39 protein-coding genes are annotated in these 43,576 nt (G+C 70.1%); 25 read left to right on the top strand and 14 right to left on the bottom strand.

The genetic code is table 11. From position 1 onward, the window contains the following. The first annotated feature begins 350 nt into the window (after positions 1-350). From AABA78_RS38595 to AABA78_RS38585, 3 genes are all read left to right on the top strand, one after another. Positions 351-3,140, top strand: a complete 2,790-nt coding sequence (locus AABA78_RS38595; RefSeq protein WP_338270540.1) for a protein kinase domain-containing protein — start codon at positions 351-353, stop codon at positions 3,138-3,140. 116 nt (positions 3,141-3,256) lie between these two features. Beyond that, positions 3,257-4,627, top strand: a complete 1,371-nt coding sequence (locus AABA78_RS38590; protein WP_338270538.1) for a KamA family radical SAM protein — start codon at positions 3,257-3,259, stop codon at positions 4,625-4,627. Continuing rightward, a complete protein-coding gene (locus AABA78_RS38585; protein ID WP_338270537.1) occupies positions 4,627-5,862 on the top strand; it encodes a KamA family radical SAM protein in 1,236 nt (411 codons plus the stop codon). Before AABA78_RS38590 ends, AABA78_RS38585 begins: the two co-directional genes overlap by 1 nt. Positions 5,863-5,896: 34 nt before the next feature. On the opposite strand, the gene AABA78_RS38580 is transcribed toward AABA78_RS38585, so the two are convergent. The 3 genes from AABA78_RS38580 to AABA78_RS38570 form a co-directional block, all read right to left on the bottom strand. Beyond that, on the bottom strand, positions 5,897-6,490 hold the full coding sequence (locus AABA78_RS38580) for a hypothetical protein (protein ID WP_338270535.1): 594 nt from the start codon (positions 6,488-6,490) through the stop codon (positions 5,897-5,899). A 63-nt stretch (positions 6,491-6,553) separates the two neighbouring features. Further along, positions 6,554-6,889, bottom strand: coding sequence for a hypothetical protein (locus AABA78_RS38575; RefSeq protein WP_338270534.1), 336 nt, complete (start codon positions 6,887-6,889; stop codon positions 6,554-6,556). A gap of 38 nt (positions 6,890-6,927) precedes the next feature. Then, on the bottom strand, positions 6,928-7,476 hold the full coding sequence (locus AABA78_RS38570; RefSeq protein ID WP_338270533.1) for a hypothetical protein: 549 nt from the start codon (positions 7,474-7,476) through the stop codon (positions 6,928-6,930). A gap of 114 nt (positions 7,477-7,590) precedes the next feature. On the opposite strand from AABA78_RS38570, the gene AABA78_RS38565 reads away from it, so the two are divergent. The 6 genes from AABA78_RS38565 (at position 7,591) to secF (ending at position 14,508) form a co-directional block, all read left to right on the top strand. Then, positions 7,591-8,697 (top strand): SpoIID/LytB domain-containing protein, encoded by a 1,107-nt coding sequence (locus AABA78_RS38565; protein WP_338270532.1) that lies wholly within the window; start codon positions 7,591-7,593, stop codon positions 8,695-8,697. Positions 8,698-8,749: 52 nt separating this feature from the next. Continuing rightward, positions 8,750-9,838: a tRNA preQ1(34) S-adenosylmethionine ribosyltransferase-isomerase QueA gene (gene queA / locus AABA78_RS38560; protein WP_338270531.1), complete on the top strand. Its 1,089-nt coding sequence runs from the start codon at positions 8,750-8,752 to the stop codon at positions 9,836-9,838. Positions 9,839-9,843: 5 nt separating this feature from the next. Next, positions 9,844-11,040, top strand: coding sequence for a tRNA guanosine(34) transglycosylase Tgt (tgt, locus tag AABA78_RS38555; RefSeq protein WP_338270530.1), 1,197 nt, complete (start codon positions 9,844-9,846; stop codon positions 11,038-11,040). 151 nt (positions 11,041-11,191) lie between these two features. Further along, positions 11,192-11,542, top strand: coding sequence for a preprotein translocase subunit YajC (gene yajC / locus AABA78_RS38550; RefSeq protein WP_171417828.1), 351 nt, complete (start codon positions 11,192-11,194; stop codon positions 11,540-11,542). Further along, positions 11,542-13,314, top strand: coding sequence for a protein translocase subunit SecD (gene secD, locus AABA78_RS38545; protein ID WP_338270529.1), 1,773 nt, complete (start codon positions 11,542-11,544; stop codon positions 13,312-13,314). Before yajC ends, secD begins: the two co-directional genes overlap by 1 nt. A 30-nt stretch (positions 13,315-13,344) precedes the next feature. Further along, the gene (gene secF, locus AABA78_RS38540; RefSeq protein ID WP_338270528.1) at positions 13,345-14,508 is read left to right on the top strand and encodes a protein translocase subunit SecF; all 1,164 of its coding nucleotides are present in this window, start codon (positions 13,345-13,347) and stop codon (positions 14,506-14,508) included. A 75-nt stretch (positions 14,509-14,583) separates the two neighbouring features. Here the strand turns inward: secF and AABA78_RS38535 are convergent, their stop codons facing one another. Further along, positions 14,584-15,168 carry an outer membrane beta-barrel protein gene (locus tag AABA78_RS38535; RefSeq protein WP_171417821.1) on the bottom strand — a complete coding sequence of 195 codons (585 nt, stop codon included), beginning with the start codon at positions 15,166-15,168 and terminating at the stop codon, positions 14,584-14,586. A gap of 170 nt (positions 15,169-15,338) precedes the next feature. Here AABA78_RS38535 and recJ point away from each other — a divergent pair, with 170 nt between their 5' ends. Further along, complete coding sequence (gene recJ, locus AABA78_RS38530; RefSeq protein ID WP_338270527.1) at positions 15,339-17,054, top strand: single-stranded-DNA-specific exonuclease RecJ; 1,716 nt, start codon at positions 15,339-15,341, stop codon at positions 17,052-17,054. A gap of 22 nt (positions 17,055-17,076) precedes the next feature. Here recJ and AABA78_RS38525 read toward each other — a convergent pair whose 3' ends face one another. The 4 genes from AABA78_RS38525 to AABA78_RS38510 all read right to left on the bottom strand — a co-directional run bounded on the left by AABA78_RS38525 (position 17,077) and on the right by AABA78_RS38510 (position 20,666). Beyond that, positions 17,077-17,316 carry a YHS domain-containing protein gene (locus AABA78_RS38525; RefSeq protein ID WP_338270526.1) on the bottom strand — a complete coding sequence of 80 codons (240 nt, stop codon included), beginning with the start codon at positions 17,314-17,316 and terminating at the stop codon, positions 17,077-17,079. 198 nt (positions 17,317-17,514) lie between these two features. Continuing rightward, positions 17,515-18,291, bottom strand: a complete 777-nt coding sequence (locus tag AABA78_RS38520; protein ID WP_171421208.1) for a hypothetical protein — start codon at positions 18,289-18,291, stop codon at positions 17,515-17,517. 11 nt (positions 18,292-18,302) lie between these two features. After that, positions 18,303-19,598, bottom strand: a complete 1,296-nt coding sequence (locus tag AABA78_RS38515) for a hypothetical protein (protein WP_338270525.1) — start codon at positions 19,596-19,598, stop codon at positions 18,303-18,305. Between the two features lie 24 nt (positions 19,599-19,622). Then, positions 19,623-20,666, bottom strand: a complete 1,044-nt coding sequence (locus AABA78_RS38510; RefSeq protein ID WP_338270524.1) for a hypothetical protein — start codon at positions 20,664-20,666, stop codon at positions 19,623-19,625. A 190-nt stretch (positions 20,667-20,856) separates the two neighbouring features. Here AABA78_RS38510 and aspS point away from each other — a divergent pair, with 190 nt between their 5' ends. From aspS to AABA78_RS38485, 5 genes are all read left to right on the top strand, one after another. Beyond that, entirely contained in the window at positions 20,857-22,674 is a 1,818-nt protein-coding gene (aspS, locus tag AABA78_RS38505; RefSeq protein ID WP_338270523.1) for an aspartate--tRNA ligase, read from the top strand. Between the two features lie 220 nt (positions 22,675-22,894). Then, on the top strand, positions 22,895-24,118 hold the full coding sequence (locus AABA78_RS38500) for a carbohydrate porin (RefSeq protein WP_338270521.1): 1,224 nt from the start codon (positions 22,895-22,897) through the stop codon (positions 24,116-24,118). Between the two features lie 59 nt (positions 24,119-24,177). Next, complete coding sequence (locus AABA78_RS38495) at positions 24,178-25,167, top strand: cupin-like domain-containing protein (protein WP_338270520.1); 990 nt, start codon at positions 24,178-24,180, stop codon at positions 25,165-25,167. Between the two features lie 519 nt (positions 25,168-25,686). Then, positions 25,687-26,466 carry a cupin-like domain-containing protein gene (locus tag AABA78_RS38490; protein ID WP_338270542.1) on the top strand — a complete coding sequence of 260 codons (780 nt, stop codon included), beginning with the start codon at positions 25,687-25,689 and terminating at the stop codon, positions 26,464-26,466. Beyond that, entirely contained in the window at positions 26,463-27,362 is a 900-nt protein-coding gene (locus AABA78_RS38485; protein ID WP_338270519.1) for a hypothetical protein, read from the top strand. The genes AABA78_RS38490 and AABA78_RS38485 overlap by 4 nt, the downstream gene beginning before the upstream one ends. 14 nt (positions 27,363-27,376) lie before the next feature. Here AABA78_RS38485 and AABA78_RS38480 read toward each other — a convergent pair whose 3' ends face one another. Both AABA78_RS38480 and AABA78_RS38475 read right to left on the bottom strand, forming a co-directional pair. Beyond that, complete coding sequence (locus AABA78_RS38480) at positions 27,377-30,103, bottom strand: CHAT domain-containing protein (protein ID WP_338270518.1); 2,727 nt, start codon at positions 30,101-30,103, stop codon at positions 27,377-27,379. Between the two features lie 171 nt (positions 30,104-30,274). Continuing rightward, positions 30,275-31,939: a M14 family metallopeptidase gene (locus AABA78_RS38475; protein ID WP_171417892.1), complete on the bottom strand. Its 1,665-nt coding sequence runs from the start codon at positions 31,937-31,939 to the stop codon at positions 30,275-30,277. A 124-nt stretch (positions 31,940-32,063) separates the two neighbouring features. On the opposite strand from AABA78_RS38475, the gene AABA78_RS38470 reads away from it, so the two are divergent. From AABA78_RS38470 to AABA78_RS38460, 3 genes are all read left to right on the top strand, one after another. Further along, positions 32,064-33,104, top strand: a complete 1,041-nt coding sequence (locus tag AABA78_RS38470) for a hypothetical protein (RefSeq protein WP_338270517.1) — start codon at positions 32,064-32,066, stop codon at positions 33,102-33,104. Next, positions 33,094-34,032 carry a hypothetical protein gene (locus tag AABA78_RS38465; protein ID WP_338270516.1) on the top strand — a complete coding sequence of 313 codons (939 nt, stop codon included), beginning with the start codon at positions 33,094-33,096 and terminating at the stop codon, positions 34,030-34,032. Before AABA78_RS38470 ends, AABA78_RS38465 begins: the two co-directional genes overlap by 11 nt. Before the next feature lie 82 nt (positions 34,033-34,114). Further along, complete coding sequence (locus AABA78_RS38460) at positions 34,115-35,119, top strand: hypothetical protein (protein WP_338270515.1); 1,005 nt, start codon at positions 34,115-34,117, stop codon at positions 35,117-35,119. Positions 35,120-35,141: 22 nt separating this feature from the next. Here the strand turns inward: AABA78_RS38460 and AABA78_RS38455 are convergent, their stop codons facing one another. Beyond that, positions 35,142-35,954, bottom strand: coding sequence for a class I SAM-dependent methyltransferase (locus AABA78_RS38455; RefSeq protein WP_338270514.1), 813 nt, complete (start codon positions 35,952-35,954; stop codon positions 35,142-35,144). Between the two features lie 96 nt (positions 35,955-36,050). On the opposite strand from AABA78_RS38455, the gene AABA78_RS38450 reads away from it, so the two are divergent. The 3 genes from AABA78_RS38450 to AABA78_RS38440 all read left to right on the top strand — a co-directional run bounded on the left by AABA78_RS38450 (position 36,051) and on the right by AABA78_RS38440 (position 38,434). Next, positions 36,051-37,073, top strand: coding sequence for an AraC family transcriptional regulator (locus AABA78_RS38450; protein ID WP_338270513.1), 1,023 nt, complete (start codon positions 36,051-36,053; stop codon positions 37,071-37,073). 109 nt (positions 37,074-37,182) lie between these two features. After that, positions 37,183-37,533 carry a hypothetical protein gene (locus AABA78_RS38445; RefSeq protein WP_338270512.1) on the top strand — a complete coding sequence of 117 codons (351 nt, stop codon included), beginning with the start codon at positions 37,183-37,185 and terminating at the stop codon, positions 37,531-37,533. A gap of 88 nt (positions 37,534-37,621) precedes the next feature. After that, positions 37,622-38,434 (top strand): tetratricopeptide repeat protein, encoded by an 813-nt coding sequence (locus AABA78_RS38440; protein WP_338270511.1) that lies wholly within the window; start codon positions 37,622-37,624, stop codon positions 38,432-38,434. 4 nt (positions 38,435-38,438) lie between these two features. Here the strand turns inward: AABA78_RS38440 and nth are convergent, their stop codons facing one another. From nth to AABA78_RS38425, 3 genes are read right to left on the bottom strand one after another with little or no spacing between them, the layout of a single operon-like run. Next, positions 38,439-39,074 carry an endonuclease III gene (gene nth, locus AABA78_RS38435; RefSeq protein ID WP_338270509.1) on the bottom strand — a complete coding sequence of 212 codons (636 nt, stop codon included), beginning with the start codon at positions 39,072-39,074 and terminating at the stop codon, positions 38,439-38,441. Between the two features lie 10 nt (positions 39,075-39,084). Continuing rightward, a complete protein-coding gene (locus AABA78_RS38430; RefSeq protein WP_338270508.1) occupies positions 39,085-40,251 on the bottom strand; it encodes an iron-containing alcohol dehydrogenase in 1,167 nt (388 codons plus the stop codon). A 1-nt stretch (position 40,252) separates the two neighbouring features. Then, a complete protein-coding gene (locus AABA78_RS38425; RefSeq protein WP_338270507.1) occupies positions 40,253-40,570 on the bottom strand; it encodes a putative quinol monooxygenase in 318 nt (105 codons plus the stop codon). Positions 40,571-40,657: 87 nt separating this feature from the next. Between AABA78_RS38425 and AABA78_RS38420 the strand changes: the two genes are divergently transcribed. Genes AABA78_RS38420 through AABA78_RS38405 form a run of 4 tightly spaced genes read left to right on the top strand, consistent with a single transcriptional unit; the run spans position 40,658 to position 43,498 of the window. Next, positions 40,658-41,551: a 1,4-dihydroxy-2-naphthoyl-CoA synthase gene (locus tag AABA78_RS38420; RefSeq protein ID WP_120554826.1), complete on the top strand. Its 894-nt coding sequence runs from the start codon at positions 40,658-40,660 to the stop codon at positions 41,549-41,551. A 53-nt stretch (positions 41,552-41,604) separates the two neighbouring features. Next, entirely contained in the window at positions 41,605-42,537 is a 933-nt protein-coding gene (locus tag AABA78_RS38415) for a DUF2381 family protein (protein WP_338270505.1), read from the top strand. An 11-nt stretch (positions 42,538-42,548) separates the two neighbouring features. Then, entirely contained in the window at positions 42,549-43,040 is a 492-nt protein-coding gene (locus tag AABA78_RS38410) for a serine/threonine protein kinase (RefSeq protein ID WP_338270504.1), read from the top strand. Positions 43,041-43,096: 56 nt separating this feature from the next. Continuing rightward, complete coding sequence (locus tag AABA78_RS38405) at positions 43,097-43,498, top strand: hypothetical protein (protein WP_338270503.1); 402 nt, start codon at positions 43,097-43,099, stop codon at positions 43,496-43,498. Positions 43,499-43,576: the final 78 nt, after the last annotated feature.

Raw genomic sequence — 43,576 nt, 5'->3', positions numbered from 1 at the left:
CTCCAGAGCCGATGGTACTCCGCGGGAAACCGCGTGGGAGAGTAGGTCGCTGCCGGATTCTTTTTGAAAGCCCCTGGTGCCGCAAGGCGCCAGGGGCTTTGTCTTTGCGGGCTTCGCTTCTCCCCGCTACCCCTCTGGCTCGAGCGCTGATCCGCGCTCGCTGGGACGACGTGGGGAGGCGGGTGGGTCAGCTCCGGGGCAAGGAGACGCCAAGTTCTCGGATTCCTTGGGGAATCGCGTCATCTTGGATGTTTGACCGGCGTTCCCACTGGATCTAGAGTCTCTTTTCCCCCCGGTCTGCGCACCGCCTGCCGCGGTCCGTACTCGCCGGCGCCGGGCAGCCCCGCGAGATGAAGAAGCCGACCTTCTTTGGGAAGTACCTGCTCCTCGAGCGCATCAACGTCGGCGGCATGGCCGAGGTCTTCATCGCGAAGGCCTTTGGCGTCGAAGGCTTCGAGCGCATCCTCGCCATCAAGAAGATCCTTCCGACGATGGCGGAGGATGACGAGTTCATCACGATGTTCATCGACGAGGCGCGGATCAGCGTTCAGCTGAACCACGCCAACATCGTGCACATCCACGAGCTCGGGAAGCACGAGGACACGTACTTCATCGCCATGGAGTACGTGGCGGGCCGTGACGTCCGCACGCTCCTGGAGCGCTACCGTCGCCGCAAGGAGATCATGCCCACCGCACAGGCGGTGTTCATCGTCTCCAAGATGTGTGAGGGCCTGGATTACGCCCACCGCAAGAAGGACGCGCGCGGCCAGGACCTCCACATCATCCACCGCGACGTGTCTCCGCAGAACATCCTCGTCTCGTACGAAGGCGAGGTGAAGATCATCGACTTTGGCATCGCCAAGGCCGCCAACCGTTCGCAGAAGACGCAGGCCGGCATCCTCAAGGGGAAGTTCGGCTACATGAGCCCGGAGCAGGTCCGGGGCATGCCCATCGACCGGCGCAGCGACATCTTCGCGGTTGGCGTGCTGCTCTACGAGATGCTCACGGGCGAGAAGCTCTTCGTGGGCGAGTCCGACTTCTCCACGCTGGAGAAGGTGCGCAACGCGGACATCCCGCTGCCGCGCGAGTTCAATCCGAACATCTCCGCGGGCCTGGAGAAGGTCGTCCTCAAGGCGCTCGCGCGCGAGCCCGAGGACCGCTACCAGTGGGCGTCGGACCTGCAGGAAGACCTGATGCGCTTCCTCCTCGCGGGGGACGCCATCTACTCGTCGAAGCACCTGTCCGGCTTCATGAAGGAGGCCTTCGCCGAGGACATGCTCCGTGAGGCGGAGAAGATGGAGCGCTATGCCTCCGTCGAGCGCCCGGACCAGATCGAGCACTCGGGCGTGACGGTTCCGCCCCCGGTCGCCGCGCCCCGCGCGCCCGCGCAGAAGAAGTCTCCCGCGCCGGCGGCTTCTGGGTCTCCCGTGGGCCGCGCCTCCACGGCGCCCGCCCAGCCCGCGCCTGGCTACATTCCGCCGCCCACCGACGAGGAACTGGCGGAGATGGATGGCGCCGCGGACAAGACGCAGATCGTGGACTCCACGCACACGTTCCGCGCCCCGGAGACGCGGATCGCCGACAGCAGCGTCGTCGTGGATGACAGCATCACCGGCCGTTCGGAGAACCCCATCGACCGGGCCGGGCACCACACCAGCGCTTCTCCCTTCGCCCAGGACGAAGGTCGGAGCGGCAAGGGCAAGAGCGGTCCCAAGTCCCAGGTCATCATCGGGGACGAGGGTGGGGAGGCCTACGCGGGCGCGACCATGATTGGTCCTGCGCCGACGGCGCCGCCTTCTCGCTCCCGTGGTGGCTCGGCCGCCCCGGTTCTGGATCCCGAGGAAGAGGAGACCACTGGCAACATCACCCTCCCGGTGGGCGCGCGCCACAATGGCCTGCGCCCCCAGGCTGCCGAGGCGGAGGACCCGGAAGGCGCCTACGACGAGCAAGGGGACGAGTTCGATCGCGACGACCAGGAGGACTACGGAGACGAGGGGCAGGATGGCGAGGAGCCGCCCTACGACGACGAGGCCGACGGTCCCGCGACCATCCCCCAGAAGGCTTCCAAGATGGCGAAGCCGGCCCCGGCCGCCAAGGTCGAGGCCAAGGCCAAGTCCAAGGCACCCGCCGGACCGAAGAAGCCGCTGCCCAAGCCCGCCATCATCGGCGTGGCCGCGGGCGCGGCCCTGCTCCTCATCGTCGGAGTCATCTTCGCGGTGCGTGGCGCGTCCACGGGCTCCGTGAACTTCGTCGCGCCCGTGGGCGCCACCGTCCTCGTGGACGGGGAGGCCGTGAACGCCAACCAGGTCATCGAGCTCTCCGCGGGCCTTCACAACGTGACCGCGTCCGCTCCGGGCTATCAGGCGGTGACGCAGCAGATCGAGGTCACCGCAGGCCAGGCGGCGGCCCCCATCCTCCTCAGCCTGAAGGCGGATGCGCCGCCCCCCAAGCCGCCGGAGCCCAAGCCCTCGGAGCCCACGGCCCCGCCTCCGACGACGCCTCCGGTGGTCGAGAACACGCCGCCTCCCACGACGCCGGAGACGCCTCCGGAGAAGCCCGCCGAGCCGCCCGCGCCGAAGACGTTCACCGCACTGTTCGAAGGACAGGAGGGCGCGGAGATCACCGTCGACGGCAAGTCCCTGGGCAAGCTGCCCGGGGCGAAGCTCGGCGACCTGGAGATGGGCAAGAAGTACACGTTCACGGCGAAGCGCGCGGGCTACAAGCCGTTCTCCGGCGACTTCACGTCCAAGGGTGACGCCGAGGTGCGTGTCCCCGTGGACATGGTGGCGGAGTCTCCGCCTCCCGAGCCGAAGGCCACGCCCACCCCCACGCCTCCGAAGCCGAAGCCGCCGGTCGTCGCGGAGCCGAGCCCGAAGCCCCAGCCGAAGCCGCCTCCGCCGAAGCCCGCCGCTGCCGCGATGGGCAAGTTCGCCTGCAGCACGTCGCCGGCGGGCGCCCAGATCTGGGTGGATGGGAAGAACACGGGCCGCGTGAGCCCCGTGACGCTGGGCAATCCGCTCGCGCTGCCGGTGGGCAAGCGCAAGGTCGTCTTCAAGCTCAACGGCAAGTCGACCAAGCCCCAGGTGGTGGTGATTGAGGCGGAGGGCATCGCCAAGCTCATCAATGTCCCGGTGAACTGAACGGACGCACTGCGCCATGGGGCATCTTGTGCCTCTGGCGATTGTTGAGCAGGGATGCCAGGGGGCAGGCTATGACGCCTCGCCCACGACGCTCCTTACGTTGAGGTGATGTGTTCATGAGCACGACGTCCACTCGAGGCAAGCCCGACGCTGGCCCCGCGCAGCAGCCGTTCACCTATCCCCTTCGCAAGGAGTTCGTGGAGCCCGACTGGCGGCGCATCCCGGGCTTCAAGGACGTCACCGCGGCGGAGTGGGAGAGTTCGGTGTGGCAGCGCAAGCACACCGTGAAGAACCTGCGCGAGCTGAAGGCGACGCTCGGGGAGCTGCTGCCGGACGACCTGGCCGCGAGCATGGAGCTGGACCAGAAGGAGCGGGCGACGATGTCCATCCTCGTCCCGCCCCAGATGCTCAACACCATGAACCTGGAGGACCTGTGGAGCGACCCGGTCCGCAGGTACATGCTGCCGGCGCTCGCCGACCGCCGCACGGACTGGCCCAACCACCCGCGCGCCAGCCGTGACAGCCTCCACGAGGCGGACATGTGGGTCGTCGAGGGCCTGACGCACCGCTATCCGACGAAGGTGCTGGCGGAGATGCTGCCCACGTGCCCGCAGTACTGCGGCCACTGCACGCGCATGGACCTGGTGGGCAACGACGTCCCGCAGGTCTCCAAGCACAAGTTCGCGACGGGGCAGAAGGAGCGCTACGAGCAGATGCTGGACTACCTGCGCCGCACGCCCACCGTGCGCGACGTGGTGGTGTCCGGCGGCGACATCGCGAACCTGCCCATCCAGGCGCTGGAGCCGTTCGTCAGCGCGCTGATGGACATCCCGAACATCCGCGACATCCGCCTGGCGTCCAAGGGGCTCATGGCGCTGCCGCAGCACTTCCTCCAGGACAGCGTGCTGGCGGGGCTGGACCGGCTGGCGAAGAAGGCCGTGGAGCGCGGCGTGGACCTGGCGCTGCACACGCACGTGAACCACGCGCAGCAGCTCACGCCGCTCGTGGGCAAGGCGGTGCGCAAGCTGCTCGACATGGGCTTCCGCGACGTGCGCAACCAGGGCGTGCTCTTGCGCGGGGTGAACGACAGCCCCAAGGCGCTCCTGGACCTGTGCTTCACGCTGCTCGACCACGCGAAGATCCTGCCGTACTACTTCTACATGTGCGACATGATCCCCAACAGCGAGCACTGGCGGCTGTCGGTGGCGCAGGCGCAGAAGCTCCAGCACGACATCATGGGCTACATGCCGGGCTTCGCCACGCCGCGCATCGTCTGTGACGTGCCGTTCGTGGGGAAGCGGTGGATCCACCAGGTGGCGGAGTACGACCGCGAGCGCGGCATCTCCTACTGGACCAAGAACTACCGCACGAGCGTGGAGGCGAACGACCCCGGCGCGCTCGAGCGGAAGTACGAGTACTTCGACCCCATCGACACGCTGCCGGAGTCCGGCCAGGCGTGGTGGCGGGATCAGCCCAAGGCGGCGTGATGGACTCCTCCGCGGTCGGGACGGCGCTCAAGCCGTCCCTCCGTCCTTCGCTCAGTGCCGAGGGACGGGCCCGGTTGTTCCCGTCCGCGACCGACGCGGAGTGGACGGACTGGCGCTGGCAGCAGCGTCACTCGGTGCGCAATCTGGAGCAGTTGGAGCGTTACGTGCGCCTGACCCCGGAGGAGCGCGCCGGGGTGCAGGAGACGTCCTCGCTGTTTCGGATTGGCATCAGCCCGTACTACCTGTCGCTCATCGACCCGGAGCACGCGTCGTGCCCGGTGCGCATGCAGTCCATTCCGGTGCGCGCGGAGGCCCGGGTGCGGCCCGGGGAGCTGGAGGATCCGCTCGGCGAGGACAAGACGCGCCCGGAGGAGTGCATCGTCCACAAGTATCCGGACCGGGTGCTGTTCCTTGCCCTGGATACGTGCTCGGTCTACTGCCGCCACTGCACGCGGCGGCGCATCACCAAGGGTGGCGAGGCGGAGCTCACCAAGGACCAGATGCGCCGGGGCATCGACTACGTGCGCAACCACCCGGAGGTGCGCGACGTGCTCATCTCCGGCGGCGATCCGTTCCTGCTGGGCGAGGAGCGGCTGGAGTCGCTGCTCGCGCCGCTGAGCGAGATTCCCCACGTGGAGATGATCCGCATCGGGACGCGCGTGCCGGTGGTGCTGCCCATGCGCGTCACGGATTCGCTGGCGCGCCTGCTGCGCCGGTACGCGCCCGTCTACGTCATCACCCATTTCAACCACCCGAAGGAAGTGACGCCCGAAGCCCGTGAGGCGTGCGAGCGGCTGGTGGACCATGGCGTGCCGGTGGAGAACCAGGCGGTGCTGATGCGGCAGCTCAACTCGGATGCGCGCATCATCAAGGAGCTGTCGCACGTGCTCCTGCGCAGCCGCGTGCGGCCGTACTACCTGCACCAGATGGACGTGGCGGAGGGATGCGAGCACCTGCGCACGCCCATCGCCAAGGGACTGGAGATCCTCCAGCAGCTTCGCGGTCACACCAGCGGGCTCGCGGTGCCGCACCTCGCGGTGGACCTGCCGGGTGGAGGAGGGAAGGTCACCCTCCAGCCCGACTACGTCATCGAGCGGGGCGAGCGGGAGACCCTGTTCCGCAACTACAAGGGCCAGACGTACGCCTACCCGGAGCCGGAGGAGACCGACTGCTCCTGCCCGTACGACGAGGTGTGGCAGGCGCGGTCGCGGGAGCTGGCCTCCCAGGGCCGCTGACGGCCCCGTCGGTGGTCCGGTGCCGCGGCGGGGCTTACCTGCCGCGGCGTGAGGACTTGGACGACTTCCGGGTGAAGGACTTCTTCACCGTGCCGGCGCTGGAGCCAATGTCCACGACCGGCGCACCCGCCGACGCACTGCTGTCCAGGCTGCCGTCGACGTCCACGGAGGGCTCCGCGCCCTCCTCGGACTCCAGCTCCACGGGGTCCGCGTCGCTGAAGCCCTGCTGGATGTGGACCTCGCCGTCGCCCTTGCGCTTCTTGGCCTCGGCTTCCTTTTCGGCCTTGGCCTTGTCGTCGAGTCGCTTGGCCTCGTTGGCGGCGCGCTGGTTGTCCTCGGGCGTCATCCGGGCCGTGAAGGTGGCGAACTCCTTCGCGGAGACGCCGTGCTTCTCCATGACCTTGGCGGCTTCCTTCTGCTGGTCGCGGATGGCCTGGCCGCGCTCCGCGTTGCTCATCTCCGACGGCTTCCGGTTGCCGTGGTCGGCGTTCACCTTCGCCTGGGCCGCGGCCTCATCGCGCTGGATGGCCGCCACCTTCTCCGGCGTCAGGCCGTCGTCCTCCGCGAGGGCAGGGGCCGCCAGCACGAGCGACGAGGCAGCGAGCATCAACGAGAGACGGGTCATCATGGGGAGGCTCCTCAATCCGGCCCATCATAGGCACGGAGTCAGAGGCGACGCATGGGCGGTTCTTCAGGGCGCCTGACACCGCGTGCAGCCGTCACCCGCGCCCGCGCACTGCTCGCGCGCCCTGGCGCAGCGCGGCGGCAGGTCGTCCCGGTCGGCTTGCCGCTCCACGAGGCCGCAGAGCTCCTCCGCCGTGGCGCACGTCTTCGCGGACACGTCGCACTGCTGCGCGCACGTCAGGTCGTCTCCCTGCTCGCGGGCCCGGAGTTCGTCGAGGCGGGCCTCGATGCCGTCGAGGGCCGCGTCGTCGTCCCCGGCCACCCGGGTGTCCACGTGCTTCGTGCAGCCCGTCAGCGCGATTCCCGCGATGAGGAGGGCCAGCCATGACCGGGTCGCTCGCATGGGCCTACCCATATGCGTCCGCTCCGGGCCGCGTCCAGTCAGCGGCGCTCGGGGGAGCGCATGCGGCGCTCGGGGCGGGGTTCGGGCTCAGGGGGCCGGGACCAGTAGAGCCAGGCGGTCAGGGCCAGGAGCGCGGCCACGGCCAGCTTGCGCAGCCATTCCTCCCGCGCCCTTCCGGGTGAGTTCGCGTCGGCCTCGGCGGCCCGGGCCAGCCCGGCCTCCACTTCAGGTCCCAGTTCGTGCATCCGCCGGCACAGCCAGGCCACGGGGGCGAGCGCCACCGGCACGGGCGCGGTGTCCTTCTCCACGGCCATGGCCAGCATCCGCTCCCAGGCGGTGGCTTCCTCCTGGCTCCCGGGGGACCTCGCGGGCAGTTCCAGCTGCCGGGACAGGGCCTCCGCGGAGCGGAGCAGGAGCACCGAGAAGGCGCCGCTTGAAATCCCGTACCAGGCCGCGCACTCCGCCAGGGGCCGGCGCTCCACGAGCCGCCGGACCAGCACGGCGGCCGTGCGGGGCTCCAGCTCACGCAGGGCCGCGACGAGGGCCTCGGGGGAGAGGCGGGCGGCATCAGGGACGAAGGCGGTCACGGGGCTCCATTCTGCGGCATCCGCCCGGGGTTTTCGCGGGCTCCCGCCGTGGGGGTGCCCCGGGCTCCGGCCGATTTCTTGAGGCGGATCGCCCCGCCCCTAGACTGTTGGACCATGTTGCAACGTGTGGCACTGCTGCTGCTCCTGCTCGCGTCGTCGCGGGCGTTCGCCGTGGAGACGATGCGCATTGCCATGGACGACCCCGGCGACGAGGTCCGCGTGAGCGGCCGGGGCCTGGGCTTCGGCCCCGATGCCGAGGACGGCACCTTCGTCGCCATCAACGGCGGGCAGGCCACCGTGCGCCGCCGCAACGGCAAGCTGGAGGTCAACGGGGCGCCTGTCATCGGGGACGCCATCCGCTTCCGGGGCGGCATGGAGGCCACCGACGCGGGCGGCCCCGGCAACGAACCCCTCAAGGCGGGCAGCGCGCAGGTGCGTGGCGACGTCGTCGTGCGCCTCTTCAAGAGCAGCCTCCAGCTCATCAACGTCATCCCCCTGGAGGACTACCTCGCGGCGGTGCTCGGCAGCGAGATGCCCGTGTCCTTCCCCCTGGAGGCCCTCAAGGCCCAGGCCGTGGCCGCGCGGACGTACGCGCTGCAGAAGAAGCTCGATTCCTACGGCGCCGCCTTCCACATGGGCAGCAGCGTGCTCCACCAGGTGTACGGCGGCGTCAACCGCGAGGACGCCAAGACGCGCGCCGCCGTGGAGGCCACCCGGGGCGAGGTGCTCACGTACGACCTGGCCCCCATCGAGGCGTACTTCCATGCCTCCTGCGGCGGACACACCGAGTCCGGCCAGGACGCCCTCCAGCGGAACCTGCCGTACCTGCAGCCCGTCGACTGCCCCTGCGGGAAGCTGCCCGCCAGCCGCTGGTCCGCGACCCTCCCCGAAGCGGAGCTCCGCAAGGCGCTGAAGTCCCCGCCGGACGGCATGCGCGTCAGCGGCCGCACGCCCACGCACCGGGTGACCCGCGTGACGCTGGCGGATGGCACCGTGGTGGACGGCGTGCAGTTCCGCCGCAAGCTGGGCTACACGCGCCTCAAGAGCCTGGACTTCGACGTGGAAGCCTCCGGCAAGAACTACGTGTTCACCGGGCGTGGCTTCGGCCACGGGGCGGGGCTGTGCCAGTGGGGCGCCAAGGCCTTCGCCGACCAGGGCAAGACGTACCGGGAGATCCTCTCCCACTACTACCCGGGCGCCGAGTTCCAGCAGCTCTACTGACCTCCCACGCCGGTTCCGTGAGGGCGCGGGGGCTGCTACAAGCGCCAACCCCGTGTCGTCCCTCCTCTCCGACTACGATTTCGAGCTCCCCGAGGCGCAGATCGCCCAGGCCCCGCTACCCCACCGGGACGCGTCGCGCCTGATGGTCGTCAGCCGCGCCACCGGCGCCTGGAGCCACCAGCACTTCACCGACCTCGTGGACCTGCTGCGCGAGGGAGACCTGCTCGTCCTCAACGACGCGCGCGTCATCCCCGCGCGCCTCCTGGGCCAGAAGAGCGGCACCGGCGGCCGCGTGGAGCTGCTGGTCGTCCGGCCCGCCGCCGCGGCCACGCTCACCTCCGCCGCGCTCGGCGGCGCGCCCGAGTCCCTGGAGTGGGTCTGCCTGGGGCAGGCGTCCAAGGGCCTCAAGCCCGGCCAGTCCGTCACCTTCGCCGGGGGCCTGTCCGCCGAAATCCTGGAGGCCCTGGGGGGAGGGGAGTACCGGGTGCGCTTCCACGCGGCCCCGGGCACGTCGCTCGCCAGCCTCCTGGACGCGGCGGGCCGCCTGCCCCTGCCTCCGTACATCACCCGCGAGCCCGAGGCCGCGGACGCCGAGCGCTACCAGACCGTGTACGCCCGCGCATCCGGCGCCGTGGCCGCGCCCACCGCCGGCCTGCACTTCACGCCGGAGGTCTTCGCGAAGCTCGCGGCCAGGGGCGTCCAGCGCGCGGAGGTGACGCTCGACGTGGGGCCCGGCACCTTCCTCCCCGTGCGTGAAGAGGTGCTGGACAAGCACCACATGCACCCGGAGCGCTTCACCGTGCCGGAGGCCACCGCCGCCGCCGTGAACGCCGCGAAGGCCGAAGGGCGCCGCGTGGTCGCCGTGGGCACCACCGTGGTGCGCACGCTGGAGTCCGCCACCGACCCCGAGACGGGCCGGCTGCGCAGCGGCCCCGGCGAGACGGCGATGTTCATCCGGCCCGGCTATGTCTTCCGCCAGGTGGACGTGCTCCTCACGAACTTCCACCTGCCGCGCTCCACGCTGGTGATGCTGGTGAGCGCGCTGCTGGGCCGCGAGCGCACGCTGGCCGCGTACCAGGAGGCCGTGCGCGCGGGCTACCGGTTCTTCAGTTACGGCGATGCCATGTTGGTGAAGGAGTGAGTGCCGTGGTCGACGAGCAGGGCAGGGAAAAGGGCGAGAAGGGCGATACCCGCGTGCCCCCGGGGCTGGTGCGCTTCGAGCTGTTGCACGAGGACACCAGCGGGACGAAGGCGCGCCGCGGCCGGCTGCACACGCCGCATGGCCCCATCGAGACGCCCATCTTCATGCCCGTGGGCACCGTGGGCAGCGTCAAGGGCGTGGGCCCGGACGACCTGAAGACCCTGGACGCGCAGATCATCCTGGGCAACACCTACCACCTGATGCTCCGCCCGGGAGAGCCGCTCGTCGGGGAGATGGGCGGCCTGCACCGCTTCATCTCCTGGGACCGGCCCATGCTCACCGACAGCGGCGGCTTCCAGGTGTTCAGCCTGTCGGAGAAGCGCAAGATCACCGAGGAGGGCGCCGCGTTCCAGTCGCACCTGGACGGGTCGCGGCACTCGCTGTCGCCGGAGCGCTCCATCGAAATCCAGGAGACGCTGGGCGCGGACGTCATCATGGCGTTCGACGAGTGCCCCCCGTCCACCGAGGACCGGGCCTACCTGGAGAAGTCCCTGGCGCGCACCACGCGCTGGCTGCACCGGTGCGTGAAGGCGTGGAGCCGCGAGCGCTCGTCGCTCTTCGGCATCGTGCAGGGCGGCCTCCACGAGGACCTGCGCAAGCGCCACGCGGAGGAGATCTGCGCGGTGGACCTGCCCGGCTACGCGCTGGGCGGCTACTCCGTGGGCGAGGCCCCGGAGGCGATGCACGCGGGCGTGGCGTACTCGGCGCCGCTCCTGCCCCGGGACAAGCCGCGCTACCTCATGGGCGTGGGCACGCCGCTGGACCTGGTGACGTGCGTGGAGCAGGGCGTGGACATGTTCGACTGCGTGCTGCCCACGCGGTGCGCACGCAACGGCCTGCTCTTCACCTCGGAGGGCAAGCTGGTCATCCGCAACGCGGCCTACGCCAGGGACCCCCGTCCGGTGGACCCGGCGTGCTCCTGCTACACCTGCCGCACGTTCAGCCGGTCCTACCTGCGCCACCTCTTCGCCGCGGGCGAAATCCTAGCGATGCGGCTCAACACCCTGCACAACCTCCACTACTTCCTGGACCTGATGTCCCAGGTGCGCCGCGCCATCGCCGAGGACCGCTTCGCCGCGTTCGCCCGGGACTTCCGGGCCAAGGCCGTGGCGCAGGAGGCCGAACGCAAAGGCGGCCGGTGAGCGGGCAACGGGATTGCCGCGCTTCCGGCGTTCACTTGCTCACATGGGGCGCCCTTGCTAAGAGGCCACCCTTTCGGATGTTTTGACCCCACCCGTACGCCGGGTCGGGGCCGCTATCCCGAGTCCTCCCTCCCAAACGACGAGGCAGTACGTGGCTGACAGTTTCCTGATTCTCGCGCAGGCCGGGGCCGGTTCCCCCCTGGGGACCTTCGGCTTCCTCGCCGTGCTGGTGGCCATCATGTACTTCGTGATGATCCGCCCCCAGCAGAAGCAGCTCAAGGAGCACCGCAACCTGCTCGCGGGGCTGAAGAAGGGGGATGACGTCGTGACGTCCGGCGGCATCCTCGGTCGCATCCACCAGGTGGACGACTCCACCGTGACGCTGGAGGTCGCCAGCGGGGTGCGCGTGCGCGTGCTCAAGTCGGCTGTCAGTGCGAAGGGATCCGTTCCGGTGGCGGGCGCCCCGGCGGCGCTCCCCGCTGAGAAGAAGGAGGAGAAGTAATGGACCGCGGCTGGTGGTGGAAGTTCGGACTGATTGTCGCGGTGACGCTGGGGACCATCTGGTTCCTCGTCCCGACGTACTACTCGCTGGTGGTGTTGGACCGCGCCGAGCGCAACAACATCGCCGTGCTGGAGCAGCGGCTGCCCAGGTGGGCGCCCCCCGCGAAGTACCGCCTCAACCTGGGGCTGGACCTGCAGGGCGGCATCCACATGGTGATGCGGGTGGACACCAAGACGGCCCTGCAGAAGCGCACCGAGCGCCGCGGGCAGCAGATCGCCACCTACGTCAACGACAAGAAGCTGGGCGAGGTGACGGCGGACACGGATCCGGAGCGGCTGCAGCTGACGCTGACCGCGAAGGACCCGGCGACCATGGACGCCATCCAGAAGGAGGTGCTCGCCACCTTCACGGACTTCTCCCTGGAGTCGCGCAACGGCGCCACGCTGGTGCTCAAGCCGGACGAGGGCCAGGTGAACCGCTTCCGTGACGAGGCCGTGGACCAGGCCATGCTCGTCATCCGCCGCCGCATCGACAAGTGGGGCGTGGCGGAAGTGGACGTGCGCAAGCTGGGCACGGACTCCATCCAGATCTCGCTGCCCGGCCGCAGCAACCCGGAGCAGGCCAAGGAACTGGTGGGCACCACCGCGCAGCTGGAGTTCCGGATGGTGGACGACACCAACCCCCAGGTGTTCGCGCAGATGTTCCAGCAGAACCCGCCCCCGCCGGAGAGCAAGATCACCCTGGTGGAGGACGAGGGCTTCCCGCAGCTGTCCTCGCCCAACCGCGAGGCGCTGCTGGCGTACGCGAAGGACAAGACGCCGGAAGGCCGCGACGTCGTCACCGAGTGCGTGGCGAACCCGGTGAAGAAGAACGACTGCATCGCGTACCGCAGCTACCTGCTGGACAAGAACGTGCCGCTCACGGGCGAGAGCCTGTCCGGCGCGGACGCGTCCGTCAGCCAGATGAACGAGCCGGAGGTGAACATCGCGTTCGACCCGGCCGGCGCGCGTGAGTTCGAGAAGCTCACCGAGGCCGCCGTGGGCCGCCGGATGGCCATCGTGCTGGACGACAACGTGCACACCGCCCCGCGCATCAACGAGAAGATTGGCGGCGGCCGCGCGCGCATCACCATGGGCCGCGCCGGTGCGCGCAGCTTCGAGGAGTGGCTGGGCGAGGCGCAGACGCTGGCGCTGGTGCTCAAGGCCGGCGCGCTGCCCGCGCCGGTGACGGTGGGCGAAATCCGTCAGGTGGGCGCGACGCTGGGCGACGAGCTCATCAAGAAGGGCAGCCTGGCCGCGCTGGTGGGCCTGGCGCTCGTCGTCGTCTTCATGGCCATCTACTACCGCAAGTCCGGCCTCATCGCGGACGTGGCGCTCATCCTCAACGGCCTGCTCATCCTGGCGGGTCTGGCGTTCTTCAACGCCACGCTGACCCTGCCGGGCATCGCGGGCTTCGTGCTGACGCTGGGCATCGCGGTGGACGCGAACGTGCTCATCAACGAGCGCATCCGCGAGGAGCTGTCCCACGGCAAGTCCGCGCGCGCCGCGGTGGACCAGGGCTACGACCGCGCCTTCTGGACCATCTTCGACGCGCACGTGACGACGCTCATCGCGGGCTTCATCCTGTTCTTCACGGGAACGGGTCCGGTCCGCGGCTTCGCCACCACGCTCATCGTGGGCCTCCTGGCGTCGCTGTTCACGTCCATCGTCGTGACGCGCGTCATCACGACCTACTTCGTCCACGGCCGCAACGCGCAGTCGGTGTCCGTCTAACCGGCCTCCAGCGCCCTCGGGAAATCCGCCATGCAGATTCTCAAGCACAAGACGAACATCGACTTCATTGGAAAGCGCAAGCCGGCGCTCTTCATCTCCACGCTCATCAACCTGGCCATCATCGTCGGCATCGCGGCGGTGGGGTTCAACTTCGGCGTGGACTTCGCCGGCGGCACGGTGGTGGAGCTGAAGTACAACACGCCCACCACCGCGGAGCAGGTCCGCGAGAAGGCCCAGGCGGGCGGTCTGCACGACGTCAGCGTCCAGGGCGTGGGCGCGGCCGAGGAGAACTCCTTCCTCCTGCGCATGGGCGGCGTCACGCAGCTCACGGAGGAGAACGCCGAGCGCGCGAAGACGGCCATCCAGGGCCTGGGCGAGACGCGCAACGTCTACGCCGACATGGCGAACGGCATCGTGAACTTCCGCTCCACGCAGCCCATGTCCGCGGAGGCGGTGAAGAAGGCCGTCGAGGGCGCGGGCATCGGCGTGCAGGAGGTGCGTGACCTGGGCGCGAACCAGGGCGGCACCGGCTACGACTACCAGGTCGTCGCGAGCGGCATGGCGGACAAGGTGTTCGCCGCGCTGGGCGCGGGCCTGGAAAAGCCCAACTTCGAGCAGCGCCGCGTGGACTACGTGGGCCCGCAGGTGGGCAAGCAGCTGCGCAACCGCGGCATCATGGCGCTGCTGTACTCCATGGTCGCCATCCTCATCTACGTGGCGTTCCGCTTCGACTTCAAGTTCGGCCCCGGCGCGCTGCTCGCCATGGTGCACGACGTCATCATGGTGGCGGGCTACTACCTGGTGAGCCGGCGCGAGTTCAACCTCACGTCCATCGCCGCGTTGCTCACCATCGTGGGCTACTCCGTCAACGACACCATCGTCATCTACGACCGCATCCGCGAGGACATGGTGAAGTACAAGGGCAAGCCGCTGCCGGAGATCATCAACATCGCCGTCAACGACACGCTGGGCCGCACCATCCTCACCTCCGGCGTGACGGCGCTGTCGCTCATCGGTCTGCTCATCTTCGGCGTGGGCGAGATCTTCGACTTCGCCATGGCGATGCTGGTGGGCATCCTCGTGGGCACGTACTCGTCCGTGTACATCGCCAGCCCGCTGGTCATCTGGCTGGACGAGCGCGCGCACGCCCGCGAGGCGCACCACGGCTCCAAGCAGGAGCCGAAGGCGGCCTGAGCCGTCTCCGAGCTTCGGTGCCTTGAAGCAACGAGGGCCATCCTCCCATCCCGGGAGCGAGGGCCCTTCGCTTTTTCAGAAGCGCGCGCCCAGCGTGAGCGACGCGTCCATCAGGCCGCCGCCGTTGTCGTCCGTCGAGGTGACGTTCGCGAAGTCCTGGTCGATGAGGAGCCGGTACGTGCCGCGCACGCCCGCCGTGAGGCCGCCGGTGTTGAACTCCAGGCCCACCGCGAGCGGCACCTCCTCCATCAAGTCGCTGTCGTAGAGCCCCGCGCCCGCGCCGCGCACGTCCACGTAGGACAGGCCCAGGCCCACGCCCGCGAAGGGGCGCACCGCGGTGAGGAAGGGCGGCGACACCTTCACCAGCGCGCTGCCGCCGTTGCGCACCAGCGAGGGCGCGTCGAAGAGGCGCGTGTCGGAGACCTTGTTCTGCGAGCCCTCGTAGCCGACCTCGAAGCCGAGGAAGGTGGTGGGCTGGAGGTTGAGCGTGAGGCCCCACAGCGGGCCGGTGCTCGACAGGTCGCCCAGGTCGCCCGTGTAGTCGCCTATGCCGCCGCGCAGAAAGACGTTCACGTCCCCCTGCTTCTTCTGCGCGAGCGCGGGCCCCGCGCCCAGCACGACGGCCAGCAGGGCACCGCCCTGGAGAAACCTGCGAAGCATGCGGACCTCCCTGTCCACGGGTGTGCACTCAAGCTGGGCACCGCGCACCCGCCGTGCAGGTTGACGGCAGGAAGGCAGGCGAGCGCCCGCCTGAACACGCGTGCAGGAGGGAGGTGTGAGTAGTCGGGTTGGACTGCCTTGGTCGGACGTCTGAGGTACTGTCCTTCACCATGCGGTGGTTGCTTCCAGATGTCGTCGAGCAGGAGGTCGGTTCGCTTGCGGGTGAGCTGTCGCTGCACCCGTTGGCGGCGAGGGTGTTGCTGCACCGGGGCTACCGCACGCCGGAGGCGGCGTCGGCCTTCCTGTCGGACCGGCTGGCGGACCTGCCGGACCCGTTCCGGATGAAGGGCATGGGCCCCGCGGTGGAGCGCGTGCTGCGCGCGGTGCGGCTCAAGGAGAAGGTGACGCTCTACGGGGACTACGACGTGGACGGCGTGTCCTCCACGTCGCTCATGTACCTGTTCCTCAAGGAGCTGGGCGCTGCCCCCGCCACGTACATCCCGCACCGGCTGGACGAGGGCTACGGCCTCAACCTGGGCGCGGTGGAGCGCATCGCGCAGGACGGCACTCGCCTGCTGGTGACGCTGGACTGCGGCATCACCTCCGTGGCGGAGATTGCCCGCGCGAAGGAGATGGGCCTGGACGTGGTGGTGGTGGACCACCACACGGTGCCGCCCACGCTGCCGCCCGCCACGGCGGTGCTCAACCCGCACCAGCCCGGCTGCGAGTACCCCACCAAGGTGCTGTGCGCGGCGGGCGTGGCCTTCAACCTGTGCATGGGCCTGCGCAAGCGGCTGCGCGACGACGGCTTCTTCGCCACGCGCAAGGAGCCCAACCTCAAGGCGCTGATGGACTTGGTGGCGCTGGCCACCGTGGCGGACGTGGTGCCGCTCACCGGCGCCAACCGCATCCTCGTGGCGCACGGCCTCCAGGAGCTGTCCCAGGGCCGGCGCCCCGGCATCCGCGCGCTGAAGGAGGTGGCCGGCATGGAGCCGGACGCGTCCGTCACCGCGGGGCAGGTGGGCTTCCGCCTGGGGCCCCGCATCAACGCCGCGGGCCGCCTGCACGACGCGTCGCTGGGCCTCCAGCTGTTGTGCGCGGACTCCGTGGAGACGGCGCGCTCGCTGGCGCAGGTATTGGACCGCGCGAACGCGGAGCGACAGGGCATCGAGAGCAGCATCCTCACGCAGGCGCTGGCGCAGGCGGAGGAGCACAAGGACTCGCGCGGGCTGGTGCTCTACGACGAGGGCTGGCACCCGGGCGTCATCGGCATCGTCGCGTCGCGCGTGGTGGAGCGCTACCACCGGCCCACGGTGATGGTGGGCGTGAAGGACGGGGTGGGGAAGGGCTCGGCGCGCAGCATCGAGGCGTTCCACCTGTACGACGCGCTCACGGGCTGCTCGGACCTGCTCATGCGCTACGGCGGGCACAAGCACGCCGCCGGCCTCACCGTGGACGCGAAGCAGCTGCCCGCCTTCCGCGAGGCGTTCGCGAAGATTGCCCTCCAGCGCCTGACGCCCGAGGACCTGATTCCGCGCTGCCGCGTGGACGCGGTGGTGAACCCCCGCGACCTGGACGCCACGGCGGTGGAGTCGCTGCAGAAGCTGGGGCCCTTCGGCCAGGGCAACCCGGAGCCCGTGCTGGTGCTGCGCGGCCAGCAGGCCCGGCCGCGCGTGCTGCCCGCGAAGTCCGGCGCCAGCGGCGCGGGGCACCTCAAGCTCGCGCTCGTGGACGCGCCGGAGCTGGACGCCATCGGCTTCGGCATGGCGGACCGCGTGGGGCTGGTGGAGGGGCCGGTGGACCTGGCCTTCCAGGCCGGCTTCGACACCTTCCGCGGCCAGCGCAAGCTGTCCCTGCGCCTCAAGGACGTGCGTCAGGCCGCCTGACGCCGTCCGCGGTACCCCTTCGCTACGCGAGCCCCCAGCGCACCCGGCCCGGCGACATCAGCGCGCCGGCCCGCGCCAGCTCGTTGAGGCGGAAGCGCTCCGCCTGACGCTCGAAGGCGGTGCGGCAGCCCTCCGAACAGAAGAAGTACCGGCGCTTCTTGTACTCCGACGAGGGATGGCCCTCCGGGGCCTCCAGGTGCCGGCCGCACACCGGATCCCAGTGCCGCGTGTTGCCCTGTTCCTGGTCCTGACCACCGTTCATCTTCCACCTCCAGCCCGACGCCCCTGACTCCCCCACCCGGGGCGAATGTAAGCAGGGGCCGTGCCAGTGGTCCATCTCCTTGGAAGGCCAAGCAGTGCGGCCCTGGAGGGAGGGCGGAAGGGGGAAAAAGTTCAGCCCCCGCCACCGCTTCCCGGGAGGGAAGGGCGCGGGGGCCGAAGGGACTTCCAGGGGGGCGCGCTAGAAGCCGACGCCGGCGCTGCCGCCGATGAAGATGTCGTTGGCGTAGCCGCGCCGCAGGCCCATGGCTTCCAGGCGGAAGGTGAGGTGCAGCGTGCGCGACAGGGCGGGCCGGCCGCGGATGCCCAGGCCGTACTGGACCACGGGCTTGAGGCCGTTCACCTTGGTCTCGTCGTCGCCCACGGTGATGCCGGTGTTCTGGTAGGCGAGTCCACCACCGGCCTGGAGGAACAGACCGAAGGGCGAGTCGCCGAAGCGGAACAGCCAGGCGGGCGCGAGCGTGAAGTAGTGAAGCCGCGTGTCCCCCTTGATGAATTCCGTGCCGTCACTGAGGCTGCCGTAGAGCCAGCGCAGGTCCGCGAAGAGGGCCTCGCGCAGGGTCTCGTTCTCCGTGAAGAAGTTGCGGCCGAACTCCCAGGTGGCGCGCACGCCCAGGCCGGGCTTGTTGTCGGAGAAGTCGCCTCGGGCGCTGTCCACCAGCAGCACGCCGCCGACGAGCTCCACCGCGACGCCCAGGGTGGGGTCGTCCAGGCGGGCCATGGCCTGGAAGCCGTCGTCGTTCTCGCGCTCGGCGGCCTCGCGGAACTCGTCCGTCTCATCCACCAGCTTGCGGCGGCGGTCGTACGCGTCGTCGTCTTCCTTCTGGGCCTTCTCCTGGGCGCGTTCGGCCTCCTGCTCCGGGTACGCGTAGGGGTCGTCGTCGTCCGCGCTCTGGGCGAAGGCGGCGGGGGAGATGAGCAGGCTGCCGGCGAGGCAGGCCTTGAGCCAGGTGTTCAAGGGAGCGGGCCTCACTGGAAGATGTTCGGGCAGGTGGTGCCGCCCGCGGCGCTGGCCGGGCAGAGGTTGTCGCCGATGAGGTCCGCGCGCGGAATCTGCAGGTGGTCCATGAACTCGTTGCAGACGGCCTTGCGCAGCTCCAGGTCGGTGATGTGCGAGATGATGGCCCGGGCGGGGACGGCCAGCGTGAACAGGGTCTGATCCCCCAGCACCTGCTGGGTGTACTGGTAGATGCCCGGGGTGGCGGGGTTCGTGTCGTAGTACGCGGAGACGATGTCGCGCTGCAGCTGGGCCTCCTGCCCGGTGGAGCGGCCCGCCTGGTAGAGCGCGGTGGCCAGCAGCGTGCCCACCTGGTACTCGGCGCCGTCGGCGGAGAAGCTGTTCAGGTCCTGCTGCTGGACGCGGGCGTACAGGATGGCGCTCATGCAGCGGTTGCCGTTGGACAGGTCCCGCGCGTCGGTGACGCCGGCGTAGGGGCCGCCGTCGAAGGAGGTCGCCATGAAGCGGGGATCGCACCCGCTGGGGCTGCGGCAGGTGGCGCCGTAGGCGTGGTAGTCCGCCAGGCCTTCGTCATAGGCCTTGAGCACGTTGGCGCCCTGGCTGGGCGAGTCCGAGCCCCAGGTGGCCAGCGCCAGGGGCAGCGACTGGCCGGCGTACGACAGCCGGTTGAACACGAGGTGCGAGTACTCGTGCGCCATCACCGCCGCGTTGAGGGGCAGCGGGGCGCGCTGAATCTTGTCGAACGGCAGCACCAGGAACGACTGGAGCACCGGGTAGAAGATGGCGTTGTCCTGCGCCGGCTCCTTGCTCAGCTGCGTCTGGACGAACTCCGGGAAGTAGTAGAGCGTCGGCGCGGGCTCGAAGGACGCGACCTTCACGTTGGCGACGGTGCGGAAGTACTCGTTGGCGCGCTCGAGGTTGTAATACGAGGTCACCATGTTCCAGGAGTGGAAGTCCGCGGGCCAGAGGACGTCCTCGCCCGTCTTCTCATCCTTCTGGGTGATGTAGCTGGCCTTCACGTCGTGGCCGGGCTTCTTGAGCAGCACCTCCGCGATGGTGTCCTCCGTGGCGTTCTGGAGCCCGGGGTCGTTCACGTCGATGACGATGCGGGCGCCACCCTGGAGGTCGCCGACGGTGCCCTTCAGGCCGACGACGTCCTCGATGGTGGTGAGTTCGACCTGCGTGGGGACGTACTGGCCATTGCTGGAGCGGGACAGGACGGAGACCTTCACGGGGGCCTCGCTGTCCGGCGCGCAGCCCGTGGCCAGGGTCAGCCCGACGGCGGCGGTGATGACTGTTCGGAGCATGACGCCCGTTTTACTCCGGACCGCTCAGAACGTGTATTCCCCTCCGAGTGTGAGGAGGCCGGAGGCCTCCGCCGGGGTGTCCTGGGGCACGTCCCGCTGGAGGGCCACGGAGGCCCACAGCCGCACCGCGTCGCCCAGGCGCACCGTCCACCGGGTGGCCAGCACGTGGGCCACGCCCTGGCCGGCCACGTACCGGGTGAAGGCGTAGGACACCTGCCCCCTCACGGCCGGGGTGAGGCGCCAGGAGAGGGACGGCTTCACGTCCCAGCGGACCGGGGCGGAGGGAAAGCCGGTGCCGGCGTTGACCTCTCCCAGGCGCCGCGTCACGGCCGCGCCCAGGTCGCGCAGCTGGCGCAGGCGCAGGCCCGCCAGGGCCTTCCGGGCGGCGGCCCGGTCCTCGAGCCGGTCCGCCAGCGCGTCGGCTTCCGCGTCGGTGAACTGGCCCGCGGTGAGCGGATCCTCGCTGTAGAAGGCGTAGCCCCCGCGCAGCCCCAGCTCCCAGCGGCCGTCCCAGAGCAGCCGCGCGCCCAGCGTGGGCCGGGCCGACCAGAGGATGTCCTCCTGGGCATAGCGCTCCGTGGGGGCGCCCTCCGCGACGGTGAAGAGCTGGCGGCGCAGCGGGTAGCGGCTGACGCCCACGCCCGCGTCCAGGCCGTACTCCCAGGTGTCGAAGCCCGCCGAGTCCCAGGCCGCCCCCAGCTGCATCGCCTGGCTGCCGTAGCCCGTGCGGGCGGTGAGGCCGGGGAGGTTGAGGCGGGGGCGCTCCGGGGTGAGCTCCGTGTCGGAGCCCTTGGACAGGCCCAGGCTGACGGCGCCGGACAGCAGCCAGTGCCTGCCCGCGAGGTGGTCCAGGCCCACGGAGAGCTGGTGGGTGGCCGCGGTGCCGGACTCCGGCCGCGCGCCGGTGTAGCCCAGCGTGACGAAGGTCGCCTCGCCCACGCCCACGTCGCCCAGCAGGCTCCAGAGGGCATAGCCGTGGCCGCCGCTCGCCTCGAGCGTGATGGAGCTGTCCGCGGCCTCCGCCGCCCAGGTGGGGCTTGCCCCCAGCAACGCCAGCAGCACCAGCATGCAGGCTCCAACCCGGGAACCTTTTCGGGGTTGCGGGGACGTGCGCGCCTGCCTGCTCAAGCGCCCGTCTTTCGAGTGAGGAGCGGGTGAAAACACGGGGGCGGAGGAGCCATGGATTCCTTGACGCGTCGTTTCCACGATCCGGTATGGTGCCCGGCCTTCCTTCCCGAACCAAACGCAGGCGGTCTCCATGGCGGTCCCGTTCATTTCAGAGGTCAAGCGTACCCACACCTGCGGTCAGCTCACGGCCGCGAACGTTGGCGAAGAGGTGGTCCTCTTCGGCTGGGTGCACAACCGCCGCGACCATGGCGGCGCGGTGTTCATCGACCTGCGGGACCGCGAAGGGCTCACCCAGGTGGTGTTCGAGCCGGACAGCAAGGAGGCCCACGAGACGGCCGGCCACCTGCGCCTGGAGTACTGCATCGGCATCAAGGGCAAGGTGCTGTCGCGCGGCAAGAACGTGAACCCGAAGATGAAGACGGGGGAGATCGAGGTGAAGGCCTCGGACCTGACCATCTTCAACCGCTCGGAGCCCACGCCGTTCCTCATCGAGGACAACGTGGACACCTCCGAGGAGAAGCGTCTGGCGCACCGCTACCTGGACCTGCGCCGCGGGCCGCTCCAGAAGACGCTGATGACGCGCTCGAAGATGAACACGCTCGCGCGCTCGTACATGGCGGGCAACGGCTTCCTGGAGCTGGAGACGCCCTTCATGGGCAAGTACACGCCGGGCGGCGCGCGCAACTTCCTGGTCCCCAGCCGCCTGAACCCGGGCAAGTTCTACGCGCTGGCGGAGAGCCCGCAGCTCTACAAGCAGCTGTTCATGGTCGCGGGCTTCGACCGGTACTTCCAGATCGTGAAGTGCTTCCGCGACGAGGACCTGCGCCTGGACCGGCAGCCGGAGTTCACGCAGATCGACGTGGAGATGAGCTTCGTCACCCAGGACGACATCTTCACCATCATCGAAGGCCTGCTGAAGAAGCTGTGGGGCGAGGTGCTGGGCATCGACATCCCGACGCCCTTCATGCGCATGGACTTCTACGAGTCCATGGCCAAGTACGGCAACGACAAGCCGGACCTGCGCTTCGGGCTGGAGCACGTGGTGCTCACCGACGTCATCCGCGAGCACGGCGCCGCGGGCGGCGTGCCCATGATGTGGGACGCGGTGCAGGAGAAGGGCATCGTCAAGGCGATGGTCGTCCCGGCGGAGAAGGCGCTGTCCCGCGCGGAGAGCGACAAGCTGGAGGACTTCGCGAAGCAGGCGGGCGCGAAGGGCCTGGCGCGCGCGAAGGTGGGCGAGGGCGGTGAGTGGACCCAGTCCCCGCTGTCCAAGACGATTACACCGGCGCTTCGGCAGGCCATCAACCAGGCCGTGAACGCGAAGACGGGCGACCTCATCCTGTTCCAGTTCGGCCGCGAGTCGCTGGTGCACACGGTGATGGCGAACCTGCGCGTGCACGTGGCGAAGAAGCTGGGGCTCATCCCGGAGTACGGCAGCGGCGGCCAGTGGAAGTTCCTCTGGGTGGTGAACCCGCCCCTCTTCGAGTTCGACGAGGAGACGAACACCTGGGCCGCGGCGCACCACGCCTTCACCCGTCCGCACGACGAGGACGTGCAGTACCTGGGGACCGACCCGGGCCGCGTGAAGTGCCACCGCTACGACGTGGTGCTCAACGGCTTCGAGATTGGCGGCGGCTCCATCCGCCTGCATGACCCGAAGGTGCAGAGCGAGGTGTTCAAGGCGCTGGGCATCCAGGAGGAGGAGGCGCGCGTGAAGTTCGGCTTCCTGCTGGACGCGCTCAAGTTCGGCGCGCCCCCGCACGGCGGCATCGCGCTGGGCATGGACCGCCTGGTGATGCTGCTGACCGGCGCGGAGTCCCTGCGCGACGTGATTCCGTTCCCCAAGACGAAGACGGGCACGGACACGATGACGGGCGCCCCCGGCGACGTGGACGAGAAGCAGCTGCGCGACCTGCACGTGCGCACGGTGCCGCTGCCGCAGAAGTAGCCGCACCCCTGGCAGGGGCGTGCGCCGGGTGGAGGACACTCCCGGCGCGCCGCTTCGTTCCTCGCCGCACCCGGGCCCTTCGCAAGGCCCGGGGGAGTGGCTGGAAGGCGACGGACGGCCCCCTGGCACGGCTGGACATCCTGGCATCCGTTGCCATTGAGCACCCGTGGCGTGCGCGGGGACGGGTGCGATGCGGGGACGGGGCTGGACGGCGTGGGTGATGGCGTGGGCCCTGCTGTGCGCGGGCCCGGCCTTCGCCGCCGAGACGAAGATGCCCCCGGGCCTCACCGGTGGATGGGGCGGGGCGCGCGGGCTGCTCTACGAGCTGGGCGTCGCGCTGCAGGTCCGCTACGTGACGGAGCTCGCCTTCAACGCGCGCGGCGGCAAGGGGCATGCGCTGCGGCAGGCGGGCCAGCTCAACGTGGGGCTGGGCCTGGACCTGGAGAAGCTGGCGGGGCTCAAGGGCGGCACCTTCCAGTTCACGTTCACGCACCGCAACGGCAACAACCTGAACGCGGACATGGACCTGGGCAACCTCCAGCTGGTGCAGGAGGTGTACGGGCGCGGCAACGTGGGGCGCCTCACGCAGCTCTGGTACGACCAGCTCTTCTGGGACGAGCGGGTGCACCTGAAGCTGGGCCGCGTCACCATGGGCGAGGACACCGCGGACTTTCCCTGTGACTTCCAGAACCTGAGCTTCTGTGGCGCGCAGCCCGGCAACATCGTGGGCAACTACTGGTTCAACTGGCCGGTGAGCCAGTGGGGCACGCGGCTGCGCCTGGACGTGGCGAAGGTGGCCTACGTGCAGCTGGCCGCGTACGAGGTGAACCCGCGCAACCTGGAGGAGGCCTTCTTCCTGGGGCGCTTCAGCGGGGCGACAGGCGTGATGCTGCCCCTGGAGCTGGGGTGGAACCCGACGTTCCAGGGCGGGCTGCTGGAGGGGCTCTACAAGCTGGGCGCCTGGTACGACACGTCCAACGCGCCCGACGTGCTGCTGACCGGCGTGGAGCGAGATGGGCGCTATGGCCTGTACTTCGTCGCGCGCCAGCAGCTCACGCACGTGCTGGGCGCGGAGAACGCGGCGCAGGGGCTCAACCTGTTCGCGCGCCTGACGCACGCGGACCGGAACACCTCCGCGGTGGACGGCCAGTACACGGTGGGCCTGGGGTACACGGGCGTCTTCGGCCGGGCGGATGACGACGTGGGCTTCGCGCTGGGCGCCACGCACTCCAACGGGCGCTACGTCACCGCCCAAAAGCAGAAGCAGGCGCAGGACCCCAGCACGCCGGTACCTCGCACGGAGTACGTGGGCGAGCTGTACTACAGCCTCCACGCGACGGAGTGGCTCGTGCTTCGGCCCAACCTCCAGTACATCCGCCCCGGCGCGAACGAGGACGCGCGCAACATCCTCGTGCTGGGCCTCAAGGGGGCGCTGACCCTGTAGGGCATGTGGGCAGAGGGCCCCCTTTCCGTGCGGCTTCGCGGGTGGCCTAGAGTGGGGCCATGGCCCTGTCACCCTCGTGGGATGCGTGGCTGTCGGAGAACCTGCTGCGCGGCGTGCCCGTGGAGGCGCTGGCCCGGGCACTGGTCGCCGGAGGGATGGCCCCGGAGGAGGCCCGTTCGGAGGTAGCGCGCGCGCGGCGGCACCCGGCGGTGGAGGCCGGCGGGCCGCGCGGGGCGCGGGCTGCGGAGGTGGTGGCGCTGCTGGACGCGCGCGCGTCGCTGCATGGGCAGTCGCGCCGTGGAGTGGAGCGGCGGCGGGGCGTGTCCGCGGAGGAGTTCCAGGCGCGCTACTACCGGGCGCACCGGCCCGTCGTCCTGGAGGACTTCCTGGAGGGCTGGCCGCTCTTGGAGCGCTGGCGGCCGGAGGCGCTGGCGCGCGACTACGGCGACGTGGAGGTGGAGGTCATGGCGGGCCGTGAAGCCCGCGCGGACCATGACAGGGCTCCGGACGCGTGCCGCACGGTGATGCGGCTGGCGGACTTCCTCCACCGGCTGGAGCACGGCGGGCCCACCAACGACCTGTACCTCACCGCTCGCAACTTCGCGCTGGAGCGGCCGGAGCTGCGGGGGCTGCTGGAGGACCTGCGGCCGGCCCCGGGCTTCGTGTACCCGACGCGGCAGCCCGGGGGCATCAAGCTGTGGGTGGGCCCGGCGGGCACGCGCACGGCGCTGCACCATGACGTGGACTCGGTGCTGTTCTGCCAGGTCCACGGGCGCAAGCGCTTCTGGCTGGTGCCCTCCTTCGAGACGCCCCACCTGTACAACCGCGACCACGTGTGGAGCGCCGTGGACGCCGCGGCGCCGGACCTGGCGCGCTTCCCGGACTTCGCCACCGCGCACGTGCACGAGGTGGTGGTGGGCCCGGGGGAGATGCTCTTCATCCCCGTGGGCTGGTGGCACCAGGTGCTCGCGCTGGACGTGAGCGTGTCGCTGACGTTCCAGTCGCTGGACGTGCCGGGCGGGAACGCGCGGTGGCACACCTTCGGGTGAGGTGTGCCGTTTGCGCTTCAATGGCTTGCGTCAGCCGTTGAGGTTTTCGTCCTTCGGCGTTTCAGGAAGGGGCGGTGTGGACGGCGGCGGCGTGGGCGCGGGGGGTTCGGGGATCCGCTTCCGGCTGAGGTCCTCCTGCGCGGGGTCACAAGGGGGATTCGGGTTGGGGACGATCTTGTATGAGTTCTCGGGAGGCGTCATGGAGTCCGCTCGTGGTGGATGTGGACGGCCCAAATGGTTCAGCCCGACTCAAGGGGGCCGGCGATGACGTCTTCCTTCCCCCCTGTATGGAGAACGTGGCTCGCGAATAACCTTGCGCGGGGAGTGCCCTGCGAAAGCCTGGGAGCCCGGTTGGAGGCGGCGGGAGTGGCCTCGGAGGTTGTCTGGGAAACGATCCGGGCCGCGCAGGCGCATCCCGCGGTGGCGCGGGCGCGTGAGTTCACGGGACGTCTGGGATTGCTTGAATCATTGCTTGAGACGCGGTCGGCGTTGCGACGACAGGCATTGCCAGGGCCGCGCGTGGAGCGGCGGTCACGGCTGGCTCCAGCGGAATTCTTCAATACGTATTACCGGCGCAACCGGCCGGTTGTGATTGAAGGGCTGATGGAGGACTGGCCGGCGCGGACGCGGTGGACGCCCGAGTGGATGGCCGAGCGTTTCGGTGACGAGACGGTGGAGGTGATGGCGGGGCGCGATGCCCAGGCGCTGCCGGACCTCCACGCGGACCGCCTGCGCCGGGACGTGCCGCTGCGGGAGCTGCTGGCGCGCTTCGACGGTGCGCCGGCGAACGACATGTATCTGGTGGCCCGGAACAGCCTGCTCTTGCGCGACGCGTTCCGGCCGCTGCTGGAGGACCTGCGCGCGCCGGAGGGCTACATCCACCCGGACCTGCGCGAGCCCGACCGCGTGCACCTGTGGCTGGGGCCGGCGGGGACGCTGTCCAACCTGCACCATGATCACCTCAACGTCCTGTTCTGCCAGGTGTGGGGGCGCAAGCAGGTGTGGCTGGCGCCTTCGTGGGAGACGCCGTGGATGTCCAACGTGCGCGGCTTCTACAGCGCGGTGGACGTGCTGGCGCCGGACCTGGCGCGCTTCCCGGACTTCGCCCGGGTGGCGTTGCACACGGTGGAGGTGGGGCCGGGAGACACGCTCTTCATCCCGGTGGGGTGGTGGCACGCGCTGCGGGCGTTGGAGCCGAGCCTGTCGGTGACGTTCGTGAGCTTCGAGCAGACACCCGGGCTGAACACCTGCTGGCGGGAGGGCTGGCTGGGCGCCATGCCTTCGGAGGAGCACCGATGAGAGCATCGAGAGAAGTGGATGCGGGGACCTCGCCGCTGACGCCCGAGTGGCGGCGGTGGCTGGTGGAGAACCTGGTGCGCGGCGCGTCGCCGAAGGAGCTGGTGGCGTCGCTGGAGAAGGCGGGCGTGACGCCGGAGCAGGCGCAACGCGCGGTGGAGGTGGAGCAGCAGGAGCCCCTCGTCGCGGGAGCGCTGCGCGCGGTGGGCATGCAGCGCAAGCTGGAGGGACTGCTGGACGTGTACGCGGAGCTGTTCCAGCAGACGGAAGGGCCTCCACGGGTGGACCGGCATGACGCGCTGACGCCCGCCGCGTTCTTCGAGCGCTACTACTTCGACAACCTGCCCGTGGTGCTGCGGGAGGGCTGGAGCGCGTCGCTGGAGTCTCGCGCCTGGAGCCGCGAGGACGTCGCCGCGCTGCTGGGCGCGCGTGAGGCGAAGCACGCGTGCTGCGTGCCGTTGTTCGAGGACCCCCGGCTGGAGTCACTGGCACAGGGCCTGACGACGCTCCGGGGCTTCACGGCGGAGGACGCGCGCGCGTGCGAACCCCGCCTGTGGTGGGAGCCGGCCGGGGCGGAGGTCCCCCTGCGCGCGGGGCGGAACAACGTGCTGCTGGCGCAGGTGCACGGGGAGCGGCGGCTCCAGCTCGTGCCGGCGTTCGAGCTGCGGCGGGTGACGACGGCGTCGTCCGAATCCGGGGTCGACGAGGCGCCGTTGCGCCTGGAGGTGACGCTGTCGCCCGGGGAGTGCGTGCTGCTGCCGGTGGGGTGGTGGTACGGCTTCAGTGCGCCAGACGGCGGTGTCGCCGTCTCGTTCGAAGCCTTCGCGCTGCCTGAGCCCAACGTGACCTGGGACGTCGACGCGGAGCCCCAGCCGTCGCCCCTGCCTCCGAGGGACTGAAGCCGCGCCCGGCGCTACTGGTACAGCAGGACCTTGTCCACCCAGCGCATGCCGGGCTGTTTCTGGTGCCAGCCGAGGCGCTCGGCCCGCAGGGCCTGGGAGGGCTCCTCGCCGGACTGGATGCGCTCGCGCACCGCGCGGAAGAAGGCGCCCGCGTCGTTGGGGATCTCCGCCGTGGCGGCGAAGACGGCCCGGGCTCCCGACGCGACGAACGCCTGCGGCAGTGATGACGTCTCATGCAGGATGGGCGGCAGACGGGCCGCGCTGCACGCGCCCAGCACCACCAGCGGCGCGCCCTGCAGGTGACGGCGGCGCAGCTCCTCCGCGGTCAGCGCGTAGTGGCCGTCCTGCTGCGGCGACAGCGCGATGACCGTGGCGTCCGACAGCGCGCGGTCCACCACGCCGTGCGCGTGGATGTCGATGTCCGTGGCCTGCTCCATCGCCTCCAGCACGCGCTCGGGCGTGGCCTGCGCGCCCTTGAGCCGCAACAGCCGCTGCGCCCCCGCCAGGTCCACGTCCGTCGCGGAAGGCAACCGCGCCAGCCGCAGCGTCATCGGCGGCTCCACGTCCGAGACGACGACGTGCAGCGGGGGCTTCGCGGGGGAGGTCGCGGGCACGCCCGTACCGACCCGGTAGCTCCAGGCCAGGTCCGCCGGCAGGAGGCCCGCGCGGCTGTCCAGCGGCGGCGCGGCCAGCACCGCCACGCGGGGGCAGTCTCGCAGCAGGTCCACCAGCTCCCCGGGCACCAGCCCCGTCAGGTCATCGCGCAGGGGCATGGTGCGCGAGGCGTCATAGCGCCCCTGCACCTGGCCCCCCGGCCCGCGCACCACCGTCACCGTGCGCTCGGCCTCCACCGCCGCCGCCAGCACGCAGCCTTCCGGCACGGGCACCTGGAGGCTCTCCGCCACCACCTCCATGGCTTCGCGGAAGGCCCCGGCGTGGCCCGCGCTCACCGCCAGCGTCTGGAAGGCCACCGCCCTGGCGTCGCGCGCATCCGCGTTCACGCGCAAGAGCGGCTCCGCCTCCGCGATGGTCTGCCGGAGCACCCGCTGGCCCTCGCGCCAGTCGCGGTCCACCTCGAAGCGTCCCCGGATGAGCGTGGCCAGCACCCGCCGCCCCGCGTTCTCCCGCAGCGGCGACACCCGGCTCAGCTCCGCGCTCAGGCGTGCCGCGTCGGACGGCCGTGGCGCCAGGCGCGCCAGGTCCGCGAGGATCCACGCCCCCTGGAGACCGGGGGACTGACCGCACGCCAGCGACTCCTCCAGCTCCTGCCGCGCCTCCTGTGGGCGGAAGCGCATCAGCGCCAGCGAGGCCAGGTTGAGGTGCGCCTGCGTGCGCGCCTTGCAGTCATCGGGCTGGCGGGCCAGGGACTCGGTGAGATAGGCGCGCGCGAGCGCCACCCGCACCTGGAAGCGCGTCGCGTTGGCCAGCATCACCAGCGCCGAGCCCTCGCGGTCCCATTCGCCCAGCGCGGCGGCCTCCTGCCACGCGGTGCTCGCGGCCTCCTCTGCCTCCACCAGCCGGTTCGACGCGGTCGCGCGGCTGCTCAACCGCAGGAGCACGTCCACGCATTTCAAGGGCAGCTTGTGCGCGCGGCAGTCCTTCAGCACCTGCCGCAGCCGGTCCCCGGCCTGGGGCCCCTGTCCCGCCAGGTCGTCCAGCCGCGCCTCCTCCAGCGCCACCCGCGAGAGGACCCATGGATCCGTCTCCCCCACCGTCAGGGCGCGCAGCTCCTCATGCGTGCGCGCCACGCCCGGCGTGCGCAGGAGCGCGCCCAGCAGCACGTCCTTCGCCGTGGCCTCCTGGCGCAGCCGTTCGATGAGGCTCGCCGGGTTGGGGTGCGCGTCCTGCACCAGCTTCGCGTACTCCCGCGCGAGCGGCGCCCGGCGCGCGAAGTCCAGCGCCGCCACCCGCCGCACGGTGTCCTCCAGCACGGTGCCTCCGGCCGCGTGGTCCAGCACCCGCGCCAGCGGCAGCAGCGCCTCCACCCGCGCGGGGTCCTCCGCCGTCGCCAGCAGCTCGTAGAAGGACTCGCGCGCCAGGCCCGGGAAGCGGGCCGCTCCGTCCAACGGCAGCGGCGCCTGGGACGAGCGCAGCCGGGCGAGGAGCGCCTCGCGCGTGGCCTTCCAGGCCTCCGACCGCGCCTGGAACCGGGCTCGCAACGTCCGCGCCTGCTCGCGCGCCTCGTCGCTCCAGCCGGGCTCGTTCTTCGCGGCCACGGCCTCGAACGCCGTGGCCGCGAGGAGCGTCAGCCCCAGCTCGCGCGCCATCACGGCCTGGTTCCAGCGCGCCTGCGGGTGCTCGGGCATGGCCTCGAGCGTGGCGTCCAGCAACGTCAGGGCTTCGTCGGAGCGGCCGCGCAGGATGGCGACGGCGGCCAGGTCACTGTCCCTGTCCAACGACGGCGACGTGCGCGACAGGTACGCGAGCGCCTGCTCCGTGTCGCCATGCAGCAGGTAGCTGACGCCCACGCCGTGCGCATCCCCGCGCTCCTCCAGGTGGGACAGCGCGCCCAGGGGCACCGGCGGGGCCAGCGTGTCCCCACCGCGGGGCGGCGCATAGGGGCGGTACACGTCCGCGGCGGGGAGGCTCAGCCGCACCTCCAGGGGACGGTGGGGCGCGTCGGAGAGCCACAGCGCCGGGGTCTCCAGCCCGGTGGCTCGCTGCCTCCAGGCGCGCACGGCCACGAAGCCCAGGGCCATGCAGAGCGCCAGGGCCAGCACGCCTCCCACGCGCGTCATGCCTTCACGCCCCGGAAGGCGCGTGCCCCGGGGCGTTTGCCTCATGCCAGCCATCCGGGGCCTCCCGCGTGCCCCCGCACCATCTCCGCGGGTCCTGCGGGCACCAGTCTAGGGGCAATGCCCCCGGGGATGACAGACCCGGGGGCGGGGAGGCGTCCGGAGGTGTGATGCCTACTCCACCTTCAGGGGGGGACGCGTGGCCTCCACGACGCGGTGGATGGGGTACAGCTCGCCCACCTTGAGGCTGTCATCCAGGAACTGCCAGCGGCAGAAGCCGTCGTCCGAGTGCGGCTCCAGCAGGTAGGTGATGAGCGTGCCCGTGCGCTGGTCGGTGGGGACCTTGAGGGTGCCGGCGGGGAACTCCTGCTCGGAGCGTTCGGCGGCCACGGTGAGGATGGTCTCGAAGCGCACCGGCTTGGGCTTCTGGCTCAAGGGGACCTCGTCCTGGCCCGGCGGCGGCACGTTGGCGGCGACGTCCGGGCTGAAGGTCTCCTCCTTGCGCGCGATGCGGTAGCTGTCCACCTGGAAGCGCTGGGCCTTGGCCAGCTTCTCGAAGCGGATGCCGTGGCCTTCCAGGCGGGACGCGAGCGACGCGGGCACCAGGTACGCGGACGGCGTGCTCACCGACTGCGTGGGCACGAAGGTGCGGTAGTGCGGCGTCTTGTAGACCTTCTTGCGCTTGCCCGGGTAGCGGCGCGCCTGGATGCTGGCCTCGTCGAAGGAGCTGATGGTGGCGATGTCCTTGCCCAGCACGTAGGCCGGGTAGTCGAACACCAGCGCCCCTTCCGCGTCGCGCTGGGCGACGCCGAAGTTGATGCCCACCCACTCCTTCGCGTCGGGGGACTTGCCGCGCGCGATGATGGCGGACTCCTCGAAGGACGTGGCGGTGCGGTAGTCCTTCGCGTAGCGGGCGGCGTCGCGGATGAGCTCCAGCACCCACGCGCGGATGACGGCGCAGCGGCGGGGGAAGTCGATGTAGCTGTAGGTCTCCAGCAGCACGTCCAGCCGGCCCAGCAGGCCCCGGTAGTGGCTGCCGAAGCGGGGCAGCGCGGGGTAGGTGTGCCAGCCGGAGGTCGGGTCGCCTTCCTTGAGGAAGTTGCCGTACCAGAAGCTGTCGAAGCCGTGCTTCTTCTTCACGGCGGCGGACACGCGCTCGGCCAGCTCGCGGTTGAAGTCCCGCGACATGTGCATGAGGTCCGCGTTGCCGTGGGGGATGTCGAAGGTGAGGTCGAAGCCGTGGATGCTGCCGTCGGTGGTGTGGCAGTCCACGAAGAGGTGCGGCCACCACGTCTGGTACAGCTTCGCCATGGCGCGCGTCTCCGGCGCCTCCTGCTTCATGTTGTCGCGGTTGAGGTTCCAGCCCTCGCCCGTGTAGCGCATGCCCACGCCGCCGGGCGGGTTCACCTGGCCCTCCAGGTTCTTCAAATCCAACGCGCGGTTGCCCTTGCTGATGCGGTCGTTGCCGTCCGGGTTGAAGTTGGGGACGAACACGAGGCACAGCCGGTCCAACAGCTTCTTGCCCAGGGACGTGAGCGTGAGGTCGCGCGCGAGCGCCTGGAGGGTCTCCTTGCCCTCCACCTCTCCGGCGTGGATGTTGGCCTCCACCATCACGACGATCTTCTTCTGCTTCTGCGCCAGCTCCGGCGTGAAGCAGTTGCGGTCGCTGAGGATGAGCGCCATGAGCGGCTGGCCTTCACCGCTCTGGCCGAAGTCCACGCGCTTCGCGAGCTTCGTCTGGGCACACAGGGCGTCGACGAAGGCGACCACGTCGGCGCTGCGGGACGTTTCCTGGTAGTCGGTGGCTTCCGCGCGGGTGAGCAGCTTGGGAGTGGGCATAGGTGCCGCGCATCCGAGCGCTCCGGCCCTGCCGCGTCAAGCACGTGCGAAGTGGGCCGTCTTGCCGCGCCGTGGCGGTGTCCCATATGAAACCCGACGGCAAAAGTGCAGTGGAGGGGGCTTCATGATGCGGAGTGATCAGCGGCGCGGGAACGTGCTGGGTGTGCTGTTGCTGGGCTGCGCGGCGGTGTGGGGCGCCGGGTGCAAGAAGGAGCAGCCCCAGGCGAGCGCGCCCGTGGACGCGGGCGTGGTGGCCGTGGCCGACGCGGGCGTTCCGAACGCGGGGACGGTCGCGAAGGTGGTGAAGCCGCTGCGGTTCTCGGACGTGGCGCTCTGGCCCCAGGGCACCACCTTGATGGTGACCTACACGCTGACCAACCCGGGGACGGCGCAGGGGCGCGGGGATGCGTGCCTGTCCCTGCTCGACGACCAGGGCATGGTCATCGAAGTGAAGCGCATGGGCGGCATCACCGTGAAGGGCGGGACGACGGACTCGTTCGAGGACAAGGTGTCGCTGGGCGTGACGGCCTGGAAGCAGACCCGGACCGTGATGCTCTACACGGCGGGCGATAACCGCTGTTCCAGCGGAGTGCTCAGTGCGACGAGTGAGCTGCTGCGCCTGCTGCCCACGGGCCAGCCTGCTCCGGCGGACGCCCCCGCCCCCCAGGCCCTCCAGGATTCGCAGGCCACCGACTTCGAGGTGTCCGGCGTCGAGCTGATCCAGGCCGGGCTGTCCGACGACTACACCCTCACGTACACGGTGAAGAACGTGAGCGGACACCGGGCGGCGGGCTCGGGGTGCCTGCGGGCCTACGTGGGGCCGGAGGGCGCCCCCCATCTGGAGGAGTCGCCGGAGGGAGACTTCAACCTGGCTCCGGGGGCTTCGGAGACCATCAAGGACTTCGTCATCTTCGACAATGACCGGAACTGGGATCGGGTGACGGTGCTGCGCCTCTTCACCAGTCCCTATGGCTGCGCGGACTACGCGGATACCGACAACACGGGCTTCAAGTTCATGAAGCCCGCGTCGGTCCATGCGCCCCAGGAGGGGGTGGAGTCCGAGCCCGCCGGGGACCCCGAGGACGAAACGGGGATGGACTCGAGCGGCGCCCACGACCCGGAAGAGGAGTTCAAGAGCGACCAGCAGGCCCCCCATGGGGAGTGATCCGCTGAAGGTGCTGGGCGGGGTGGTGTTGGGCCTCGCGGCGGTGTGGTGCGCCGGGTGCAAGAAGGACGCGCCCGCGGCGAGCGCACCCGTGGACGCGGGCGTGGTGGTCGCCACGGTGGATGCGGGCATCCCGGACGCGGGGACGGTCGCGAGGATTTCGAAGCCCCTGCGCTTCTCGAACGTGGGGCTGAAGCGCGTGGCGGACGGCGGCGTGACCGTGAGCTACACGCTCACCAACCCGGGCACGGCGCAGGGGCGCGGGAACACGTGCCTGATGCTGGTGGATGAGCACGGCCTCGCCATCAGTTCCCAGACGATTGGCTTCGTGACCGTGAAGGGCGGAGGGGACGACACGTTCGAGGACTCGACGAGCGTGGACGACCTGCGGTGGAACCAGGCCCGCTCCTTGATCCTCTACACGACGGCGTACGACACCCTCTGCTACGACGACCGCGCCAGGCGGACCAGTGAGCCCTTCGCCCTGCTCCCGACGGGAGCCCCCGCGCCCGCGGGCCTGCCGGTGCCCAAGCTGCCGCCGGATTCGACGCCGGAGGACTTCGAAGTGTCCGGCCTCCAGTTGCGACGGGGCGGGACGCCGCCGGGCCCTTCCCTCACGTACACGGTGAAGAACGTGAGCGGCCATCGGGCCTCGGCGTCGGGGTGCCTGCGGGCCTATGCGCGGGAAGGCTCCTACGCACTGGAAGAGGTCGACGTCGGGGAGTTCGACCTGGCCCCGGCGGCTTCATCCACCCAGACGGTCCCCGTGGCCTTCCACAAGGACAGACACTGGGGCGAGGCCACGGTGCTGCGCTTCTTCGTGGACCCCTATGGCTGCGTGATGTCCGGGGGCGCCGGAAACCCGGGCCTGCCGGTCAACCTCCCGGCGGAGGCCGGCAGTGAAGAGGCGCATCATGATGCGGAGTGACTGGAGGGCGCGGACCCTGTGCGCGTGGCTCGTGGGGAGCGCGGCGCTATGGGGGGCGGGCTGCAGGAAGGAACAGCCCCAGGTGAGCGCCGTACCTGACGCGGGCGGCGGATCCCGGGTGCAGGTGGGTGTGCCGGACACGAAGCCGGTCGCGAAGCCGTTGAAGTTCTCCGGCGTGACCCTCCAGCGCACCACCCCGTATACCGTGGACGTCACCTACACGCTCACCAACCCGGGGACGGCGCAGGCGCGTGGAGCCACGTGCCTGGCGCTGTTGGACGAGAAGGGCTTCGTCATCCATGAAGCGGAGCTGGGGCGCATCACCGTGAAGGGCGGCACCGACGACGTCTTCGTCGACCGCGCCTACGTGATGGAGGACCTCTGGAAGGATGCCCTGACGGTGCTCCTGTACACGGCCCGGGAGTTTCACTGCTCGCAAGACGGATTCCAGGGGACCAGCGAGCCGTTGCGACTGCGTCCCACGGGAAGCCCTGCCGCCGCGGACGCGCCGGCGCCCCGTCGGCCGGGACCGCCACAGCCCGGAGCGCTCGTGCTGTCCGACGTCGACCTGCGAAAGACAGGCGAAGACAACGAGTACTCCCTCCAGTACACGGTGAAGAACGTGAGCGCCCGGCGCATCACTGGCGATGCTTGCGTCCAGGGGTACGGCGAGGACGAGGACGTGAGCGAGGACAGGGCCTCCGTGTTGGCGGACTCCCTGCGCAACTTCAGCCTGGCGGCCGGTGCGACGGAGACCTTCACCAGCAGCGTCTCTCTCGATGATCCGCGGCGCTGGAGCGAGGTGGTCGCACTGGACTTGTTCCTCGACAAGCGGGGATGCAAGACGAAGCCGGTGGCGGCGCCCGCCCTCGTGCGGTTCGACATGCCGGAGGTCCTTCCTGTTCTCGGAGAGGACACGACAGCGGAGGACGAAGGCGACTCCGCTGAGGACGCGGCGGAGCCGGACGCGCACGACGCCGACCCCGATGAGGAGGCGACGGGGATGGACTCGAGCGACGCCTACGATCCGGAAGTGGAGTTCCCCCAGGAACCGTCGCCTCCGGATGCTGAAGAGCCGGCGGACTGAGAGGGGCGCGCCAGGGATCGGGTCACGTCTCCATGCGCACGGGCATCCCGAGTACGTAGGTGACGGCGCCCTTGCCCTTCTCGCGCACCACGCCCACCTCCCAGGTGTAGCCGGGGCGCTGGAGGCTCCGCGTCAGGGCCTTCAGTTCCTCCGGCCGGTGGGCCCGGAGCGTGGACACCAGCCCGTCCCACGCGAGCGCCAGCGGCGCCACCGGCACCGCGTAGGTGAGCAGCAGGCGCAGCGGTGTCAGCGGCCGGATGAGCGGCGTGAAGAGCAGCACCAGCAGCGGCACCAGCAACGTGCCCAGCACCCCGCCCGGCGTGCGGTGCACGACCTCGAAGGCCGCGAAGGCTTCGCCCCTGCGCTGTGCGTCCTCCAGCACCTCTCGGACCTCCTCCGGCCGGAAGTGGTGCAGGGCATTGAAGATCGTGCGCATGCCGCGCAGGTCCGCCGGCACCTGCCGCGCATTCACGGGCCGGAGCAGGTAGGTCGCGCCTTGTGACCGCGCCCGCTCGGCGGCCTCCGCGTTGGGATACAGGTCCGTGAGCACTGCCTGTGTCTTCAGTCCGTGCCGCGCTTCCAGCAGCCCCTGCAAGCGGGGCACGGGCCCCCGGCCGCCCGATCCCAGGTCCACCAGCGTGTCCGTGCCGGAGGCCCGGAGCCCCCTCGCGAGCACGTCCGCCGCCGCGTCGAACAGCCCCATCTTCGTGGCCACCGTGTGCAGGTAGTCCGTGGACAGGTTGCGCACCGCCGGCGGACACCAGGACTGATCCATCAGCTCGAAGAGGTGCAGGCGGGGCAGCAGGGCGGGGTGCTCGGGGGCGGTGGAGTCCATGCGTCACACGGTGCCGTCCACCCATGGCGGGTGCACTGACCGCTCGCGCCAGAACGGCTTGCCGCCCGCGCCAGGCGGTCGCTAGCGTCCCTGCCCGTGACGTCCTCCGCTCCCCCTTCGCTCTCCGCCCGGCTGGCACGACAGGGCCTGCTCGCGGCGGCGAAGCGGGGCGTGCCCGCGGAACGGCTCTGCGAGGAATTGGGGCTGCGGTGGTCGGACCTGGACGACCCGGAGGCGCGCATCCCCTATGCCGTCCTGGACGCCATCCTGGAGCGCGCCGTGGCGCTCACCGGGGATGAAAACCTGGGCCTCCACATGACGGGCCTGGACGTGATGGACGCGGACGACCCGGCGTCGCTCGTCATCCTCACCAGCGCCCACCTGCGCGAGGCCCTGGTGCGCGGCTGCCGCTACCAGCGAGTGTGGGGCGACGGCGAGCGCTTCGTCGTGGAGGACACGCCGCGTGGGGTGCGCATGCGCTTCACCCCGGTGGGCCCTGCCTGGCGGCCCGCGCACCGGCACCTCACGGAGCTGGCGCTGGTGCAGCTGGCCATGGGCGTGCGCGTCTTCACCGGCGCGGACGTGCGGCCCCTGCGCGCGCGCTTCGTCCACGCGGCGCCCGCGGACACGCGCGAGCACGAGGCCTTCTTTGGCTGCCCACTGGAGTTCGACGCCCCGGCCAGTGACCTGGAGTTCTCCCACGCGGACGCGGACCGGCCCTTCGTCCACGGGGACGCGCTGCTCAACGCCGTGTTCGAACACCAGGCCCGCCGCGCGCTGGAGCGGCTGCCCGTCACGGACACCCTGTCGGACCGCGTGCGCGAACAGGTGCGGCGGACGCTGGCGGGCGGCGACTTCTCCTTCATCGCCGTGGCGCGGACCCTGCGCGTTCCACCGCGCACGTTGCAGCGCCAGCTGGCGGCGGAGGGCCGTACCTACGCGGGCATCGTGGAGGCGCTGCGGCGCGAGCTGTCCCAGGGCTACCTCCAGCGGAGCATGTCCATCGCGGAGGTGTCGTTCCTGCTGGGGTACGCGGATCCGGTGGCCTTCCACCGCGCCTTCAAGCGCTGGTGGAACACGTCTCCGGAGGCCTTCCGCCGGTCCCGGGCCGGGGGCTGACAGGCAAGCGGGCCCCGGACGCCTCCCGGGAAGGAAAACCGGGACTTCGTTGGGGAGCAGGCGTGCCTACGTTTCACCCCAGAGGGCCGGGACCCTCGGGGAGACGACCATGTGGACACGCACCTTCAACGGGCTCGTCGTGCTGGGTGTGATTGGAACGGTGGGCTTCACGGCGGGGTGTAATGAGCGTCAGCAGCAGTCCGTCAACGAGAACGCCCGGCAGGTCGGGCAGGAGGTAGGCGAGGCCGCCAAGGACGTCCAGCACGGCGCCAGCAAGGCCGCCCAGAGCGTCCGCGAGTCCAGCCACGAGGCCGCCCAGGGCTTCCGGGAAGGCGTCGGCGGCTCCGGCGACACCGCCTCCGAGAAGCAGAAGGCCGACGAGCGCAGCGGGGACGGGCCGGACATCGGCCGCAACCCGGGCGTCATCCACGACGGGGAAGGGCCGCTGGAAGAACACTGAAAGACGCACCGTGCCAGACGCGCCGCTGTCCCGGCGGTGTGTTTGAATGTGGACCATGGTTGCGGCTCCAGCCCTCCGTGGTCCCCCTGTGTCCTTCGTCCGGTGGCTGTTCCTCCTGCCGTGCCTGCTGACGGCGGCGTGTGTGACGACGAGCGAGGTGACCCGCGCCCCCACGCTCGAAGAGAAGTGCGACAGCGGGAGCGCCTGGGCCTGCGAGACCTGGGCGAAGCAGCTCCAGGTGGATGGCCGCACGGAGGAGGCGGACCGGGCCTTCGGGCTCGCGTGCGCGATGGGCTCCACGTCCGCGTGTCTGACGCAGGGCAAGGACCGGCTGGCGCGCGGTGACCTGGACGGCGCGGAGCCGCCGCTGCGCAAGGTGTACGACGAGGATTCGGAGGAGGCCGCGCTGGCGCTCGCGGACATCCAGGACGCGCGCGGGGACGTCGCGGGCGCGGCGCGGTTCCGCTACGAGGCGCTGGCCATCGACAAGTCGACGACGGAGTTCGCGCTGGGCTGGCGCGTCCCGTTCGACGGCGGCGTGGGCCTGGCGATGGACGTGAACGTGCAGCCCATGGGGCTCAAGGCGCGGCGGCTGACGCTGGGCGCCAACGTGGGCGTGGACGCGAAGCGGGTGTCGCTGAACGCCACCGTGGGCTACCAGCACTTCGTCACGAACTGGTTCGCGCCCTATGGCCGGGCGCTGGTGGGCCCGTACCTGGACAACTCGCGCTCGCGGCGCGCCCCCATCAACCTGGGGGCGGAGCTGGGCATGAAGTTCTTCGCCGGGCCCCTGGGCCACCTGGGCACCGGGTTCGGCACGTCGCTGGACGGCTCCACGTACTACTTCCTCGAAGCCGGACTGGACTGGGTGCTGACGCTGGCGGTGCTCGCGCACCTGTGACGGCTCAGGTCACGCCCAGCTTGGGGCACACGTCGTTGAGCAGGCACTCCGCGCACCTGGGCTTCTTGGCCACGCAGGTGTAGCGGCCGTGCAGCACCACGGCGGGGCCGGAGAAGGTCCAGTCGTCCTTGGGCACCAGCTTCATCAAGTCGGCCTCGATGGCCTCTGGCTTCTCCTGCTTCGTCAGGCCCAGGCGCTGGCTGACGCGGGCCACGTGCGTGTCCACGATGACGCCGGAGGCCTGCTGGAAGGCGGTGTTGAGCACGACGTTGGCCGTCTTGCGCGCCACGCCGGGCAGCTCCACCAGGTCCTCCATGCGCGGCGGCACCTCTCCCTGGTGGGCGTCCAGCAGCGCGCGGCTCATGGCCTGCACCGTCTTGGTCTTCTGCTTGAAGAAGCCGGTGGGCTTGAGGTCCTCCTCCAGCTCCGCGGTGTCCGCGTCCGCGAGGGCCTGGGGGCCGTCGTACTTCTTCCACAGCTCGGCGGTGACGCGGTTGACGCGCTCGTCGGTGCACTGCGCGGCCAGGATGGTGGCCACCAGCAGCTGGTAGGGGGTGTTCCAGTTCAGCTCGTACTTCGCGTCGGGATACTTCTCGCGCAGGCGTTCGAGCACCACGGGGACAAGGGCGGCGGGTTTCATGGGCGGGTCCTCACATCGACCGTTCGACGAGCGTCGTCAACTCCGCGTCGGTGAGCGGCAGCGGATTGCCCTTCATGCTGCTGGCGGCGCGGGCCTTGACGACGAGGCCGGGCACCGCCGCGTCCGTGAGGCCCATGTCGCGCAGGCCCTGGATGCGCACGGCGTGGACCAGGTCCTTCACCCAGGCGATGCCGTCCTCGGCGCGGGCGTTGGACTGGCCGGTGAGCAGCACCGCCAGCTCGCGGAACCGGGGCAGGGCGGGGTGGTCCGGGGCGCGGGAGCGCAGGGCCTCCAGGTTCACCTCCAATGTGGCCCCGAGCAGCGCGGCGCACAGCGCCCCATGGGCCGCGCCGAGCATCCCGCCCAGCGGCGCCGCGAAGCCATGCACCGCGCCCAGGCCCGAGTTGGCGAGGCACAGGCCGCCGAAGAGGCTGGCGAGGGCCAGGTCCTCGCGCTCCGCCGGGCCGGGGCCGTGCAGCACCGCCTTGCGCAGGGAGCGGGCCGAGCGCTGCATGCCTTCGCGCGCGAGCGCATCCGTGAGCGGCTGCGCGCGGATGGACAGGAACGGTTCGATGAGCTGCGACAGCGCGTCCAGGCCGCCCGCCGCGAGCACGCCCGCGGGCGCGTGCTCCAGCAGGTCCGGGTCCACCAGGGCCACGCGGGGGAGCATCATCGGGCTGCGCAGGCTGGCCTTCACGCCGGCCTCCTTCGAGCCCAGCACCGCGTTGCGCGTCACCTCCGAGCCGGTGCCCGCCGTGGTCGGCACGGCCACGAACGGCAGCGACGGCTTCGTCAGGGCCTGGCCCCGGCCGATGACCTCCAGGTAGTCCAGCGGGTCGCCTCCATTCGAGGCGAGCGCGGCGATGGCCTTGCCCGCGTCGAGCGCGCTGCCACCGCCGATGGCGACCACGGCGTCACAGCCTGAGTCCACGGCGGCGGCGGTGCCTTCGCGCGCGAGGTCGACGGTGGGCTCGCCCGCGACGCGGAAGGAGGCGGAAGGGATGGCCAGCCGTTCAAGCCCCGCGCGGACGGGCTCGGCGCGGGCGGGGTTCGTCCCGGTGACGAGCAGGACCTTCCGGCCGCCGAGACCGCGCACGAGGTCGGGGACTTCCTGGACGCGGCCCGGGCCGAAGAGGACGCGGGTGGCGGTGGCGAACTCGAAGGGGGCGGACGCCATGTCACCAGGCCGCGTCGTCGGGGAAGCGGTTGGTGTAGCGGCGGGGGATGCGGGGCTCGGCCATCATGGGGGTGACGGTGTCACGCCACGTGAGGTAGTGGGCGGTCTCCTTGTGCGCGGCGGGAGCGTCCGGGTTGCGGTAGGCCTCCACGAGGACGAAGCGGGTGGGGTCCTCGTTGTCCTGGCAGACGTCGAAGCGGGCGATGCCGGGCTCCTTCACGCTCTCGCGGGCGTTGGCGAGGGTGGCCTGGAGGAAGGCGTCGACGTGCTGGGGCAGCACGTGCACATGGACATGGACGACGAGCAGGCTCGTGGGCATGGCGCGCACGGTAGCGCGGGCAACCCCGAGCGGAAACCGCTAGGGTTCCGGGCCGTTCACTCCCTCAATTTCGGAGCAAGACAGCGCATGGTCTCGGACCTCTTCGACGCGTCCCGCTGGCAGCCGGTGGAAGGCCACAAGTTCAAGGACATCACGTTCCACCGCGCGGTGGATCAAGGCACGGTGCGCATCGCGTTCAACCGGCCGGAGGTGCGCAACGCGTTCCGTCCGAAGACGGTGGACGAGCTGGCCCGGGCGCTGGAGGCCACGCGCTTCATGACGGACGTGGGCGTGGTGCTGCTCACTGGCAACGGGCCGTCGCCGAAGGACGGCGGGTGGGCGTTCTGCTCGGGCGGCGACCAGCGCATCCGCGGCAAGGACGGCTACAAGTACGAGCCCGGAGAGGACGCGGCGGACCCGGCGCGGCTGGGGCGGCTGCACATCCTGGAGGTGCAGCGGCAGATCCGGTTCATGCCGAAGGTGGTGATGGCGGTGGTGCCGGGCTGGACGGCGGGTGGCGGGCATAGCCTGCACGTCGTCTGTGACCTGACCATCGCGAGCAAGGAACACGGGATGTTCAAGCAGACGGACGCGGACGTGGCCAGCTACGACGCGGGCTACGGCAGCGCGCTCTTGGCGCGGCAGGTGGGGCAGAAGCGGGCGCGCGAAATCTTCTTCCTGGGCCAGGCCTACACGGCGGACGAGGCGTTCCAGATGAACGCCATCAACAAGTCGGTGCCGCACAAGGACCTGGAGAAGGTGGCGCTGGAGTGGGCGGCGGAGATCAACACCAAGAGCCCCACGGCCATCAAGATGCTGAAGTATGCCTTCAACCTCCCGGACGACGGCCTCGTGGGCCAGCAGCTCTTCGCCGGTGAGGCCACGCGTCTGGGTTACGGCACGGAAGAGGCACAGGAAGGCCGCGACGCGTTCGTCCAGAAGCGCAAGCGCGACTTCAAGCGCTTCCCCTGGACGTACTGAGTTTTGAGGTGCAGGTTGGATGGGACATACCTACCCTGGTAGGTTGTCCCTCCATGCGTGTCCTCCCACTGCTCAGGTGTGGCCTCCTGCTCGTCCTGATCGCTTCGCCGTCCTGGGCGAGGGAGATATCAGACAAGCTCACGATTCGGACCCTCAAGGTCTCAGCCCATCCAGCCCAGGAGGCGTCGTCCATCTATGTCTCCTGGCAGGTGGTGACAGCGCTTCGATTCGAGGCGGAAGTTGATCCGACCCGGACGAAGTTCCTGGGATGGGAAGGACGTTTCGAGGCGCCGCTGATCGGCGGCAAGAAGGTCATCCTCGAACCGCTGCGTGAACTCGATAGCGGCGAAGCATTACCCCTGCTGGTGACACTCGTTGATGGAACGGAGTTCACGTTCCTCGTGAAAGCCAGGAGCCGGGAGAGCTGGGGCTGGATCGACTATCAGGTCAACGTGTTCAAGGACCCCGACAGTTACAATGCGGTCCTCTCATTGCTTTATGACTCGCTCAGTCGCGAGCGCAAGCTGAGTGATGAGAATGAACGCTTCAAGAAGGAAGAGAATTCGGTTGATCACGCCTATGCGACGCTTCTCGCGAATGGACAGATAAAGAAGACGCCGTTTCGGCGTGCGAAGTTCTGGCGCTCGAAGAATGAAGACATGGACATGGTCGTTGAAGTCTTCTCGGGTCCAGAAAAGGCAGCGGCCGTGATTCACCTGACGAATACCTATTACGGCCAGCCGTGGCGGTTCGACGGGGCCTATCTCACTCGCGACTTCTCCAGCTACACCGCTCGTCCGTTCGCGCTTCGCATGAATCGCTCCGTCCTCGTTTCGGGGCAGTCGGGAAGGATTGCCGTCGTTGTCGACAAGAGTGCCTTCGAGGACAAGGACGGGCAATTGACTGATCTGGCCCTCCAGATCTTCCGGGACGATGGACTTCTCCAGGTGCTCGTCGCGATGGATCACACCCTGCTTCGGCAGTAGAAGTGGCGCTCATGCGCATGCCCAAGGCCCTGTTGCTCGGCTCCGTTCTCCTGCTTGGCGCCGCTTCCGGCTGCACTGCTGCAGGCGGTGTGGCTCTACGTCCCGATGGCACCCCGGGACCGCAGGAGTGCCCGGAGAAGGCGCTCGAAGTCATGCGGTACCTGAGGCTGCGCGTCGGGGATGCCGCGCTGGCGGATCTTGATGCCAACCAGATCGACGCACGCCGCATCTCGCTCTACGACGGACCCATTGAGAGCATTCTCAAGGACGACATGGGCACCCTTGAGGCGACGACACGCTTGTATGGCCGAGTCTGGACGAGTGGGCCCCAGGTCGTGATTCGCTGGTACGAGGCCCACCCGCCAGACGGCGACAAGGTCCCCATCTGCGCCGTGGCTCGGCTCAGCCGGGATCAGATGCGGAAGTTGCCTGAGTCAAAGCCAGGAATGGCGATTCTCGACGGCTCCGTGGCGGCTGCCTACATCGTCGATTCATTTCGCTGACGTGCTCGTCCTTTTGGAGTCTTGATCCTGGCTCCCCTCGCTCCGTAGGAAACACCATGGCCACCAGCTCGGACTTCGACGTCGATGCCGTGATGGGCGTCCTTGGGACGATTGGTGAGCGGTTCCAGGATGGAACGCCCGAGGACGAAGCCTTGCGAATCGCCGCAGTGGCGCTGCTCTACGTTCGCGAGAACGGGAAGCTGGAAGACTATCGTGAGTACTTCCGGAGGTTCTTTATTCCCGCCACGGAGTCCGTGCTCGTGGCCCAGTCGTCCTCGACGACAGAGGAGGCTGACGCTTGGCTCGCGCACGGACAGGGGCGGGAGGGCGACTTGGTTCGTGTCGCGGGAAAGGGCTTCCGGGCCATCCCTCGCAGGAAGGGCGGCGGGCTGATGTTTCTCCGCACGCCACCCCCCTGTGTCAGGGAAGTTGTCGCCTCGGCTGAATGGCCGGGATGACCACGCCTTGGGGGCGAGAGCAGGCAGGACGCCGTGCCGTACACGGATGGATTCAAGCTACAGATGGTGAAGCGGATG

Origin of the sequence: Corallococcus caeni (assembly GCF_036245865.1) — a bacterium.
GTDB lineage: Bacteria > Myxococcota > Myxococcia > Myxococcales > Myxococcaceae > Corallococcus > Corallococcus caeni.
This window is presented reverse-complemented; position numbering and strand designations above follow the sequence as displayed.

Bases quoted from the DNA above. Each gene is read 5' to 3' on its own strand.
- AABA78_RS38595 (WP_338270540.1), top strand. From the start codon at position 351: ATGAAGAAGCCGACCTTCTTTGGGAAGTACCTGCTCCTCGAGCGCATC.
- AABA78_RS38590 (WP_338270538.1), top strand. From the start codon at position 3,257: ATGAGCACGACGTCCACTCGAGGCAAGCCCGACGCTGGCCCCGCGCAG.
- AABA78_RS38585 (WP_338270537.1), top strand. From the start codon at position 4,627: ATGGACTCCTCCGCGGTCGGGACGGCGCTCAAGCCGTCCCTCCGTCCT.
- AABA78_RS38580 (WP_338270535.1), bottom strand. From the start codon at position 6,490: ATGATGACCCGTCTCTCGTTGATGCTCGCTGCCTCGTCGCTCGTGCTG.
- AABA78_RS38575 (WP_338270534.1), bottom strand. From the start codon at position 6,889: ATGCGAGCGACCCGGTCATGGCTGGCCCTCCTCATCGCGGGAATCGCG.
- AABA78_RS38565 (WP_338270532.1), top strand. From the start codon at position 7,591: ATGTTGCAACGTGTGGCACTGCTGCTGCTCCTGCTCGCGTCGTCGCGG.
- secD (WP_338270529.1), top strand. From the start codon at position 11,542: ATGGACCGCGGCTGGTGGTGGAAGTTCGGACTGATTGTCGCGGTGACG.
- secF (WP_338270528.1), top strand. From the start codon at position 13,345: ATGCAGATTCTCAAGCACAAGACGAACATCGACTTCATTGGAAAGCGC.
- AABA78_RS38535 (WP_171417821.1), bottom strand. From the start codon at position 15,168: ATGCTTCGCAGGTTTCTCCAGGGCGGTGCCCTGCTGGCCGTCGTGCTG.
- recJ (WP_338270527.1), top strand. From the start codon at position 15,339: ATGCGGTGGTTGCTTCCAGATGTCGTCGAGCAGGAGGTCGGTTCGCTT.
- AABA78_RS38525 (WP_338270526.1), bottom strand. From the start codon at position 17,316: ATGAACGGTGGTCAGGACCAGGAACAGGGCAACACGCGGCACTGGGAT.
- AABA78_RS38515 (WP_338270525.1), bottom strand. From the start codon at position 19,598: ATGCTCCGAACAGTCATCACCGCCGCCGTCGGGCTGACCCTGGCCACG.
- AABA78_RS38510 (WP_338270524.1), bottom strand. From the start codon at position 20,666: ATGCTGGTGCTGCTGGCGTTGCTGGGGGCAAGCCCCACCTGGGCGGCG.
- aspS (WP_338270523.1), top strand. From the start codon at position 20,857: ATGGCGGTCCCGTTCATTTCAGAGGTCAAGCGTACCCACACCTGCGGT.
- AABA78_RS38500 (WP_338270521.1), top strand. From the start codon at position 22,895: ATGGCGTGGGCCCTGCTGTGCGCGGGCCCGGCCTTCGCCGCCGAGACG.
- AABA78_RS38495 (WP_338270520.1), top strand. From the start codon at position 24,178: ATGGCCCTGTCACCCTCGTGGGATGCGTGGCTGTCGGAGAACCTGCTG.
- AABA78_RS38485 (WP_338270519.1), top strand. From the start codon at position 26,463: ATGAGAGCATCGAGAGAAGTGGATGCGGGGACCTCGCCGCTGACGCCC.
- AABA78_RS38480 (WP_338270518.1), bottom strand. From the start codon at position 30,103: ATGACGCGCGTGGGAGGCGTGCTGGCCCTGGCGCTCTGCATGGCCCTG.
- AABA78_RS38475 (WP_171417892.1), bottom strand. From the start codon at position 31,939: ATGCCCACTCCCAAGCTGCTCACCCGCGCGGAAGCCACCGACTACCAG.
- AABA78_RS38470 (WP_338270517.1), top strand. From the start codon at position 32,064: ATGATGCGGAGTGATCAGCGGCGCGGGAACGTGCTGGGTGTGCTGTTG.
- AABA78_RS38465 (WP_338270516.1), top strand. From the start codon at position 33,094: ATGGGGAGTGATCCGCTGAAGGTGCTGGGCGGGGTGGTGTTGGGCCTC.
- AABA78_RS38455 (WP_338270514.1), bottom strand. From the start codon at position 35,954: ATGGACTCCACCGCCCCCGAGCACCCCGCCCTGCTGCCCCGCCTGCAC.
- AABA78_RS38445 (WP_338270512.1), top strand. From the start codon at position 37,183: ATGTGGACACGCACCTTCAACGGGCTCGTCGTGCTGGGTGTGATTGGA.
- nth (WP_338270509.1), bottom strand. From the start codon at position 39,074: ATGAAACCCGCCGCCCTTGTCCCCGTGGTGCTCGAACGCCTGCGCGAG.
- AABA78_RS38430 (WP_338270508.1), bottom strand. From the start codon at position 40,251: ATGGCGTCCGCCCCCTTCGAGTTCGCCACCGCCACCCGCGTCCTCTTC.
- AABA78_RS38425 (WP_338270507.1), bottom strand. From the start codon at position 40,570: ATGCCCACGAGCCTGCTCGTCGTCCATGTCCATGTGCACGTGCTGCCC.
- AABA78_RS38420 (WP_120554826.1), top strand. From the start codon at position 40,658: ATGGTCTCGGACCTCTTCGACGCGTCCCGCTGGCAGCCGGTGGAAGGC.
- AABA78_RS38415 (WP_338270505.1), top strand. From the start codon at position 41,605: ATGCGTGTCCTCCCACTGCTCAGGTGTGGCCTCCTGCTCGTCCTGATC.
- AABA78_RS38410 (WP_338270504.1), top strand. From the start codon at position 42,549: ATGCGCATGCCCAAGGCCCTGTTGCTCGGCTCCGTTCTCCTGCTTGGC.
- AABA78_RS38405 (WP_338270503.1), top strand. From the start codon at position 43,097: ATGGCCACCAGCTCGGACTTCGACGTCGATGCCGTGATGGGCGTCCTT.